Source organism: Microbacterium sp. Au-Mic1, from assembly GCF_021341785.1.
Classification (GTDB): domain Bacteria; phylum Actinomycetota; class Actinomycetes; order Actinomycetales; family Microbacteriaceae; genus Microbacterium.
The window spans coordinates 452,222-509,892 of sequence record NZ_JAJTTF010000001.1 but is presented as its reverse complement, the minus strand read 5'-3'; the positions used below and the strand labels follow the sequence as shown (position 1 = coordinate 509,892).

General features: G+C 70.4%; 53 protein-coding genes and 1 tRNA gene (2 of these 54 running past the window's edge). 45 read left to right on the top strand and 9 right to left on the bottom strand.

The features are described from left to right. From mltG to LXM50_RS02395, 24 genes are all read left to right on the top strand, one after another. Positions 1–210: the end of an endolytic transglycosylase MltG gene (gene mltG / locus LXM50_RS02510; RefSeq protein ID WP_233309518.1), read on the top strand. The gene continues 1,167 nt to the left of window position 1, outside the view; only the last 210 of its 1,377 coding nucleotides appear in the window; the start codon falls outside the window, past its left edge; the stop codon is at positions 208–210. 1 nt (position 211) lies between these two features. After that, positions 212–1,036 carry a shikimate dehydrogenase gene (locus LXM50_RS02505; RefSeq protein WP_233309517.1) on the top strand — a complete coding sequence of 275 codons (825 nt, stop codon included), beginning with the start codon at positions 212–214 and terminating at the stop codon, positions 1,034–1,036. 57 nt (positions 1,037–1,093) lie between these two features. Beyond that, entirely contained in the window at positions 1,094–2,323 is a 1,230-nt protein-coding gene (gene aroC / locus LXM50_RS02500) for a chorismate synthase (protein ID WP_233309516.1), read from the top strand. Continuing rightward, positions 2,310–2,837, top strand: a complete 528-nt coding sequence (locus LXM50_RS02495) for a shikimate kinase (RefSeq protein ID WP_233309515.1) — start codon at positions 2,310–2,312, stop codon at positions 2,835–2,837. The genes aroC and LXM50_RS02495 overlap by 14 nt, the downstream gene beginning before the upstream one ends. Then, complete coding sequence (gene aroB, locus LXM50_RS02490; RefSeq protein ID WP_233309514.1) at positions 2,834–3,940, top strand: 3-dehydroquinate synthase; 1,107 nt, start codon at positions 2,834–2,836, stop codon at positions 3,938–3,940. Before LXM50_RS02495 ends, aroB begins: the two co-directional genes overlap by 4 nt. After that, positions 3,937–4,458, top strand: coding sequence for an N-acetyltransferase (locus tag LXM50_RS02485; protein WP_233309513.1), 522 nt, complete (start codon positions 3,937–3,939; stop codon positions 4,456–4,458). Before aroB ends, LXM50_RS02485 begins: the two co-directional genes overlap by 4 nt. Before the next feature lie 12 nt (positions 4,459–4,470). Further along, positions 4,471–4,929, top strand: coding sequence for a type II 3-dehydroquinate dehydratase (aroQ, locus tag LXM50_RS02480; protein WP_233309512.1), 459 nt, complete (start codon positions 4,471–4,473; stop codon positions 4,927–4,929). 104 nt (positions 4,930–5,033) lie between these two features. Continuing rightward, entirely contained in the window at positions 5,034–5,597 is a 564-nt protein-coding gene (gene efp, locus LXM50_RS02475) for an elongation factor P (RefSeq protein WP_045273064.1), read from the top strand. Positions 5,598–5,600: 3 nt separating this feature from the next. Further along, the gene (gene nusB, locus LXM50_RS02470) at positions 5,601–6,011 is read left to right on the top strand and encodes a transcription antitermination factor NusB (RefSeq protein WP_233309511.1); all 411 of its coding nucleotides are present in this window, start codon (positions 5,601–5,603) and stop codon (positions 6,009–6,011) included. 156 nt (positions 6,012–6,167) lie between these two features. Next, complete coding sequence (locus LXM50_RS02465) at positions 6,168–9,113, top strand: DEAD/DEAH box helicase (RefSeq protein ID WP_233309510.1); 2,946 nt, start codon at positions 6,168–6,170, stop codon at positions 9,111–9,113. Between the two features lie 108 nt (positions 9,114–9,221). Further along, positions 9,222–10,802: a Rieske 2Fe-2S domain-containing protein gene (locus LXM50_RS02460; RefSeq protein ID WP_233309509.1), complete on the top strand. Its 1,581-nt coding sequence runs from the start codon at positions 9,222–9,224 to the stop codon at positions 10,800–10,802. Positions 10,803–10,914: 112 nt separating this feature from the next. Beyond that, a complete protein-coding gene (gene pyrR, locus LXM50_RS02455; RefSeq protein WP_233309508.1) occupies positions 10,915–11,454 on the top strand; it encodes a bifunctional pyr operon transcriptional regulator/uracil phosphoribosyltransferase PyrR in 540 nt (179 codons plus the stop codon). Further along, positions 11,451–12,458 (top strand): aspartate carbamoyltransferase catalytic subunit, encoded by a 1,008-nt coding sequence (locus LXM50_RS02450; RefSeq protein ID WP_233309507.1) that lies wholly within the window; start codon positions 11,451–11,453, stop codon positions 12,456–12,458. The genes pyrR and LXM50_RS02450 overlap by 4 nt, the downstream gene beginning before the upstream one ends. Beyond that, a complete protein-coding gene (locus LXM50_RS02445) occupies positions 12,455–13,762 on the top strand; it encodes a dihydroorotase (RefSeq protein WP_233309506.1) in 1,308 nt (435 codons plus the stop codon). The genes LXM50_RS02450 and LXM50_RS02445 overlap by 4 nt, the downstream gene beginning before the upstream one ends. Further along, the gene (locus tag LXM50_RS02440; RefSeq protein WP_233309505.1) at positions 13,759–14,298 is read left to right on the top strand and encodes a hypothetical protein; all 540 of its coding nucleotides are present in this window, start codon (positions 13,759–13,761) and stop codon (positions 14,296–14,298) included. The genes LXM50_RS02445 and LXM50_RS02440 overlap by 4 nt, the downstream gene beginning before the upstream one ends. Continuing rightward, the gene (gene carA, locus LXM50_RS02435) at positions 14,295–15,446 is read left to right on the top strand and encodes a glutamine-hydrolyzing carbamoyl-phosphate synthase small subunit (RefSeq protein WP_233309504.1); all 1,152 of its coding nucleotides are present in this window, start codon (positions 14,295–14,297) and stop codon (positions 15,444–15,446) included. The genes LXM50_RS02440 and carA overlap by 4 nt, the downstream gene beginning before the upstream one ends. Further along, on the top strand, positions 15,446–18,733 hold the full coding sequence (gene carB, locus LXM50_RS02430) for a carbamoyl-phosphate synthase large subunit (RefSeq protein WP_233309503.1): 3,288 nt from the start codon (positions 15,446–15,448) through the stop codon (positions 18,731–18,733). Before carA ends, carB begins: the two co-directional genes overlap by 1 nt. Then, positions 18,730–19,575 carry an orotidine-5'-phosphate decarboxylase gene (pyrF, locus tag LXM50_RS02425; protein WP_233309502.1) on the top strand — a complete coding sequence of 282 codons (846 nt, stop codon included), beginning with the start codon at positions 18,730–18,732 and terminating at the stop codon, positions 19,573–19,575. Before carB ends, pyrF begins: the two co-directional genes overlap by 4 nt. Continuing rightward, complete coding sequence (gmk, locus tag LXM50_RS02420) at positions 19,568–20,482, top strand: guanylate kinase (protein WP_233309501.1); 915 nt, start codon at positions 19,568–19,570, stop codon at positions 20,480–20,482. The genes pyrF and gmk overlap by 8 nt, the downstream gene beginning before the upstream one ends. Before the next feature lie 83 nt (positions 20,483–20,565). Beyond that, on the top strand, positions 20,566–20,820 hold the full coding sequence (gene rpoZ / locus LXM50_RS02415; protein ID WP_045273081.1) for a DNA-directed RNA polymerase subunit omega: 255 nt from the start codon (positions 20,566–20,568) through the stop codon (positions 20,818–20,820). Between the two features lie 137 nt (positions 20,821–20,957). Then, the gene (metK, locus tag LXM50_RS02410; RefSeq protein WP_233309500.1) at positions 20,958–22,151 is read left to right on the top strand and encodes a methionine adenosyltransferase; all 1,194 of its coding nucleotides are present in this window, start codon (positions 20,958–20,960) and stop codon (positions 22,149–22,151) included. Between the two features lie 27 nt (positions 22,152–22,178). After that, positions 22,179–24,161 (top strand): primosomal protein N', encoded by a 1,983-nt coding sequence (locus tag LXM50_RS02405; RefSeq protein ID WP_233309499.1) that lies wholly within the window; start codon positions 22,179–22,181, stop codon positions 24,159–24,161. Between the two features lie 54 nt (positions 24,162–24,215). Continuing rightward, positions 24,216–25,172, top strand: a complete 957-nt coding sequence (fmt, locus tag LXM50_RS02400) for a methionyl-tRNA formyltransferase (RefSeq protein WP_233309498.1) — start codon at positions 24,216–24,218, stop codon at positions 25,170–25,172. Between the two features lie 134 nt (positions 25,173–25,306). Continuing rightward, entirely contained in the window at positions 25,307–26,662 is a 1,356-nt protein-coding gene (locus LXM50_RS02395; protein WP_233309559.1) for an RsmB/NOP family class I SAM-dependent RNA methyltransferase, read from the top strand. A gap of 10 nt (positions 26,663–26,672) precedes the next feature. Here the strand turns inward: LXM50_RS02395 and LXM50_RS02390 are convergent, their stop codons facing one another. Continuing rightward, positions 26,673–27,455: a hypothetical protein gene (locus LXM50_RS02390; RefSeq protein WP_233309497.1), complete on the bottom strand. Its 783-nt coding sequence runs from the start codon at positions 27,453–27,455 to the stop codon at positions 26,673–26,675. A gap of 150 nt (positions 27,456–27,605) precedes the next feature. Between LXM50_RS02390 and rpe the strand changes: the two genes are divergently transcribed. The 17 genes from rpe (at position 27,606) to LXM50_RS02305 (ending at position 44,530) form a co-directional block, all read left to right on the top strand. After that, on the top strand, positions 27,606–28,301 hold the full coding sequence (rpe, locus tag LXM50_RS02385) for a ribulose-phosphate 3-epimerase (RefSeq protein ID WP_233309496.1): 696 nt from the start codon (positions 27,606–27,608) through the stop codon (positions 28,299–28,301). After that, positions 28,298–28,561, top strand: coding sequence for a phosphoribosyl-ATP diphosphatase (locus tag LXM50_RS02380; protein WP_045252002.1), 264 nt, complete (start codon positions 28,298–28,300; stop codon positions 28,559–28,561). The genes rpe and LXM50_RS02380 overlap by 4 nt, the downstream gene beginning before the upstream one ends. 56 nt (positions 28,562–28,617) lie before the next feature. Further along, the gene (gene hisG, locus LXM50_RS02375; protein WP_233309495.1) at positions 28,618–29,460 is read left to right on the top strand and encodes an ATP phosphoribosyltransferase; all 843 of its coding nucleotides are present in this window, start codon (positions 28,618–28,620) and stop codon (positions 29,458–29,460) included. After that, complete coding sequence (gene hisF / locus LXM50_RS02370; protein WP_233309494.1) at positions 29,460–30,221, top strand: imidazole glycerol phosphate synthase subunit HisF; 762 nt, start codon at positions 29,460–29,462, stop codon at positions 30,219–30,221. The genes hisG and hisF overlap by 1 nt, the downstream gene beginning before the upstream one ends. Beyond that, positions 30,218–30,619: a phosphoribosyl-AMP cyclohydrolase gene (gene hisI / locus LXM50_RS02365; protein WP_233309493.1), complete on the top strand. Its 402-nt coding sequence runs from the start codon at positions 30,218–30,220 to the stop codon at positions 30,617–30,619. The genes hisF and hisI overlap by 4 nt, the downstream gene beginning before the upstream one ends. Next, on the top strand, positions 30,619–31,197 hold the full coding sequence (locus LXM50_RS02360; protein ID WP_233309492.1) for a Trp biosynthesis-associated membrane protein: 579 nt from the start codon (positions 30,619–30,621) through the stop codon (positions 31,195–31,197). Before hisI ends, LXM50_RS02360 begins: the two co-directional genes overlap by 1 nt. Before the next feature lie 94 nt (positions 31,198–31,291). Next, positions 31,292–31,522, top strand: coding sequence for a DUF6704 family protein (locus tag LXM50_RS02355; protein ID WP_233309491.1), 231 nt, complete (start codon positions 31,292–31,294; stop codon positions 31,520–31,522). Between the two features lie 2 nt (positions 31,523–31,524). Further along, entirely contained in the window at positions 31,525–32,301 is a 777-nt protein-coding gene (gene trpC / locus LXM50_RS02350) for an indole-3-glycerol phosphate synthase TrpC (protein ID WP_233309557.1), read from the top strand. Further along, on the top strand, positions 32,298–33,521 hold the full coding sequence (trpB, locus tag LXM50_RS02345) for a tryptophan synthase subunit beta (RefSeq protein ID WP_233309490.1): 1,224 nt from the start codon (positions 32,298–32,300) through the stop codon (positions 33,519–33,521). The genes trpC and trpB overlap by 4 nt, the downstream gene beginning before the upstream one ends. Continuing rightward, complete coding sequence (gene trpA, locus LXM50_RS02340; protein ID WP_233309489.1) at positions 33,518–34,306, top strand: tryptophan synthase subunit alpha; 789 nt, start codon at positions 33,518–33,520, stop codon at positions 34,304–34,306. Before trpB ends, trpA begins: the two co-directional genes overlap by 4 nt. A 29-nt stretch (positions 34,307–34,335) precedes the next feature. Next, positions 34,336–35,349: a prolipoprotein diacylglyceryl transferase gene (gene lgt / locus LXM50_RS02335; RefSeq protein WP_233309488.1), complete on the top strand. Its 1,014-nt coding sequence runs from the start codon at positions 34,336–34,338 to the stop codon at positions 35,347–35,349. A 169-nt stretch (positions 35,350–35,518) separates the two neighbouring features. Further along, positions 35,519–40,036, top strand: coding sequence for a glutamate synthase large subunit (gltB, locus tag LXM50_RS02330; RefSeq protein WP_233309555.1), 4,518 nt, complete (start codon positions 35,519–35,521; stop codon positions 40,034–40,036). Further along, positions 40,029–41,492, top strand: coding sequence for a glutamate synthase subunit beta (locus LXM50_RS02325; protein ID WP_233309487.1), 1,464 nt, complete (start codon positions 40,029–40,031; stop codon positions 41,490–41,492). Before gltB ends, LXM50_RS02325 begins: the two co-directional genes overlap by 8 nt. 57 nt (positions 41,493–41,549) lie before the next feature. Further along, positions 41,550–42,995 carry a pyruvate kinase gene (gene pyk / locus LXM50_RS02320; protein ID WP_233309486.1) on the top strand — a complete coding sequence of 482 codons (1,446 nt, stop codon included), beginning with the start codon at positions 41,550–41,552 and terminating at the stop codon, positions 42,993–42,995. Between the two features lie 74 nt (positions 42,996–43,069). Further along, a tRNA-Leu gene (locus LXM50_RS02315) sits at positions 43,070–43,155 on the top strand. Between the two features lie 202 nt (positions 43,156–43,357). Next, the gene (locus LXM50_RS02310) at positions 43,358–43,975 is read left to right on the top strand and encodes an ANTAR domain-containing response regulator (RefSeq protein ID WP_045252013.1); all 618 of its coding nucleotides are present in this window, start codon (positions 43,358–43,360) and stop codon (positions 43,973–43,975) included. A 3-nt stretch (positions 43,976–43,978) separates the two neighbouring features. Then, positions 43,979–44,530: a GNAT family N-acetyltransferase gene (locus LXM50_RS02305; protein WP_233309485.1), complete on the top strand. Its 552-nt coding sequence runs from the start codon at positions 43,979–43,981 to the stop codon at positions 44,528–44,530. A gap of 4 nt (positions 44,531–44,534) precedes the next feature. Here the strand turns inward: LXM50_RS02305 and LXM50_RS02300 are convergent, their stop codons facing one another. After that, positions 44,535–44,945, bottom strand: a complete 411-nt coding sequence (locus LXM50_RS02300) for a hotdog fold thioesterase (RefSeq protein WP_233309553.1) — start codon at positions 44,943–44,945, stop codon at positions 44,535–44,537. Between the two features lie 82 nt (positions 44,946–45,027). Between LXM50_RS02300 and polA the strand changes: the two genes are divergently transcribed. The 4 genes from polA (at position 45,028) to LXM50_RS02280 (ending at position 51,410) form a co-directional block, all read left to right on the top strand. Next, positions 45,028–47,679, top strand: coding sequence for a DNA polymerase I (polA, locus tag LXM50_RS02295; RefSeq protein ID WP_233309484.1), 2,652 nt, complete (start codon positions 45,028–45,030; stop codon positions 47,677–47,679). A gap of 94 nt (positions 47,680–47,773) precedes the next feature. Next, positions 47,774–49,459 (top strand): DUF885 domain-containing protein, encoded by a 1,686-nt coding sequence (locus LXM50_RS02290; protein ID WP_233309483.1) that lies wholly within the window; start codon positions 47,774–47,776, stop codon positions 49,457–49,459. 83 nt (positions 49,460–49,542) lie between these two features. Then, complete coding sequence (locus LXM50_RS02285; RefSeq protein ID WP_233309482.1) at positions 49,543–50,577, top strand: LLM class flavin-dependent oxidoreductase; 1,035 nt, start codon at positions 49,543–49,545, stop codon at positions 50,575–50,577. A 65-nt stretch (positions 50,578–50,642) separates the two neighbouring features. Next, complete coding sequence (locus LXM50_RS02280) at positions 50,643–51,410, top strand: SGNH/GDSL hydrolase family protein (RefSeq protein WP_233309481.1); 768 nt, start codon at positions 50,643–50,645, stop codon at positions 51,408–51,410. A gap of 44 nt (positions 51,411–51,454) precedes the next feature. On the opposite strand, the gene LXM50_RS02275 is transcribed toward LXM50_RS02280, so the two are convergent. From LXM50_RS02275 to LXM50_RS02245, 7 genes are all read right to left on the bottom strand, one after another. Then, the gene (locus LXM50_RS02275) at positions 51,455–52,192 is read right to left on the bottom strand and encodes an amino acid ABC transporter ATP-binding protein (RefSeq protein ID WP_233309480.1); all 738 of its coding nucleotides are present in this window, start codon (positions 52,190–52,192) and stop codon (positions 51,455–51,457) included. Beyond that, positions 52,189–53,055, bottom strand: a complete 867-nt coding sequence (locus LXM50_RS02270; protein WP_233309479.1) for an amino acid ABC transporter permease — start codon at positions 53,053–53,055, stop codon at positions 52,189–52,191. Before LXM50_RS02270 ends, LXM50_RS02275 begins: the two co-directional genes overlap by 4 nt. Further along, positions 53,052–53,912, bottom strand: a complete 861-nt coding sequence (locus tag LXM50_RS02265; protein ID WP_233309478.1) for an ABC transporter substrate-binding protein — start codon at positions 53,910–53,912, stop codon at positions 53,052–53,054. The genes LXM50_RS02270 and LXM50_RS02265 overlap by 4 nt, the downstream gene beginning before the upstream one ends. 62 nt (positions 53,913–53,974) lie before the next feature. Beyond that, on the bottom strand, positions 53,975–54,406 hold the full coding sequence (locus LXM50_RS02260; RefSeq protein ID WP_233309477.1) for a cupin domain-containing protein: 432 nt from the start codon (positions 54,404–54,406) through the stop codon (positions 53,975–53,977). Further along, positions 54,399–55,712 (bottom strand): amidohydrolase family protein, encoded by a 1,314-nt coding sequence (locus tag LXM50_RS02255; protein ID WP_233309476.1) that lies wholly within the window; start codon positions 55,710–55,712, stop codon positions 54,399–54,401. The genes LXM50_RS02260 and LXM50_RS02255 overlap by 8 nt, the downstream gene beginning before the upstream one ends. Further along, a complete protein-coding gene (locus LXM50_RS02250) occupies positions 55,709–57,148 on the bottom strand; it encodes an adenosylhomocysteinase (protein WP_233309475.1) in 1,440 nt (479 codons plus the stop codon). The genes LXM50_RS02255 and LXM50_RS02250 overlap by 4 nt, the downstream gene beginning before the upstream one ends. A 54-nt stretch (positions 57,149–57,202) precedes the next feature. After that, positions 57,203–57,671, bottom strand: partial view of a dihydrofolate reductase family protein gene (locus LXM50_RS02245; protein WP_233309474.1) — the 3' portion only. The gene runs 104 nt beyond the window's last position; only the last 469 of its 573 coding nucleotides appear in the window; the start codon falls outside the window, past its right edge; it ends in the stop codon at positions 57,203–57,205.

Sequence of the window (57,671 nt, the reverse complement as noted above, 5' to 3'; positions counted from 1 at the left end):
ATCGACGGACTGCCGAAGACCCCGATCTCGAATCCCGGGGACAAGGCGATCGATGCCGCCATGCACCCCGCGGCCGGGCCCTGGCTGTACTTCGTCACGGTCAACCTCGACTCGGGGGAGACGGTGTTCTCGACGACGTACGCCGAGCACGAGGCCGCAGTGAAGCAGTGGCAGGACTGGTGCAAGGCCAACCCCGACTCCGGGTGCTGACATGACCTCTCCGTCGCGGCTGGCCGTCTGGGGAGACCCGATCGACCACAGCCGCTCTCCCGAGCTGCACAGCGCCGCCTACCGGCTGCTCGGGCTGGACTGGGAGTACGACCGCCGCCGCGTCGACGCGGCGGGTTTCGACGCTGCTCTGGACGGACTCGATGCGACCTGGCGCGGGCTCTCCCTGACGATGCCGCTCAAGGAACGGGCCCACGCGCGCGCCGACGCCCTCGACGACGACGCGCGTCTCACCGGAGCCGTGAACACGCTGCTGCTGGGCGAGGAGATCCGCGGGTTCAACACCGACGTCCGCGGGCTCACCGCGGCGCTCCTGGCGGGGGGACTGGCATCGGCACGTACCGCGCGGGTGCTCGGCGGGGGAGCGACGGCCCGTTCCGCCCTGGTATCGCTGCTGCGCCTGGGCGTCGACCTGGTCGAACTGCGGACGCGCCGACCGGAGCAGGCTGAGGAGCTCGCCCGGTTCGCCCAGCACATCGGCCTGCAGGCGACCACGACGCCGCTCGACTCCGCCGCTGCGCCGCTGCCGGCGGATCTCACCGTCTCGACCCTGCCCGGGGGCGCGGCGCTGCCGGAGACCGTCATGGCCGCACTCGCGCAGCAGGGCGGCGCGCTGTTCTCCGCCGCATACGCCCCCTGGCCGACCCCGCTCGCGCAGGCATGGACGGACGCACCGGTGCTGACCGGACTGGAGATGCTGCTGCACCAGGCGGTCGCCCAGATCCGGATCTTCCTGCACGGCACTCCGGAGGAGGCGCTGACGGACGAGCCCGCGGTCCTGGAGGTCATGCGGGCGGCTCTGGGCTGACACGCACCCCGGGGTCATGCGGGCGGCCCGACCCCGAACACATGGGAGACTGGGGGAATGCTCCGCGTGCTGACGGCCGGCGAATCGCACGGCCCCGAACTCATTGCCGTCATGGAGGGCCTGCCTGCCGGCGTCCCGCTGTCCCGTGAGGCGATCCAGTCCGACCTGCAGCGCCGCAAGCTCGGCTACGGGCGCGGTTCGAGGATGAAGTTCGAGCAGGACGAGCTCTCGATCTCCGGCGGCGTGCGCCACGGGTTCTCCCTCGGCAGCCCGATCGCGATGCGCATCGGCAATACCGAGTGGCCGAAGTGGGTCGAGGTGATGAGCGCCGACCCCGTCGAGCTCACCGACAAGTCCCGCGGACGCAGCGCGGCCCTGACCCGCCCGCGCCCCGGTCACGCCGATCTCGTCGGCATGCAGAAGTACGGCTTCGACGAGGCCCGCCCGATCCTGGAGCGCGCGAGCGCTCGGGAGACCGCCGCCCGTGTCGCGCTCGGCGCGGTCGCCAGGGCGTTCCTCGGCGAACTGGGGATCCGTCTGGTCAGCCACACCCTGTCGATCGGGCCGGTCCAGGTGCCGGAGGGATCCGATCTCCCGACCCCCGACGACGTGGACGCGCTGGACGCGGATCCGCTGCGCTGCTTCGATCCCGCCACGTCCGCGCGCATGGTCGAAGAGGTCGACGCAGCCCGCAAGGACGGCGACACGCTCGGCGGCATCGTCGAGGTGCTCGCCTACGGGCTGCCGCCGGGGCTGGGGTCGCACGTGCACTGGGATCGCCGTCTGGACGCGCGGCTCGCGTACGCGCTCATGGGCATCCAGGCGATCAAGGGCGTGGAGGTCGGCGACGGCTTCGAGACCACGCGCCGGCGCGGTTCCGCCGCGCACGACGAGCTCTTCGCGACCGAGGACGGGATCAGCCGCGGCTCCGATCGCGCAGGCGGCACCGAGGGCGGGATGTCCACCGGCACCGTTCTGCGAGTGCGCGCCGGCATGAAGCCGATCGCCACCATCCCGCACGCGCTGCGCACGGTCGACGTCGCGTCGGGAGAGCAGGCCACCGCGCACCATCAGCGCTCGGACGTGTGCGCCGTGCCCGCCGCCGGCGTCGTCGCAGAGGCGATGGTCGCGATCGAGCTCGCGAACTCCGTGCTGGAGAAGTTCGGCGGCGACAACGTCGCCGAGACCCGGCGCAACCTCGAGGCGTACCTCGCCGCGATCCCGGAGGAGCTGCGCACCACGCCGGCCTCCGAGGCGGCGTTGATCCTGCACGATGAGCTCGGCTGAGGCCCTCGCCCCGGAGCTGCTGGTCCTCGTCGGTCCCATGGGCGCCGGCAAGACCAGCGTCGGGCGCAGGGTCGCGAAGGCCACCGGGCTCCGCTTCGTCGACACGGACAAGGTCATCGCGCGCGAGCACGGTCCCATCCCGGAGATCTTCGCGGAGCACGGTGAGACGCAGTTCCGCGTCTGGGAACGGGCGGTCGTCGCCGAGGCCGTCGCAGGCGGGGGCGTGATCTCCCTGGGCGGAGGCGCAGTGCTCGACGCGGACACCAGGTCGCTGCTGCAGACCGCGCCCGTGGTCCTGCTGACCGTGTCGGCGGAGGCGGTGGCGGCACGGATCGCCGGAGACGCACGTCCGCTGCTGCACGGCGAGGAGGGTCCGGTGCAGCGCTGGTCGAGGATCTTCGCCGAACGGCGTGCGCTGTACGAAGAGGTCGCCGACGCGCACTTCGACACCTCGCGGGTGCCGATGTCGCGGGTGGCGGAGCAGGTCGTGGAATGGATGAGAGGACGAGCATGAGCGCGGAGCAGAACGACGGGGTCACCACGATCGGCGTGACGGGCGGCACCCCGTACGACATCACCGTGGGACGGAACATCCTCGATCGCGTCTCCGCGGCGCTGGCACCGAGCGTCCGCAAGGTGCTCGTCGTGCACCCGCCGACGCTCGCCGATCGTGCCGCGCAGCTTCGCGACCGGATCGTCGCCGACACCGCGAACGGTCCCCGTGAGGTGCTGTTGGCCGAGATCCCGGACGCCGAACAGGGCAAGCGCATCGAGGTCGCCCAGTTCCTGTGGCAGATCATGGGCCAGGCCGATTTCACCCGCAGCGATGCGGTCGTCGGCTACGGGGGCGGGGCGGTCACCGACCTCGCCGGCTTCGTCGCGGCGACGTGGCTGCGCGGGGTGCAGATCGTGCAGGTGCCGACCACGGTCCTGGGCCTGGTCGACGCCGCCGTGGGCGGCAAGACGGGCATCAACACGAACGAGGGCAAGAACCTCGTCGGCGCGTTCTGGGCGCCGCGCGCCGTGATCGGCGACCTCGACGAGCTCTCGAGCCTGACTCCGAACGAGGCGACCGCCGGCTTCGCCGAGGTCGTCAAGGCCGGCTTCATCTGGGCACCCGAGATCCTCGACATCATCGAGGCCGATCCCGCCCGCGCCGTCGATCCGCTCACCCCCGAGTTCCGGCGCGCCGTCGAACTGGCGATCGGGATGAAGGCGACGGTCGTCTCCGAGGACTTCCGCGAGGCCGGGCAGCGCGAGATCCTCAACTACGGGCACACCCTCGGCCACGCGATCGAGCACGCCGAGCGCTACCGCTGGCGGCATGGCGCCGCGATCTCCGTCGGCATGCTGTTCGCCGCCGAGCTCTCGCGGCTGGCCGGACGCCTCTCCGACGACGACGCCAACCGGCACCGGGCGATCCTGGAGTCGCTGGGCCTTCCGACCTCGTACCGCGCCGGAGCATGGCCGACCCTGCTGTCCACCATGCAGCGCGACAAGAAGAGCCGGGGCGGCATGCTGCGTTTCATCGTGCTGGACGGCATCGGCAAGCCGACGGTGCTGCAGGCGCCCGACGAGTCGCTGCTCTTCGCCGCTTACCAGGAGGTCGGCGAGTGAGCACCCGCGTGCACCGGGTCCTGGCGACGGAATGGGCCGAGGTGCGCACGCTGCGCCTGCGGTCGCTGCAGGATCCGGTCGCGGCCCTCGCGTTCCTCGACACGTTCGAGAACGCCTCCACGCTGCCCGACGAGTTCTGGCAGCGTCGCACCTCTGATGCCGCGGCGGGCGGTCCCAACGCCCAGTTCGTGGCGATCGCCGAGGACGGCGAGTGGTTCGGATCCGCGACAGTCATCGGGTCGCAGGTTCCGGACGTCGAGACCACGGCGCTCGTCGTCGGCGTCTACGTCGCCGAGGGACACCGAGGCAGCGGCACGATCGAGGCGCTCTTCGACGAGTGCGCGACCTGGGCCGCGGAGCTCGGCGCCACCGAGCTCACCCTCGAGGTGCATGTGGACAACCATCGCGCGCAGGCCGCGTACGAGCGCTGCGGCTTCACGCGCACGGGCCAGATCACCGAGCTCGCCAACGGGCACGAGTATGTGATGACCCGCCCGGTTGTTCCCGCCGCACGCTGATACCGTGAAGCCGTGACCACGCCGCGCCGCCTGCTCCTCGTCAACGGACCGAACCTGAACCTGCTCGGACAGCGCGAACCGGGGATCTACGGATCTGCGACGCTCGCCGATGTCGAGCGGATCACGGCGGAGGCTGCCGGGGCGTACGGCTACGAGGTCCGCGCCGTGCAGAGCAATCACGAGGGCGTGCTCCTCGATGCGATCCACGACGCGCGCGAGGACTGCGCCGGCATCGTGATCAACGCCGGGGCCTACACGCACACCTCGGTCGCCCTGCGCGACGCGCTCACCGGCGTCGCGCTGCCGTTCGCCGAGGTGCACATCTCCGATGTGTACGCGCGTGAGGAGTTCCGGCACCATTCCTACCTCACCGATGTCGCGGCCGTGCACGTCGTGGGGGAGGGCGTGCAGGGATACGCGACGGCGACGCGGCGCCTGATCCTGGTGCTCGCCGGACAGGCGGACGGCTGACCCGCTGCCCGTTCCGATCGCTCTCACGGGCGTCCAGCGGGGATCCCGTAAGATTGAACGTCGGCCGATCGGCCGCGAACCTCAGGAACGGACTTCTCAGACCCATGGCATCCACCGCAGACATCAAGAACGGCGTCGTCCTCTCGATCGACGGACAGCTCTGGAACGTCATCGAGTTCCAGCACGTCAAGCCCGGCAAGGGCGGGGCGTTCGTCCGCACGAAGCTGAAGAACGTCGTCAGCGGCAAGGTCGTGGACCGCACGTACAACGCGGGCGCCAAGATCGACATCGAGAACGTCGACCGCCGCGACTTCACCTACCTGTACACGGACGGCGACAACTACGTCTTCATGGACCAGGAGGACTACGACCAGATCAACGTGGCCGCCGCCACGGTCGGTGACGCAAAGAATTTCATGCTGGAGAACCAGCAGGTGCAGATCGCGCTGAACAACGGCAACCCGCTCTACATCGAGCTGCCGGCCTCGGTCGTCCTCGAGGTCACCTACACCGAGCCCGGCCTGCAAGGAGACCGCTCCTCGGCCGGCACCAAGCCCGCCACGCTGGAGACCGGGTACGAGATCCAGGTCCCGCTGTTCCTGGAGACCGGCACCAAGGTCAAGGTCGACACGCGTACCGGCGGCTACCTCGGCCGCATCAACGACTGACGCGTGGGCGCCCGGACCAAGGCGCGCAAGCGCGCCCTCGACATCCTGTTCTCCGCCGATGTGCGCGGTGACGATCTCGCGGTGACCCTCGCCGCCGAGGCCAAGCGCGCCGCCGCCGAACCCGCACGCGAGGGCTCGTGGCTCTACGGACGCGAGATCGTCGACGGGATCATCGATCACCGTGATGAGATCGACGAGCAGATCACCACGCACAGCCGGGACTGGAAGCTCGAGCGGATGCCGGCTGTGGACCGGGCGCTGCTGCGCATCGGCGTGTGGGAGATCCTCCACAACGACGAGGTCCCGACGGCCGTCGCGATCGACGAGGCCGTGGAGCTCGCGAAGGAGTTCTCCACCGACGAGTCGGGCGCGTTCGTGCACGGCGTGCTGGCGCGCGTCGCCCGCTCGGCCTGACCGACCACACCACGATCTCCAGGAGCTCCGTTTGGGGCGTATCCGTCCGTTTGGGGCGCAGGATCCCGGTCTTTCCCGGGATCCTGCGCCCCAAAACGTTGAAGTGCGCCCCGAAGCCGGGCCGGTTGTCCGTGGCCTGCCTGAGGATGGATCATCATGACCTCCGCTGAAGCCGACGACTGGCGCGTGCTGTTGCCTTCCACCCGAGCGAGCGGTGCTCCGCTGGCGCTCGGGGTCGAGCTTCGCCGGCGAGACCGCGCCGACGCCCGGCACTGGGGGTCTCGCCCCCTTCGCACGGCCACCGCGCGGGACCTGGTCAAGGATCCGGGCGAGCTGTTCCTCGCCGTCCGTCCGCTGCGGCGCAACGACGCCGGAACCGCCTGGGTGCAGGCCGATGCCGACTGGGATGCGGTCCGCCGTCCCGGCACGCGCTACGACGCGGGGCACTCGCGTTGGTTCGCCGACCTGCTGAGCATCTCGCGCGATTCGCTGCTGTCCGGGACCGCGGGGGACTGGCTGCTGCTGGATCCGGTGGCGTCACCGCTTCTCTGGCCCCACCTGCAGGCTGCGGCGGCCGCGGGAATCGGGATGGTCGCGACCGAGCGCAATACCCAGCTCAGGTGGTCGGACGAGCTGCGGATCGTGGTGGACATCGCCGCGGACGGCGGCGGGCTCCTCCTGTCCGCCTCGGCGGACGCGGCAGGCGAGTCGTTCCCCGCCGCGGCGACGCGGGCGGTGGGGTCCGGCGGCGTGTACGCGCACCGCGTCGTCGGCAAGAGGATCGATCTCGTGGTCGGACCGGTGCCGGTGACCGACGGCGCCAGGGCGCTCCTGGAGTCGCCGGCGGGGTTGACGGTCGCTCCCGTCGACAGGAAGGCCTTCTTCCGGGACGGTTATCCGATGATCCTGCGCGGCGCCGCCGTGCGCCCGGGACGCGGGGTCACACTGCCCCCGCCGCCGAAGCCCGTTCCCCTCCTCGTCGTCGACTTCCGCCCCGACGACGTCGTGGCGTACCGACTGCACTGGGACTACCCGGGCTACGCGCGTTTCCCCCTCGACGAGCGCGCCGCCGGGGCCGGGATCCGGGACGACGCCGTGGAAGGGAGGCTGCGTCCTTCCGTGCTCGCGGCGTGGAGCGAGGTCACCGGACTGCCGTTCCTCCTCGCGGGCACACTGCGCGACGCCGACGCGGCCGAGTTCGTCTCGCACCTCGTGCCGGCCCTCGAAGCGCGCGGCTTCGTCAGCGAGACGACCGGTACGCCGCGCAGCTACGCGGAGCTCACCGGCGATCCGGCGATCACCGTGAGCACCGTCGAGAGCACGGATCCGGACTGGTTCGAGCTCGGCATCCTGGTGCGGATCGACGGGAGGACGATCCCCTTCGAGCCGCTGTTCCGGGCGCTCGCCCTCCGCCAGGGCAAGCTCAAGCTCGTCGACAACACCTGGTTCTCGCTGCGCCACCCCGCCTTCGACCGGCTCAAGGAGCTGCTGGACGAGGCCGCCGAACTCGCGGAGTGGGAGACGGGGCCGAGGATCGCGCGCACCCACCTCGCCCTGTGGGAGGACTTCGAGGATCTCGCGGACGAGACCCAGGCCGCACGAACGTGGCGCGCCGCCGTCGACGACCTGAAGGCCGCCCCCGGCGAGGCCCCGGTTCCCGTCCCCGCCGCCATCACGGCCGCACTGCGCCCCTACCAGCAGGAGGGGTTCACGCGGCTGGCACGGCTGTGGCAGCACCGCCTCGGCGGAATCCTCGCCGACGACATGGGGCTCGGCAAGACCCTGCAGCTGCTCGCGCTCATCGCGCACGCCCGTGCGAGCGCTGCCGACGGAGCCGCCCCGTGGCTGGTCGTCGCGCCCACCTCGGTGCTTCCGGTCTGGGAGCGTGAGGCCGAGCGGTTCGCGCCGGGGCTCCGCGTCGTCGTCGCCGGGCGGACCCGCGACGCGCACGGCGTCGACCTCGCCTCCCACATCGGCGGCGCGGACCTCGTCATCACCTCGTACACCGTGCTGCGCCTGGACGCGGAGGAGTTCGCGCGCCGCCCGTGGTCGGGCGTGGTCGTCGACGAGGCGCAGAACGTGAAGAACCCCGCGACCCGCCAGCATCAGGCGGTCGCTGCGCTCGATGCGACGGCGGTGTACGCCGCGACGGGCACCCCGCTGGAGAACGGTCTGGGAGAGCTGTGGGCGCTGCTGAGCCTGACGTCACCGGGGCTGTTCGCCTCGTCCCGGAGGTTCCGCGAGGACTTCATCCAGCCCATCGAGCAGGGCAAGGTGCCCGAGAACGCCGAGGGCGCTCCCTATCGCCGATCGCGCATCGAGCTGCTGCGGCGGCGGATCCGACCGTTCCTCATCCGCCGCACGAAGGAGCTCGTCGCCCGGGATCTCCCCGAGCGGCAGGAGCAGGTGCTGCGCGTCGAGCTCGCCCCCGCGCACCGGCATCGCTACGACACGGTGCTGCAGCGCGAGCGGCAGAAGATCCTCGGGCTGCTGCCCGACCTCGACCGGCAGCGGTTCATCGTGTTCCGCTCGCTCACCATGCTGCGCATGTTGAGCCTGGCTCCGGGGCTGATCGAGCCCGACGACGCCGGCATCGCCTCCCGCAAGCTCGAGGAGCTCGTCGAACGGCTCCTCGAGCTGCGCGCCGAGGGGCACAGAGCCCTCGTGTTCAGCCAGTTCACGTCGTTCCTGGGCCTGGCCGCCGAGCGGCTGCGTCGCGCCGGCCTGCGGATCTCGTACCTCGACGGTTCCACCAGGGACAGGGACCGCGTCGTGCAGGAGTTCCGGGCGGGGGATCAGGACGCCTTCCTGCTCAGCCTCAAGGCGGGCGGCACCGGGCTCACGCTCACCGAGGCCGACTACGTCTTCCTGCTCGACCCGTGGTGGAATCCTGCCGCCGAGGCGCAGGCCGCCGACCGCGCGCACCGGATCGGGCAGCAGAACCGCGTCTTCGTCTACCGCATGATCGCCGAGGGCACGATCGAGGAGAAGGTGCTCGCCCTGCAGCAGCGCAAAGCGCGCCTGTTCTCCGCCGTGCTGGACGATGAGGACCTGTTCGCGCAGTCGCTCACCGCGGACGACATCCGCGAGCTCCTCAGTTGACCTTCGGGACCCTGGAGAGCGCCACCTGATCGGGTTTTGCACGGGCCGCCTCCAGGACCGCGCCGAGCCGCCCGGGTAGGATCGACAGGTCCACACAGGAGGAGAGACATGCGGATCACGGGACTCGGGCATGCCGGGATGTTCATCGAGACGGTCGGCGGGAACATCATCTGCGACCCGGTCCTCGGACCCTCCTTCTATGGATCCTGGTTCCCCTTCCCCGACAACCGCGGGCTCGACTGGGAGCGCTTCGGTCGCGAGGCGGACTTCCTCTACGTGTCGCACCGGCACCGCGACCACTTCGACCCCCGGCTGCTCGAGCAGTACATCCGCAAAGACATCGAGGTGCTCCTGCCCGAGTATCCGACCGATGACCTCGAACGCGACCTGCGCGCGCTCGGCTACGACAACATCACCTACGCTCCGGCCGGTGAGGTCATCGAGCGCGGCGCGCTGAAGATCATGGTCACCCCACTGCGCGCCCCGAGCGACGGTCCGATCGGCGACTCCTCGCTGAGCGTCGACGACGGCTCCGGCTCCGTGCTGAACCAGAACGACTCGCACCCGCTCGATCTCGAGAAGCTGCTGAAGTTCGGCCGGCCGGACGCGTACTTCACGCAGGTCTCGGGCGCGATCTGGTGGCCGATGGTCTACGACCTTCCACTGGACGCCAAGCAGAACTTCGCCCGCCTCAAGCGCGAGGCGCAGAACAAGCGTGCGATGTACTACATCGAGAAGGTCGATGCGCCGCACGTGTTCCCGATGGCGGGCCCGCCGATGTTCCTGCGCGACGAGCTGTTCGACTTCAACGGCATCGGCCGCAACGGCGAGTCGATCTTCACGGACCAGAAGCAGTTCCTCGCCCACATGAACGAGCTCGCGCCGCAGTTCGACGGGCACCTGTTCGTGCCCGGCACCGTCGTGACACTCGAGGAGCGTCAGGTCGCCTCGGTCGAGCAGACCCTGTACTCCGAGGACGAACTGCGCCACATCTTCGACGAGAAGTGGGACTACCTCGACGAGCAGCGCGCGAGCCGGCAGCAGGAGATCCGCGATGAGGAAGCGCGTCGCTCGCCGATCCTGAATCCCGACGAGATGCTCGCTGCGATCAAGGAGTGGTGGGAGCCGCTCCTGAAGAAGTCGCGCACCATCCGCCTGGGCGTCGGCGGCAACGTCCGGTTCCGCATCGGGGAACTGGACATGGTCGTGGACTTCCCCCGGGCCAAGGTGCGCGAGTACGCGGGGGAGGAGTGCATCTACTGGTACACGATCCCCGCGGATCTCGTCTCCACGAACATCGCAGACCATGAGATCGACTGGTCCAACTCGATCTTCCTGTCCATGCAGTTCTCCGTGGGTCGCAGCGGCAAGTTCAACGAGTTCCTCACGACGTTCCTGAAGTGCCTGTCGGTCGACCGGATCGAGTACGTCGAGAACTGGTATCAGGAGCAGACCGATCAGACCGAGGACGCCGAGATCGGCGACTGGGTCGTGCAGCGCCGGTGCCCGCACCTGCGTGCCGACCTGACCCGCACGGGATCCATCGACGAGGACGGCGTGCTCACGTGCAGCATGCACGACTGGAAGTGGGATCTGAAGACCGGCCGGTGCCTCTCCACCGCGGGCCACCCGATCCGCGCGAAGCAGATCGATCCGGTGACCGAGGCCGCTCTCAGCGAAGCCTCCTGAGTTCCGCGCGACGTCGTGGTGTCGTCGCCCCCGAGACGCCTCGGCTAGACTGGGGGCATCCTCAGAAGCAACCTTTAACACCGTCCTGTGAGGCGGAGAAGGGAGCCGGCAGATGAGCGCACGTATCGTGCTGCAGGAAGCCGACATCAGGCGCGCCTTGACGCGCATCGCCCACGAGATCCTCGAATCCAACCGAGGAGCGGAGGATCTGGTCCTCCTGGGCATCCCGACCCGCGGGGTCCCGCTCGCCGAGCGGCTCGCGCTGCTGATCACCGAGATCGCGCAGATCGCCGTCCCGGTCGGATCGCTCGACGTGACGCTGTTCCGCGATGATCTCGCGAAGCATCCGACTCGGTCGCCGCACCGCACGGACATCCCCGCCGGCGGGATCGACGGCAAGACCGTCGTGCTCGTCGATGACGTGCTCTTCTCCGGCCGCAGCATCCGCGCGGCTCTCGACGCGCTGCAGTCGATCGGACGCCCGGCCGTGGTCCGCCTCGCGATCCTCGTCGACCGCGGGCACCGCGAACTGCCGATCCGCCCCGACTTCGTCGGCAAGAACATCCCCTCGTCCCGCACGGAGCGGGTCAACGTGCGCCTGCGCGAGGACGACGGCGAGGAGTTCGTCTCGATCGAGGGAGGGGACGAATGAGGCACCTGCTCGACACGCGCACGCTCGCGCGCGAGGACGCACTGCGGATCCTGGACATCGCCGAGGACATGGCCGACACGCAGTCCCGCGAGGTCAAGAAGCTGCCGACGCTGCGCGGCAAGACCGTGGTGAACCTCTTCTTCGAGGATTCCACGCGCACGCGGATCTCGTTCGAGGCCGCCGCGAAGCGCCTCTCCGCCGACGTGATCAACTTCGCCGCCAAGGGCTCCAGCGTCTCCAAGGGCGAGAGCCTCAAGGACACCGCTCAGACGCTGCAGGCGATCGGCGCGGACGCCGTCGTCGTGCGTCACCCCGCCTCCGGCGCGCCGCGCACCCTCGCGACGAGCGGCTGGATCTCTGCGGGCGTCGTGAACGCCGGAGACGGCACGCACGAGCATCCGACGCAGGCTCTGCTCGACGCGTACACGATCCGCAAGCGCCGCTTCGGGGCGGACAGCCGCGGTCGCGACCTCAGCGGCGTGCGCGTGGTCATCGTCGGCGACGTGCTGCACTCCCGGGTCGCACGCTCGAATGTCTGGCTGCTCGCCACGCTCGGAGCGGAGGTCACCCTGGTCACCCCGCCGACGCTGATCCCGCAGGACGTCACCGCCTGGCCGGCACGGGTGCTGTACGACCTCGACACGGCGCTGGCCGAGGAGCCGGACGCCGTGATGATGCTGCGCATCCAGCTCGAGCGCATGCACGCGGCCTTCTTCCCGAGCGAGCGCGAGTACACCCGTCGCTGGGGACTCGACGCGGCCCGGCTGCGACGGCTGCCCGACGATACGATCGTGATGCACCCTGGCCCGATGAACCGCGGATTGGAGATCTCCTCCGACGCCGCGGATTCCGCTCGCTCCACCGTGCTGGAGCAGGTCGCCAACGGCGTGTCGGTGCGGATGGCGGCGCTGTATCTGCTGCTGACCGGGGAACGCCCGGAACCGGCCAGGGCGGGGACGACGCCCGGAACCGATGAGTTCGAGATGAATCGAGGAGACCGATGACCGAGAGCCTGCTCTTCCGAGGCGCGAGGATCCTCGGCGCTGATTCCGCGGACATCCTGGTCCAGGACGGCCGGATCGCCGAGGTCGGCTCCGGCCTCTCCGCCGCCGGCGCTCGCGTCGTCGACGCGGACGGCCTGGTCGCGCTTCCCGGCCTGGTCGACCTGCACACGCATCTGCGCGAGCCCGGCTTCGAAGCCAGCGAGACCGTGCTGTCCGGCTCCCGCGCGGCCGCCGCCGGCGGCTTCACCGCCGTGTTCGCGATGCCGAACACCTCGCCGGTCGCCGACTCCGCCGGTGTGGTCGAGCAGGAGCTCGCCCTCGGCGAGGCCGCCGGCTACGCCACGGTGCAGCCCATCGGCGCCGTCACCGTCGGGCAGAAGGGGGAGCGGCTCGCCGAACTCGGCGCCATGGCCTCGTCCCGCGCGAACGTCCGTGTCTTCAGCGATGACGGCTTCTGCGTGTGGGATCCGCTCATCATGCGCCGCGCACTCGAGTACGTGAAGGCCTTCGACGGCGTGATCGCGCAGCATGCGCAGGACCCGCGGCTCACCGAAGGGGCTCAGCTCAACGAGGGCGCCGTGTCCGCCGAGCTCGGCCTCGTCGGCTGGCCCGCGGTCGCCGAGGAGTCGATCATCGCGCGCGACATCCTGCTCGCGGAGCACGTCGGATCCCGGCTGCACGTCTGCCACCTGTCCACCGCCGGCTCGGTGGAGCTCATCCGCTGGGCCAAGAAGCGCGGTGTGGCGGTGACGGCAGAGGTCACCCCGCATCATCTGCTGCTGACCGATGAGCTCGCCCGCGGCTACGACGCGCGGTTCAAGGTCAACCCGCCGCTGCGCACCCAGGAGGACGTGCTCGCGGTCCGCGAGGGTCTCGCCGACGGCACGATCGACATCGTCGCCACCGACCACGCCCCGCACCCGAGTGAGGCGAAGGCGTGCGAGTGGCAGGCCGCCGCGAACGGCATGGTCGGTCTCGAGTCCGCGTTGCGGGTCGTGCACCAGGCCATGGTGCAGACCGGGTTGCTGGATTGGACCGACGTCGCCCGCGTCATGAGCTCCGCCCCGGCGCGGATCGGCTCCCTCGCCGGCCACGGCACGCCGATCGCCGCGGGTCAGCCCGCCGAGTTCACGCTCTACGACGCCGCCGCGCAGGGAGTGTTCGCCGAGGCCGACCTGCACGGCCAGAGCACGAACTCGCCGTACCTGGGCCACGACCTGCCGGGCAAGGTGCTCTGGACGGTGCACCGCGGCTACGTGACGCTCGAGGACGGCGTGCTCGCGAACCTCGAGGGGCGCTCGTGAACCAGCAGATCGCCGGCGCGGTCGTCCTCGGCGTCGCCGTGCTGCTCATCCTCGCCGGGGTGTGGGCATGGCGCGCGCGGCTGCGACGCGACTCCGGCCTCACCGCGCCGCTCGGCGTCCCCGAGCACGCCGAGGTCCGGGCCCGCTACGAGACCCTGTACGTCGCGACCACCCGGCACGACCACTCGCTCGAACGCCTCGCCGTACGCCCGCTCGTGTACCGGGCCCGTGGCGAGCTCACCATCACCGACCGCGGCGCGGCGCTGAGCCTGGACGGCTCGCCCACTGTGTTCCTCGCCTCGACCCGGCTGATCGGCGCGGACCTCGCGACGGTCACGATCGACCGGGCCGTCGAACCGGGCGGGCTGATCCGCCTCGTCTGGCGCACGGACGACGGCACCGTCGTCGACAGCTACCTCCGCATCACCGGGGACATCGGCAACACGGACGCCTCCGGCGCCGCTCTCGCCGACCTCCAGCGACTCATCAGCTCGCAGCGCCCGGACGCTGCCTCCGAGACAGGAGAATCCGCATGACCCTTTCGCACGACTCCGCCGTACTCGTCCTCGAGGACGGCACACGCCACATCGGACGCGCCTACGGCGCCCGCGGCACGACTCTCGGCGAGGTCGTCTTCGCCACCGGCATGTCCGGCTACCAGGAGACGCTCACCGACCCGTCCTACGCCGGACAGATCGTGCTGCAGACCGCGCCGCACATCGGCAACACCGGGATGAACGACGAGGATCCCGAGTCCCGCCGTATCTGGGTCGCCGGGTACATCGTGCGCGACCCCTCGCGGGTCGTGTCGAACTGGCGCGCGAACGCCTCACTCGATGACACCCTCATGCGCGACGGGATCGTCGGCATCAGCGGAATCGACACCCGTGCGATCACGCGGCACATCCGCTCCGCCGGATCCATGCGCGGCGGCATCTTCTCCGGTGCGGACGCCGCGCTGGATGCGGATGAGCAGCTGCGCCGTGTGTCCGAGGCGCCCGAGATGGCCGGTCAGAACCTCTCCGCCGCGGTCTCCGTCACCTCCGCACAGGTCACGCCCGCGACGTCGGAGCGGATCGGCAACCTCGCCGTGCTCGACCTCGGCGTCAAGCAGTCCACGCTCGACAACCTCGCCGCCCGCGGGTTCGACGTGCACGTGCTGCCGCAGGCCTCCACGTTCGCCGACATCACCGCGATCGAGCCGGTCGCCGTGTTCTACTCGAACGGCCCCGGCGACCCGTCCGCGTCCGACGCGCAGGTCGCGGTGCTCCGCGAGGTGCTGGACGCGGGTCTGCCGTACTTCGGCATCTGCTTCGGCAACCAGCTGTTCGGCCGGGCCTTGGGGCTCGGCACCTACAAGCTCACGTTCGGCCACCGCGGCATCAACCAGCCGGTGCTTGACAAGGCCACGGGCCGCGTCGAGATCACGGCGCACAACCACGGCTTCGCCGTCGAGGCGCCCATCGAGGGCTCCTTCGACAGCCCCCACGGCTACGGCAAGGTCGAGGTCAGCCACGTCGGCCTCAACGACCAGGTCGTCGAGGGGCTCCGCGCCCTGGACATCCCGGCCTTCTCGGTGCAGTACCACCCCGAGGCCGCGGCCGGTCCCCACGACGCCAATTACCTCTTCGACCGATTCCGCGACGTCGTCGTCGCCCACCTCTCCACGAAGGACAGCAAGTAATGCCCAAGCGCGACGACATCCACTCCGTCCTCGTCATCGGATCCGGTCCGATCGTCATCGGTCAGGCCTGCGAGTTCGACTACTCCGGCACCCAGGCGTGCCGCGTGCTGCGCGAGGACGGCGTCCGCGTCATCCTGGTCAACTCCAACCCGGCCACGATCATGACCGATCCCGACTTCGCGGACGCGACCTACATCGAGCCGATCACCCCCGAGGTCATCGAGACCATCATCGCCAAGGAGAAGCCGGACGCGATCCTGCCCACCCTGGGCGGTCAGACGGCGCTCAACGCCGCGATGGCCCTGCACGAGCGCGGGATCCTGGAGAAGTACGGCGTCGAGCTCATCGGCGCGAAGGTCGACGCGATCCAGAAGGGCGAGGATCGCCAGATCTTCAAGCAGCTCGTCCTCGACGCGGGCGCCGACGTCGCCGCGTCCGTGATCTGCCACACGATGGACGAACTGCTCGAAGGCGCCGAGAAGCTCGGCTACCCGCTGGTCGTGCGCCCCTCGTTCACGATGGGCGGACTCGGATCCGGCTTCGCATACGACGAGCAGGATCTGCGCCGCATCGGCGGCGCCGGCCTGCACGACTCGCCGACCACCGAGGTGCTCCTGGAGGAGTCGATCCTCGGCTGGAAGGAGTACGAGCTGGAGCTCATGCGCGACACGGCCGACAACACCGTCGTGGTCTGCTCGATCGAGAACGTCGACCCGGTCGGCGTGCACACCGGCGACTCGATCACGGTCGCCCCGGCCCTCACCCTCACGGACCGCGAGTACCAGAACCTGCGCGACATCGGCATCGACATCATCCGGGCCGTCGGCGTCGACACGGGCGGCTGCAACATCCAGTTCGCGGTGAACCCGGAGAACGGCCGCGTGATCGTCATCGAGATGAACCCGCGCGTGTCCCGCTCCTCGGCGCTCGCGTCGAAGGCGACCGGCTTCCCGATCGCCAAGCTCGCGGCCAAGCTCGCGCTCGGCTACCGGCTCGACGAGATCCCCAACGACATCACGGGTGTCACTCCGGCGAGCTTCGAGCCCACGCTCGACTACGTCGTGGTCAAGGCGCCGCGGTTCGCGTTCGAGAAGTTCCCGGCGGCGGACGCCACGCTCACCACGACCATGAAGTCGGTCGGCGAGGCCATGGCGATCGGCCGCAACTACACGACGGCACTGCAGAAGGCGCTCCGGTCGCTGGAGAAGCGCGGGTCCTCGTTCCACTGGGGTCACGAGCCCCGCTCGGTCGAGGAACTGCTCGAGGTCTCGAAGACCCCGACCGACGGCCGGATCGTGGTGCTGCAGCAGGCGCTGCGCAAGGGCGCCACGATCGAGCAGGCCTTCGATGCCACCGCGATCGACCCCTGGTTCATCGACCAGATGGTGCTCATCAACGAGGTCGCGGAGCAGATCCGCACGGCGCCCGAGCTCGACGCCGACACGATCCGGCTCGGCAAGGACCACGGCTTCTCCGACGCGCAGTTCGCCGAGCTCCGCGGTCTCACCGAGGCCGAGGTGCGCGGAGTCCGGCACGCACTGGGGATCCGCCCGGTCTACAAGACGGTCGACACCTGTGCGGGCGAGTTCCCCGCGCTCACGCCGTACCACTACTCCAGCTACGACAGCGAGACCGAGGTCACGCCGTCCGAGCGCACCAAGGTCGTCATCATCGGATCCGGCCCGAACCGCATCGGCCAGGGCGTCGAGTTCGACTACTCCTGCGTGCACGCCTCGTTCGCGCTCTCCGACGCCGGTTTCGAGACCGTCATGGTCAACTGCAACCCGGAGACGGTGTCCACCGACTACGACACCTCGGACCGGCTCTACTTCGAGCCCCTCACGCTCGAGGACGTGCTCGAGGTCCTGCACGCCGAGGCGCAGTCCGGCGAGATCCTAGGGGTCGTCTGCCAGCTCGGCGGGCAGACTCCGCTGGGCCTCGCCAAGGGCATCGAGGCCGCGGGCTACACGGTGCTCGGCACGAGCCCCGAGGCGATCGACCTCGCCGAGGAGCGTGAGCTGTTCTCGCGCCTGCTCGACGACGCCGGCCTCGTCGCCCCGCGCAACGGCACGGCGATCGACGTGGACGGCGCGGTCGCGGTGGCCGAGGAGATCGGTTACCCGGTGCTGGTGCGCCCGAGCTTCGTGCTGGGCGGGCGCGGCATGGAGATCGTCTACGACACTCCGGCGCTGCGCGACTACTTCGTCCGCACCGCGGGCGAGGTCATCATCGAGGAGGGCAAGCCGCTGCTCGTGGACCGCTTCCTCGACGACGCGATCGAGATCGATGTGGACGCGCTGTACGACGGCACCGAGCTCTACATCGGCGGCGTCATGGAGCACCTGGAGGAGGCCGGGATCCACTCCGGCGACTCGAGCTGCACGCTGCCTCCGGTCTCGCTCGGACGCACCGACATCGACCGGGTGCGCGAGGCCACGCTCGCGATCGCCGAGGGCGTGGGTGTGCGGGGCCTGCTGAACGTGCAGTTCGCGATCAGCGCCGGCGTGCTCTACGTCATCGAGGCGAACCCGCGCGCGAGCCGGACCGTGCCCTTCGTGTCGAAGGCGCTGGGCATCCCGCTGGCCAAGGCGGCGAGCCGCATCCTGTCCGGCACCACCATCGCCGCGCTCAAGGACGAGGGCCTGCTGCCCGAGAACGACGGATCCCGCGTTCCGCTCGGCTCGCCCGTCTCCGTCAAGGAGGCCGTGCTGCCCTTCAAGCGGTTCCGCACCGCGGACGGACGCATCGTCGACTCCGTGCTCGGCCCGGAGATGCGCTCGACCGGAGAGGTCATGGGCATCGACCGCGACTTCCCGACCGCGTTCGCGAAGAGCCAGGCCGCGGCCTACGGCGGGACCCCGACGTCCGGCACGGTCTTCATCTCGGTCGCCGACGCCGACAAGCGCGCCGTGATCCTGCCCGCGCACCGGTTGCACCAGCTCGGATTCACGATCGTGGCCACGGCCGGCACGGCCGAGATCCTCTCCCGCAACGGCATCCCGGTGACCGTGGTGGAGAAGTACAGCGAGACGCAGGAGAGCGGCGAGACGAACATCGTCGACCTGATCGACCAGGGCGCCATCGACATCATCGTGAACACGCCCTCCGGCGGCGCCGCGCGCGCCGACGGCTATGAGATCCGCGCGGCCGCCGTCGCCGCGGACAAGGCGCTGTTCACCACGATCGCGACGCTCGGCGCCGCCGTCAGCGGCATGGATGCGGCGGACAAGGGCTTCGAGGTGCGCAGCCTGCAGGAGTACGCGATCGATCGGGCGACGTCCCGATGAGCATCGGGTTCGGCGAGCGGACGAGGGCGGCGCTGGCGGCATACGGGCCGCTCTGCGTCGGCATCGATCCGCACGCGGCCCTGCTGGACGACTGGGGCCTGGCGCAGGACGCCGCAGGGGTGCGCGAGTTCGGCCTGCGCACCGTCGACGCCGCAGCCGGCCGGGTGGCCGCCGTCAAGCCCCAGGTCTCGTTCTTCGAACGCTTCGGTTCGGCCGGGATCGCCGCGCTCGAGAACGTGATGGCGGCCGCCGCAGCGGCGGGCCTGCTCGTCATCGCCGACGCCAAGCGCGGCGACATCGGCACCACGATGGACGCCTACGCGGCCGCCTGGTTCACGCCGGGATCGCCGCTCGAGTGCGATGCCCTCACGGTCAACCCGTACCTCGGCGTGGGTGTCCTGGACGGCACGTTCGACCTGGCGGCCCGCCACGGCAAGGGCACGCTGGTGCTGGCCGCGACCAGCAATCCGGATGCGGCGCGGCTGCAGCGCGCCATCGACGCGGACGGTCGCACGGTCTCCGCCGCGGTCATCGACGCCGTGTCGCGCCGCAACGCCGCCGACACGCCAGCGGGCGAATGGGGGAGCAACGGCTTCGTCGTCGGCGCCACGGTGAACTGGTCCGAGGCGGGGATCGCCGCCTTCCAGCCGCCGGCGCCGATCCTCGCGCCCGGTTTCGGCGCGCAGGGCGCGACACCCGCGGATCTGCGAACGAGATTCGGTACGCTGGCAGATAACGTCCTGGCTTCCGAAAGCCGGAGCATCCTGTCCGCCGGTCCGGACCGGATCGCAGCGACGATCGAAGAGCGCGCCGCGCGCTACCAGGAGGTCATGGGTGGTTGAACCGGCAGGGCGCGCAGTGCCCGAGGTCGATCGCGTCGCCGCCGCTCGCCGAGCGGTGGAGCGCCGCCGTGCACGAGCATCGCTGAAGCGCGATCTGACCATGCGGGTGGTCGCACCGCAGGACGTGCTGGCCGCCGCCGCGGCCGACCCGCAGTCCACCGCGGGGACGCTGCGCGTGCCGGACTTCCTGACCGCCCTGCCCGCGATCGGCGCGGGCAAGCGCGATCGCATCCTCGCCGACCTGCAGATCTCCCCGGTCAAGCGGCTCGGAGGACTCGGCTCCCGACAGCAGCAGGCGCTGCATCGCTGGGTCGACGCCCGTTTCCCGCAGGCGGCGCCTCGCGCAGGCCGCAGCCGCCTCCTGGTCCTCGCCGGCCCCACCGCGGTGGGCAAGGGCACGGTCGCCGCGCACATCCGCGAGAACCACCCCGAGATCCACCTGTCCGTCTCCGCGACCACGCGCGCGCCGCGCCCGGGCGAGCAGGACGGCGTGCACTACTTCTTCGTCGACGACGCCGAGTTCGATCGCATGATCGCCGCGGACGAGCTTCTCGAGCATGCCACCGTGCACAACCGGTTCCGCTACGGCACTCCGCGGGGGCCCATCGACGCGGCCCTCGCCGAGGGCAAGACCGTGCTGCTGGAGATCGATCTGCAGGGCGCCCGGCAGGTGCGGGCCGCGGATCCGTCTGCGAATCTCGTGTTCCTGCTGCCGCCGTCGTGGGACGAGCTCGTGCAGCGCCTGGTCGGGCGCGGCACCGAGGACGCCGAGGAGCGGGCCCGGCGCCTGCGCACGGCGAAGGTCGAATTGGCGTCGCAGTCCGAGTTCGATCACCGCGTCGTGAACGAGGACGTCGCCACCGCCGCCCGCGAGGTCGTAGAATTGTCCTCGGCGTCTGCGCGCTGACCGGTCCCTGAGGCTCTCGAGGGCGCGCGCCCGTATTCTTCGCGACACGCGTCGCAGAACATCCCACCAACAGGAGGTCCACCATGGCCGGACACAACAACGGCATCATCGACCCGCCCATCGACAACCTGCTCGACCGCGTCGAGTCCAAGTACGAGCTGGTCATCTACGCGTCCAAGCGGGCCCGTCAGATCAACGACTACTACTCCGACCTGCACGAGGGCAACCTGTTCGACAACGTGGGCCCGCTGGTCGACTCCTCGGTCGAGGACAAGCCGCTGACCATCGCGCTGCACGAGATCAACGAGGACAAGCTCCGCATCCGTCACGCGGAGTGAGCTGATCCACCGCCGGCATTAGGCAAGGGAGCCGCCGTCATCCCCTCCGAGGATGTCGGCGGCTCCGTCCATACTGGGCTCGGGCTCGTCCGCCCGACGCCACGGGCGCACTCCGCCCGGCACACAAGGGAGCACCGATGAGCGCGCTGCGTCTGTTCACCTCCGAGTCCGTCACCGAGGGACACCCGGACAAGATCTGCGACCAGATCTCCGATTCGATCCTGGACGGCCTGCTCGCGGTGGACACCGGATCCCGCGTCGCCGTGGAGACGCTCGTGACGACCGGCCTCGTGCACGTCGCCGGCGAGATCCGCACCTCCGGCTACGTCGACATCCCGACGATCGTGCGCGACGTCGTCAACGGCATCGGGTACACCTCCAGCGACACCGGGTTCGACGGCTCGTCGTGCGGTGTCAGCGTCTCGGTGGGGGAGCAGTCGGCCGACATCGCGAGCGGTGTCGACCAGGCCCGTGAGCATCGCGAGGGCGGATCCTCCGACCCCCGCGACCTTCTGGGTGCCGGCGACCAGGGCATCATGTTCGGCTTCGCCGCCACGGAGACCCCCCAGCTCATGCCGATGGCAGCATGGACCGCGCACCGCCTCGCGGAGCGGCTCACCGAGGTGCGCCGCGACGGCACGCTGCCGTTCCTCCGCCCCGACGGCAAGACGCAGGTCACCCTCGGCTACGACGGCTTCACCCCCAAGACGGTCGATGCGGTGGTGCTCTCCACGCAGCACAACCCGGAGATCTCGCAGGACGAGCTCAAGGCGCTGGTCCGCACTCACGTGATCGACCCGGTGCTCGCCACGACCGGCCTCGACCTCGACGACGTCACGCACTACATCAACCCGGCGGGACCCTTCGTGACCGGCGGCCCGAAGGGCGATGCGGGACTGACGGGGCGCAAGATCATCATCGACACCTATGGCGGCGCGGCCCGGCACGGCGGCGGCGCCTTCAGCGGCAAGGACCCGTCCAAGGTCGACCGCTCGGGCGCCTACGCCATGCGCTGGGTCGCCAAGAACGCCGTCGCCGCGGGCCTCGCCGACCGGCTGGAGGTGCAGGTCGCGTACGCGATCGGCGTGGCACAGCCCGTCGGGCTCTACGTCGAGACCTTCGGCACCGGCAAGGTCGACGACGAGACCATCACCCGCGCGATCCGCGAGGTGTTCGACCTGCGCCCGCAGGCGATCATCGAGGAGCTGGACCTGCTGCGCCCGATCTACGCCGCCACCGCCGCATACGGCCACTTCGGTCGCGAGCTGCCGACGTTCACCTGGGAGCAGACCACGCGCGCCGAGGACCTGCGTCGCGCCGCCGGTCTCTGACCCGGCGCCGAACCGCAAGGCCCGTTCGTGCCACGGCCGATCGCCCGCGTGCTGCTGGACTCGCCGGTCCCGCAGCTGGACCGGCTGTTCGACTACGCCATCCCGGCAGAACTGATCGACGACGCGCTGCCCGGAGTCCGAGTGCGGGTACCGCTGCGCTCCGCGGGACGGGTCATCGACGCCTACGTGGTCGACGTGGACACGGAGGACGATGACGCGCGGACACTGGCGGAGCTCGACTCCGTGGTCTCCCGCGCACAGGTGCTGCCGGAGCGGCTCTGCACGCTCGCCCGCCGTGTGGCCGATCGCGCCGCGGGCAGCGCCTCGGACGTGCTCCGGCTGATCGTGCCCAAGCGTCAGGTCAGGGTGGAGAAGGCCTGGCTGGCCGTAGGTTCGGGGACGGATCCTGTCGCGGGCGCGGACAGCGACGTCGCCGCCTCCGGCGCTGCGGCGGCGGAAGCCGTATCCGAGACCATCGCGCAGTACGCGGGCCTCGCCGACGTGCTCGCGGAGTCCGCACGGGCGGCCGTGGAGGCGATTCCGCGCCTGGCCTCCGACGGCCTGCCGGAGTGGACCCGGCTGATGGCCGCCGCGGCCGCCGACACGCTCGCCGGGGGCGCCTCGGCGATTCTGGTCGTACCCGACTATCGCGACCTCGACCTGCTCCTCGCCGCTCTCGATGTGCTCGCGCCCGATGCCCCGGTCGCCCGGTTGGACTCCCGGCAGACGAACCCCGACCGCTACCGCGCGTACCTGCGCACTCTCGAGGATGCGCCCTGCATCGTGGTCGGCAACCGATCCGCGGTGTATGCGCCGGCGCGCGCGGGCCTGGTGGCGCTCTGGGATGACGGCGACGGCCTGCTCGCCGAGCCCCTCGCCCCCGGTGCGCATCCCCGCGATGTGGCGCTGCTGCGCCAGGAACAGGAGGGGTCGGCCCTGCTGTTCGCGGGGCACACCCGCACGACCGATGTGGAGCGCCTGGTCGAGACCGGATGGATCCGGCCGATCACGGCCGCGAAGCGGCAACTGCCGCGCGTGGTGCTGGACTCGACGGAGGATCTGGACCGCCGCGGGCAGCGCCTGCCGTCCCGCGCCTTCCTGACCGCAAGGGATGCGGCGGCGACCGGGCCCGTGCTGCTGCAGGTCGCCCGGCCGGGGTTCTCTCCGACGCTGGTGTGCGCGTCGTGCCGCGCTCCCGCCCGCTGTCGCGCCTGCGGGGGACCGCTCGGCGCCGCCCATCGCGGGGCGACCCCGGTGTGCGCCTGGTGCGGACGCGGCGCGCGACTCTGGGCCTGCAGCTCCTGCGGCGGGGAGAAGGTGCGCCTCGCGGCCTCTGGCAGTGAACGGACGGCAGAGGAGCTGGGACGGGCGTTCCCCGGCATCCGGGTCATCGTCGCGGACGGCAACCATCCGGTGGAGCGCGTCGACGCCAGGCCGGCCCTGGTCGTCGCGACCCGCGGTGCGGAGCCGCTGGCCGAGGGCGGCTACCGCGCGGTCGTGCTGCTCGACGGCTCCCGCATGCTGCAGGCACCGGAACTGCGGATCGGGGAGTCCTGCCTGCGGTGGTGGTCGAATGCGGCGGCCCTCGCCGCCCCCGGCGCGCCCGTCCATCTCGTCGGCGTCGACGGCGCAGTGGCGCGTGCCCTCGCCACCTGGTCACAGGCCTCGTACGCGCGTTCCGAGCTCGCCGAGCGCGCGCCGCTGCGCATGCCGCCGTCGGTGCGCGTCGCTCAGCTCGAGGGCACCGGGGCGGGCATCCGACGCGCTCTCGACGACATCGCCGCGCTCCAGCTGCCGCCCGACGCCGTGCTCGGCCCGGTTCCGATCGAGGGCGACGAGGACGGCCGCGAACGGGCGCTCGTGCGCTTCCCCTACGCCGAGGGCGCGCGCGTGGCCGGCACGCTCCGCGCCGCCGTCGTCGCGGAGGCGATGGGGCGTCGACGAGCCCGCGGCCGCACCCCACGGACTACGCTCTCGGTGAGGCTGGACGTCACCGAACCCGATCTCTAGCCCCGGAACCGCCCGTTCGTCTCGAACATCCCGCAGCACCTTCGAAGGACCCCCATGCGCCTCGTCTTCGCCGGAACACCGGCAGCCGCCGTGCCCACCCTCCGCCGCCTCGCGGCCGAGCATGAGATCGTCGCGGTCGTGACCCGCCCGGACGCGCCGCTCGGGCGCAAGCGGATCCTCACGGCCTCGCCGGTCGCCCAGGTCGCCGACGAACTCGGGATCCCCGTCATCAAGGCCGCGCGTCTGGACGAGGAGGCGACCGGGCGGATCTCCGCACTGCGACCCGAGCTCGGTGTGATCGTCGCCTATGGCGGACTCGTGCGCGAACCACTGCTGAGCACGCCCGATCATGGCTGGATCAACCTGCACTTCTCGCTGCTGCCCGCCTGGCGCGGAGCCGCTCCTGTGCAGCGCGCGCTCATCGCGGGCGATGCGGAGCTGGGCGCCACCGTGTTCCAGCTCGTGGCCGCGCTCGACGCGGGGGACGTGCACGCGATGCGGGCGTACCCCGTGGCGGACGACGCCACCGCGGATGACGCGCTCGCCTCCCTCGCCGTCGACGGCGCCGGGCTCACGGCGGAGGCCGTCGCGGCGATCTCCGAAGGCACCGCTCGCCCCGTGCCGCAGCACGGGGACCCCACGCATGCCGCGAAGCTCGGTCTCGATGACGGCCGGTTGGACTGGGCCGAATCCGCGGATGCGGTGTTCGCCCGCTACCGCGGCGTCACCAGCGAGCCGGGCGCGCACACGACGATCGACGGCGCGCCGTTCAAAGTGCGTGAGCTCGCACGGGCTCAGGACGCGGATCCGCTTCCCCCCGGCGCGCTGCACGGGGTCAAAGGCGGTGTGCTCGTCGGCACCGGCACCGCACCGTTGCTGCTCGTACGCGTGCAGCCGGCCGGGAAGGCCGCCATGGCCGCCGCCGACTGGTTCCGCGGCCTGCGGGTCGATGATGGCGCGACCGTGCGGTTCGACGCGACGTCGCAGACCGAGGGGAGCGCGGCACGGTGAGTGCGCAGGGACGACAGAACCATGACGACCGTCGCGGCCCTCAGCGGCGCGCCGACGGCCAGGGCGGACCACGTCGGCAGAGCACCGGCGGAACCTCGCCGCGCGCATCCGCACGAGATGCGCGCTCCCGCGACGTGCAGCCCGCGCGCCGCGTCGCCTACGACGTGATCCGGGCCGTCAGCACATCGGACGCCTACGCCAACCTGCTGCTGCCGGGGGCCATCAGGGAGGCGGGGCTCTCCGGTGCGGATGCGGCCCTCGCCACCGAACTCGCCTACGGAACCCTGCGCCGTCTCGGCACTTACGACGCCGTCATCGCCGCCGCGGCGGGCCGGGACACCGCCGAGATCGATCCGCCCGTGCTGGACGCACTCCGGCTCGGGACGCACCAGATCCTCGCGACCCGCGTGGCGACGCACGCGGCCGTCAACGAATCCGTGAACCTCGTTGCACGGGAGGCGGGCCGTGGCGCCTCCGGTTTCGCGAACGCGGTGCTGCGCAAGGTCGCCGCACGTACGCAGGAGGAGTGGCTCGACGCGGTCACCGCCGCGGCGAGATCGGACGACGAGCGGCTGGGGCTCCGTTTCGCGCATCCGGTGTGGATCATCCGAGCCCTGCGTCGCGCACTCGCGGCCGAGGGGCGGGAGGAGGAGCTGGATGCGCTCCTCGCCGCCGACAACGTCGCACCCGAGGTCACGCTCGTCGCCCTGCCGGGTCTCGCGGAGCCGCAGGAACCTCGGCGACCGTATGCGCCGACGGCGTTCGGATCCGAAGGCGGAGACCCCGGCGCGGTCGTCTCCGCCCACAGGGGCCGGGTGCGTGTTCAGGACGAGGGGTCGCAGCTCGTCGCGCTCGCCCTCGTCGGCGCGCAGCCGCTCACGGCGGGGGAGCGCTGGCTCGACCTCTGCGCGGGTCCCGGAGGCAAGACGGCCCTGCTCGCCGCGGAGGCCCTCCGCGGCGGTGCGGCACTCGACGCGAACGAGGTCGTGCCGGCGAGGGCGGGACTGGTCCGCAAGGCCGTCGCCTCGGTGCCCCTGCACGTCGACGTCGCCGAGGAGGACGGCCGCGTGCTCGCCCTCGACCGGCCCGGCGTCTACGACCGGATACTGCTCGATGCACCGTGCACCGGACTCGGGGCGCTCCGGCGCCGTCCGGAGGCGCGATGGCGCAAGACCGCGGCCGACGTCCCCGAGCTCGCCGCGCTGCAGGAGGAGCTGCTCTCGGCCGCGCTCGTCGCCCTCAAGCCGGGCGGCATCCTCGCCTACGTGACGTGCTCTCCGCACCTCGCCGAGACCGCGGCGGTGGTGCAGACCGTCCTGCGCGACAGGGACGACGTGCAGGAGCTCGACGCGCGTGAGGTGATCCGCGACGTCTCACAGCATCCGATCGATCTGCCGGAGCCGTCGAGCGGATCCGGGCACGCCCAACTGTGGCCGCATCGGCACGGCACCGACGCGATGTTCCTGTCGCTCCTGCGGAAGACGGCGTAAGAGGCCGGCTCTACTCCACGATCGCCGCCACGCCTCGCCGGGAGCGCACCAGACGCGCCGTGACGAACACGACTACCACCATCGCCAGGGCGAACGCGAGCGCGATCCACCCGGATCCGACGCCGACCCCGCCCTCGGCGACGGGCTTGCCGAGCCAATCCGCGACGGAAGCGCCGAGCGGCCGGGTCAGCACGTACGCGATCCAGAACGCGAGGACCCCGTTCCAGTGCAGGAAGCGGTAGCCGATCGCGGGCACGAGGATCAGCACGGCGAAGAGCAGGATCGACGGCACATATCCGAGGTGCAGTCCGACAGCGGCGAGGTCCCCGGCGGCGGTGCCGAGCGCGAACGTCGCGACGACAGCGGCCCAGTAGAACAGCTCGCGCCGCGTGGTGCGCACCTCGTGGACCGAGAGCGTGCGCTCGGTGCGCCGCCACAGCAGGAACACGCCGGCCAGGACGGCCGCGTAGACCACGGTCGTGACGGCGTACGGGAGTCCCAGCACGACGTGCACCACATCTGCGGCCATCGTCCCGAACACGCCGACCATGGCGACCGTGAACCAGTAGACGCCGGGCACGTACCGGTGCCGGGTGAGCTGCCAGCCCAACGCGAGGAGGAACAGGGCGAAGCCGAGCAGGACCGCGACAACCGGCGGCATGACCCGGATCGAGAAGTCGGAGGCGGCTTCCCCGAACGCCGTCGAGGCCGCCTTCGCGATCCAGAACCCCAACGTCGGATCCGGCACGCGCACCGGCGCTGCGCGGTGGTCGGCATTCGTCATGCTGCTCATCGGTCTCCTCGGCCTCGCTTCGGGGCGGTGTCCGCACGTCGCAGGCGCAGATCCGCGACGACGCTATCCGCGCCTTCTAGGCGCCCGCTGACATCCGGCGCCGGTGCGCGTCCGCGCTGCCGCCCAACCGGCACCGGGATAATGGGGCACATGCCCGCATCCCGCACCGAACTGCCCGCAGCCCCTCGGATCAACCCCTCGATCCTCGCCGCCGACTTCGTGAACATGCAGACGGACCTCGCCCGCATCGCGACGGCGGACTTCGCGCATGTCGACGTGATGGACAACCACTTCGTCCCCAACCTCACGTTCGGACCGCAGATGGTCGAGCGCATCCAGGCGACGAGCCCGATCCCGCTCGACGTGCATCTGATGATCACGGATCCGGAGCGCTGGGCGCCCGGCTACGCAGAGCTGGGCGCGGCGAGCGTCACCTTCCACCTGGAAGCCGCGACGGATCCGGTGGGTCTCGCGCGCACGCTGCGCGGGATCGGCGCGCGCGCCGGCGTCGCGATCAAGCCGGGCACCGCGGGCGAGGCGCTCTACGACATCCTCGACGAGTTCGACCAGATCCTCGTCATGACCGTCGAGCCCGGCTTCGGCGGCCAGGGCTTCATGCCCGAGACCATGCCGAAGCTGCGCGCCCTGGCCGACGAGGCCAAGCGGCGCGGCTCGAACGTGTGGCTGCAGGTGGATGGAGGCATCTCGGACGCGACGATCGCCCAGGCGGCCGCGGCCGGCGCCGACACGTTCGTCGCCGGATCCGCCGTGTACGGCTCGCATGACATCGAAGCAGCCGTCACGCGGCTCCGGGGTCTCGCACGAGCCGGTAGCCTGGGAGGGTGAAGACCTTCGACGAACTGTTCGCCGAGCTGAGCCGCAAGGCGGCCGAGCGCCCGGAGGGATCCGGGACGGTGCGCGAGCTCGACGCGGGAGTGCACACGATCGGCAAGAAGATCGTGGAGGAGGCGGCCGAGGTGTGGATGGCCGCCGAGTACGAGAGCGACGAGGCCGCGGCCGAGGAGATCTCCCAGCTGCTGTACCACCTGCAGGTGCTCATGCTGGCCAAGGGACTGACCCTGGAGAACGTCTACCGACATCTGTGAGGCGCCCCCGACGGGGCTCCTTTCGCACACAGATCGCTTCGAACGAAAGACCTCCCATGCTGCGCATCGCCGTCCCGAACAAGGGATCGCTGTCCGAGACCGCCGCCGAGATGCTCGCCGAAGCCGGATACGCCGGCCGTCGCGACACCAAGACCCTGCACGTGATCGACGCCGACAACGACGTCGAGTTCTTCTTCCTGCGTCCCCGTGACATCGCCACCTACGTCGCCTCGGGCGCGCTGGACGTCGGCATCACGGGCCGGGACCTGCTGCGAGACGTCCGCCGACCGGACGCCCGCGAGATCGAGCAGCTCGGCTTCGCCCGCTCGACGTTCCGCTTCGCCGCGCCTCCCGGTCGGTTCAAGACCCTGGAGGACCTGAACGGCGTGCGCGTCGCCTCCGCCTACCCCGGCCTGGTCGATGACTACCTGCGCGAGCACGGGGTGACCGCAGAGCTCGTTCCGCTCGATGGCGCCGTGGAGTCGGCCGTGCGCCTGGGCGTCGCGGACGCGATCGCCGACGTGGTCGAGACCGGCACCACGCTCCGACAGGCCGGGCTGGAGATCTTCGGCCCGGTGATCATCGAGTCCGAGGCCGTGCTGATCAGCCGCCCTGGCGACGCCGAGGGTACCGAGAAGCTGCTGCGTCGTCTGCGTGGCGTCATGGTCGCCCACCGCTTCGTGCTGCTGGACTACGACCTGCCCGCCGATCTCGTCGAGCAGGCGGCCGCGATCGCGCCCGGGCGCGAGTCGCCGACCGTGTCCCCGCTGCGGGATCCGGCCTGGGTCGCCGTACGGGTCATGATCCCGCGCCGCGGCATGAATCTGGTGATGGACCAGCTCTACGCGCTCGGCGCGCGGGCCATCCTCGTCACCGCGATCCACGCGGCGAGGCTCTGATGTCGCTCACCGCGCGGGTCATCCCGTGCCTCGACGTGGCCGCCGGTCGCGTCGTCAAGGGCGTGAACTTCGAGAACCTGCGCGACATGGGCGATCCCGTCGAGCTCGCCAGGCACTACGCCGCGCAGGGCGCCGACGAGATCACCTTCCTCGACGTCACCGCGACCGTGGACGAGCGCTCCACCACGTACGACGTGGTGCGCCGCACGGCCGAGGAGGTCTTCGTTCCGCTCACCGTCGGCGGAGGGGTGCGTTCGGTCGAGGACGTCGCCCGTCTGCAGGGCGTCGGCGCCGACAAGGTCGGCGTGAACTCCGCCGCGATCGCCCGGCCCGCCCTGATCGGCGAGATCGCCGATCGCTTCGGCGCTCAGGTGCTCGTGCTCTCGCTCGACATCAAGCGCAATCCGCGCACGGCATCCGGCTTCGCCGTGACCACCCACGGAGGCCGGACGGAGACCGCCCTGGACGCCCTGGACTGGGCCCGCGAGGCCATCGAACGCGGGGCCGGGGAGCTGCTGGTCAACTCCATCGACGCCGACGGCACCAAGGACGGCTTCGACCTCGAGCTGACCGCCCTGATGCGGGAGATCTCCAGCGTGCCCGTGATCGCCTCGGGCGGTGCCGGGAAGGCCGAGGACTTCGCTCCGGCGATCGCCGCGGGTGCGGATGCAGTCCTCGCCGCCAGCGTGTTCCACTCCGGCCAGCTCACGGTCGGCGATGTCAAGGCCGCGCTGCGCGAAGCGGGGGTGACGGTGCGATGAGCGAAGACCGCCTGGAGGCCGACCTGAGCCTCGTCACGTACAACGACCAGGGCCTTGTCCCCGTGATCGTGCAGCAGTGGGACACCCTCGAGGTGCTCATGATGGCCTGGGCCGATGAGGAGGCGCTGCGCCGCTCACTGACCACCGGACGCGCCACCTACTGGTCGCGCTCCCGCCAGGAGTACTGGCGCAAGGGCGACACCTCCGGCCACGTGCAGCACGTGCGCGGCGCCCGCCTGGACTGCGACGGCGACACCGTGCTGCTGTTCGTCGATCAGATCGGCGTGGCCTGCCACACCGGCACCCGCACCTGCTTCGACGGCAGGGATCTGGATCCGGTCGTGGCGGTGTCGGATGACGTCGCCGTACCCGACGACGCCGAGACGGCCACGCAGTGATGCTCACCCGTCGCGCGAAGTCATCGAGCCTGCTGCTGATCCTGCTCGCGGGCGGTATCGGCATCCTCTCCTCGACGCAGACGTGGCTGACCATCACCCGCGCAGACGGGGGAGAGGCGCTCGATGTCGCGGGCAACGCGGCACTGCCCGTCGTCGCCCCGCTGAGCCTCACCGCCCTCGCGCTGTGCGCGGCCATCGCACTCGTCGGCCCTGTTCTGCGGCGGGTGTTCGCCGCGATCGCGGTCGCCGTCGGCGCCCTCCTGCTCGTGCTGACGACGCGCATCCTGTTCCAGCATCCGCTGGACGCCGTCAGCCCCGCTCTCACCAAGGCCACGGGACTCGCCGGGAACACGGCGCTGGCGGCCATCGTCGACGGCATCGCCGTGACGGCCTGGCCCTGGGCGGCGCTCGTCGGCTGGATCCTGCTGCTGCTCGGCGGCGGGCTCGCCCTGGTCACCGCCGGCCGGTGGCGCAGCGGCGGGCGTCGCTACCGCACCGCCCCGACGCCGCACGACGGCCCGGTGGATGCGGTGGAGAGCTGGGACGATCTCAGCCGGGGCACCGACCCCACCCGCTAGACCCTCGTGACGACGCCCCACGCTGCCCGGGGTCCTCGTCGCACGGCACGATCCCGATAGACTTGACCACACCACCCGACGCTCGGAGGAGAACATGAGCAACCCCATCGCAGATCCCGGCCACGGACACTCGCCTGCGGCTTGGACCGCCGTGGTGATCATGCTGCTCGGCTTCACGGTCGGCACCACCGCGTTCTTTCTCGAGATCCCGGTCGTGGTGTGGGTGGGCGTCGCGTTGATCGTCGTCGGCGCGATCGCGGGCTGGGCGCTCTCGAAGGCCGGATACGGCGCGAAGGGCCCGAAGTACCAGCCGAAGGCGCACTAATGGTGCTCGCCGACCTCACGGCCGGCGCAGTCGAGGACGCCGCCCGTCGCGAGCGGGAGCGTCCGCTGGCGATCGTGGAGCGTGCCGCACTCGATCGTGCCCCCGCCCTCGATGCGCGCGCCGCACTGGCGCCCGCCGAGCGGGTGAAGATCATCGCCGAGGTGAAGCGGGCGAGCCCGTCGCGCGGAGCCCTCGCCGAGATCCCGGATCCGGCCCTGCAGGCGTCCCTGTACCAGCAGGGAGGCGCATCCGCGATCAGCGTCCTCACGGAGGAGCGCCGCTTCGGCGGCAGCCTCGCCGACCTCGAGGCCGTGACCGCGGCCGTGCAGGTGCCCGTGCTGCGCAAGGACTTCATCGCCACGCCGTACCAGGTGTTCGAGGCGCGTGCCGCGGGCGCGTCCCTCGCGCTGCTCATCGTGGCCGGCCTGGACAGGGCGAACCTGGAGCGGCTGTACGCGCTCATCCTCGAGCTGGGCATGACCCCCCTCGTCGAGACGCACTCGGCCGAGGAGCTCGAGGTCGCGATCGATCTGGGCGCGCACCTCATCGGAGTGAACGCCCGCGACCTGAAGACCCTCGAGCTGGATCGCGACCTGTTCGGCCGGCTGGCCGAGCGGATCCCGTCGACGTCCGTGAAGATCGCCGAGTCCGCCGTGCTCACGCCCGCCGACGTCGCGCACTACCGCGGCGCGGGCGCCGACGCCGTGCTCATCGGCGAAGCACTCGTCACCGGCGACCCCGTCGCCACCCTGCATTCCTTCCTGGAGGCCGGATCATGAGTCTGCGCGACCAGCCCGGGCCGTTCTTCGGCGACTTCGGCGGACGTTTCATGCCCGAATCGCTCATCGCCGCGATCGATGAGCTCACCGTCGCGTACCACGAGGCGATCGCTGATCCGGCGTTCCAGTCCGAGCTCGCGACGCTGCTGCACTCCTACGCCGGGCGTCCGTCGCCGATCACCGAGGTGCCACGGTTCGCCGAGCACGCCGGCGGCGCGCGGATCTTCCTCAAGCGCGAGGACCTGAACCACACCGGATCCCACAAGATCAACAACGTGCTGGGTCAGGCACTGCTGACCAAGCGACTGGGCAAGACCCGGGTGATCGCCGAGACGGGCGCCGGCCAGCACGGCGTCGCCACGGCGACCGCGGCCGCGCTGTTCGGCCTGGACTGCACGATCTACATGGGCGAGGTCGACACCGAACGTCAGGCGCTCAACGTCGCCCGGATGCGTCTGCTCGGTGCGGAGGTCGTGCCGGTCACCACCGGATCGCGCACGCTCAAGGACGCGATCAACGATGCCTATCGGGACTGGGTCGCCACCGTTGAGACCACCAACTACATCTTCGGCACGGCGGCGGGCCCGCACCCGTTCCCTGCGATGGTGCGCGACTTCCAGAAGATCATCAGCGAGGAAGCGCGTCAGCAGCTGCTCGACGAGGCCGGGCGCCTGCCGGACGCGGTGCTGGCATGCGTGGGCGGCGGATCCAACGCGATCGGCATGTTCGACGCGTTCCTGGACGACGAGACGGTTCGGCTCTACGGCGTGGAGGCGGCCGGCGACGGCGTCGACACCCCCAAGCACGCGGCGTCTATCGAACGCGGGCGTCCCGGCGTGCTGCACGGCGCCCGCACTTACGTCCTGCAGGACGAGGACGGGCAGACCATCGAGTCGCACTCGATCTCGGCCGGGCTCGACTATCCCGGGGTCGGCCCGGAGCACTCCTGGCTCGCCGCCATCGGCCGCGCCGAGTACATCCCCGCGACCGACGACGAGGCCATGCAGGCCCTGCGCCTGCTGAGCCGCACCGAGGGCATCATCCCCGCGATCGAGTCGGCCCATGCCCTCGCCGGAGCCATCCGGATCGGCACCGAGCTCGGCCCCGACGCGATCCTGGCGGTCTGTCTCTCCGGCCGCGGCGACAAGGACATGGACACCGCCGCCCGCTACTTCGGACTGTACGACGAGGGCGCCGCCGAGAACGGAGCCGGCGCATGAGCCGCGTCGAAGAAGCCATCCAGCGCGCGCAGGACGACGGCCGAGGGGCCTTCATCGGCTACCTGCCGGTCGGCTACCCGGATCTGCAGACCAGCATCGACGCCGCGATCGCGCTCGCGCAGAACGGTGTGGACATCATCGAGCTGGGCCCGCCCTACAGCGATCCCGTCATGGACGGCGCGATCATCCAGGAGGCGACGCAGGCGGCGCTTGCGAACGGCTTCCGGATGCGCGACCTGTTCACCGCGGTCAAGGCCATCACCGACGCCGTGGACGCTCCGGTCGTCGTGATGACCTACTGGAACCCCGTGCTGCAGTACGGCGTCGACCGCTACGCCGACGACCTGCTCGCCGCGGGCGGCGCCGGGCTGATCACGCCCGACATCACGCCGGAGGCCGCACCCGAGTGGATCGCGGCGAGCGAGCGCACTGGTCTGGACCGTGTCTTCCTCGCCGCGCCGACGTCCACGGACGCGCGGCTGGACCTGGTCTCCTCCAGTTCCACGGGATTCGTGTACACGGTCTCGACCATGGGCATCACCGGGGAGCGCGCCGAGCTCGACAAGGCCGCACGCACGCTCGTCGGCCGACTCCGCGAGCACGGCGCCGGCCGCGCCTGCGTCGGCATCGGGATCTCGACCGCCGCGCAGATCGCGGGCGTGCTGGAGTACGCCGACGGCGCGATCGTCGGCACGGCGCTCGTGCGGGCTCTGCGGGACGGGGGAGTGGCGCGCCTCGCCGAGGTGACCCGCGAACTCGCCACGGGCACCGCGCTCGCACGGTGACGGCGCCCTGACGACGTAGACTCGTGATCATGCCCTTCGCGCTCCAGAACGCCCTCATCGGCGTGCACGCCAGCATCCCGAGCCCGCCGGTCAGCTACTTCACGCTGAACATCTTCGGGTGGACGCTGCAGATCCACTTCTACGCGCTGTGCATCATCGCCGGCATCATCGCGGCCACGCTGCTCACCAACCACCGGCTCACCCAGCGCGGTGCGGAGCGCTGGGTCGTCGTGGACATCTGCATCATCGCCGTGCCCCTGGCGATCATCGGCGCGCGGATCTTCCACGTGCTGACGCACCCGGGCTTCTACTTCGGACCGGGCAAGAACACCTGGAACCCCTTCGAGCCCGGCTCGGTCTGGGCGATCTGGGAGGGCGGCATCGCCATCTTCGGCGCCCTCATCGGCGGCGCGATCGGCGCCTGGCTCGGCTGCAAGTGGACCGGCGTGCGCTTCTCCGCGTTCGCGGACGCCCTCGCCCCCGGCCTCATCCTCGCGCAGGCGTTCGGACGCTTCGGCAACTGGTTCAACCACGAGCTGTTCGGCCTGCCCACCGACCTCCCGTGGGGTCTGGAGATCGAGTCCACCAACGCGGCCTTCCCTGCGGGACTCGCTCCGGGAACCCTGTTCCATCCCACGTTCCTGTACGAGGTCATCTGGAACACCCTGGGCTGCCTGTTCCTGCTCTGGCTCGGCCACAAGCTGCGCCTGCAGTGGGGCAAGCTGTTCGCGGTGTACCTGATCTGGTACGGCGCAGGACGCATGGTCTGGGAGTCGATCCGCATCGATCCGAGCGAGATCTACTTCGGCCTGCGCACGAACGTCTGGGCCGCCCTCTTCGGCGTGGTGCTGGGCATCGTGATCCTCTTCGTGCAGACCCGCCGCCACCCCGGCTTCGAGCCCTCGCCGTACCAGCCGGGTCGGGAGCCGAGCGCCGCTGGGGTAGAATCGCAAAACCCCGATGATTTCGTCGACCTGAGCGAGCCTCAGTCCGACGAGAATCGCGCGGAGGCGGACGCCACGAGCGCCGTCTCCCGCCCCTGAGAACGGCACCGACAGGAGCCTCGCTGCGGTGGACGCACGTCCACCGGGAATCACGCACTGAACGAGCGGGCCGATGATGTCCCCGGGTTCATCAGAAATCTGAGGACGGTGACTGGTGTACTTCCAGCCTCCCTACGGCGCTTCCGGCGCCTACCCCCCGAAGCAGGGGATGTACAACCCCGCGTTCGAGAAGGACGCCTGCGGCCTGGCCATGGTCGCGACGCTCCGCGGGGAGCCGGGCCACGACATCATCGCGCTCGCCCTCGAGGCGCTGCGCAACCTGGAGCACCGCGGGGCCATCGGATCCGACGCGGGAACCGGCGACGGAGCCGGGATCCTGACGCAGATGCCGGACGCGTTCCTGCGCGCGGTCACCTCCTTCGAGCTTCCCCCGGTGGGCGAGTACGCCGCCGGGCTCGCCTTCCTCCCGCTCGATTCGCGGTCCCGCCGGGAGCAGAAGGCCGGGATCGAGAAGATCGCCCGTGCCGAGGGGCTCACCGTGCTCGGCTGGCGCGAGGTGCCCACCGCGAACCAGCACCTCGGCAAGCTGGCCGATGAGGCCCGCCCCGCGTTCGAGCAGCTCTTCGTCTCGCGCCCCGCGTCCAGCGGCGCCGAGGCCCTCTCGGGCATCGCGCTGGATCGGGTCGCCTACCGGCTGCGCAAGCGAGCCGGCCACGAGCTCGGCGCCTACTTCGTCTCGCTGTCGGCGCGCACCCTCGGCTACAAGGGCATGGTCACGACCCTGCAGCTGGAGCCGTTCTACCCCGACCTGCAGGACGAGCGCTTCGCCTCCGAGCTGGCGGTGGTGCACTCCCGCTACTCGACCAACACGTTCCCGTCGTGGCCGCTGGCGCAGCCGCTGCGCATGCTCGCGCACAACGGTGAGATCAACACCGTCGGCGGCAACCGCAACTGGATGCGGGCACGTCAGTCGCAGCTCGAGTCCGAGCTGCTCGGCGACATCCGTCCGCTGCTGCCGATCTGCACCGAAGGTGCGAGCGACTCCGCCTCCTTCGACGAGGTGCTCGAGCTGCTCACGCTCACCGGCCGCAGCCTGCCGCATTCCGTGATGATGATGGTGCCGGCCGCCTGGGAGCGCCAGACGGACCTGGACCCGGATCTGCGCGCGTTCTACGAGTACCACGCGAACCAGATGGAGCCGTGGGACGGCCCCGCCGCCCTCATCTTCACCGACGGCACCGTCGTGGGCGCCACGCTCGACCGCAACGGACTGCGCCCCGGGCGCTGGACCGAGACGACCGACGGGCTCGTCGTGATCGGCAGCGAGACCGGCGTCCTCGAGTTCGAGCCCGAACGCATCAAGCGCCGCGGCCGACTGCAGCCCGGCACGATGTTCGTCGTCGACACCGCGCAGCGCCGCATCGTGGAGGACGAGGAGGTCAAGCGCGACCTCGCTGCCCTGCACCCGTGGCAGGAGTGGCTCGACGAGGGGCGCGTGCGCCTCGCCGACCTCCCCGAGCGCGAGCACATCGTGCACCCGGTGGCGTCGATCACCCGGCGTCAGCGCACCTTCGGCTACACCGAGGAGGAGGTGCGGATCCTGCTCACCCCGATGGGGCAGACCGGCGCCGAGCCGCTCGGCGCCATGGGGAGCGACGCGCCGATCGCGGTGCTCTCGGAGCGGCCGCGGCTGCTCTTCGACTACTTCGTGCAGCAGTTCGCGCAGGTCACCAACCCGCCGCTCGACGCGATCCGCGAGGAGGTCGTCACCAACCTCTCGCTCGGTCTCGGTCCGGAGCGCAACCTGCTGGAGTGGGGACCCGACCACGCGCGCACGATCGTGCTGGACTTCCCCGTCATCGACAACGACGAGCTCGCCAAGCTCCGCCACATCGACCGCGCCCGTCCCGAGCGCTCCAGCGCGACGATCAAGGGGCTCTATCACTTCGATCTGGGCCCGCATGCGCTCGCGCAGCGTCTCGAGGAGATGTGCGCCGAGGTCGACACCGCGATCGAGGACGGCGCCGAGCTGATCATCCTCAGTGATCGCGACTCGAACAAGGACCTCGTCCCGATCCCGTCCCTGCTGATGCTGTCGGCCGTGCACCACCACCTCATCCGCCGCGAGGACCGGATGAAGGTCGGCCTGATCGTCGAGGCCGGAGACGTGCGTGAGGTGCACCACGTCGCGACGCTGATCGGCTACGGCGCGTCCGCGGTGAACCCGTACCTCGCGATGGAGACGGTGGAGCACCTCGTGCGCACCGGATACATCACCGGCATCACGCCGGAGAAGGCCGTCCGCAACCTCATCTACGCGCTCGGCAAGGGCGTGCTGAAGATCATGTCCAAGATGGGCATCTCCACGGTCGGCTCCTATGCCGGCGCGCAGGTGTTCGAGGCGGTCGGCCTCAGCCAGGAGCTCGTGGACGCCTACTTCACCGGCACCGAGACCAAGCTCGGCGGTATCGGCATCGAGGACGTCTTCGCCGAGAACCAGGCGCGCCACGACTTCGCCTACCCCGAGGACGCCGCCGCGCGTGCGCACGAGCGGCTCTGGACCGGTGGCGAGTACCAGTGGCGCCGGGACGGGTCCCCGCACCTGTTCAACCCGCAGACCGTGTTCCGTCTGCAGCACTCGACCCGCACCCGCCGGTACGACGTCTTCCGCGAGTACACGCAGCTGGTGGACGATCAGGCCAAGGAGCTCAAGACGCTGCGCGGGCTGTTCGAGCTGCGCACGGGCGAGCGTCCGCCGGTGCCGATCGACGAGGTCGAGTCGGTGTCCTCGATCGTCAAGCGGTTCTCCACGGGCGCGATGAGCTACGGGTCCATCTCCCAGGAGGCGCACGAGACGCTCGCGATCGCTATGAACCGGCTCGGCGCGAAGTCGAACACCGGCGAGGGCGGCGAGGATCCGGATCGCCTGGTCGACCCGGAGCGGCGCAGCGCGATCAAGCAGGTCGCGTCCGGCCGGTTCGGCGTGACCAGCCAGTACCTCACCGAGGCCGATGACATCCAGATCAAGCTCGCCCAGGGCGCCAAGCCCGGTGAGGGCGGTCAGCTGCCGCCGCAGAAGGTCTACCCCTGGATCGCGCGCACCCGGCACGCGACCCCCGGTGTGGGACTCATCTCTCCGCCGCCGCATCACGACATCTACTCGATCGAGGATCTCAAGCAGCTCATCTTCGATCTGAAGCGCGCCAACCCCGACGCCCGCATCCACACCAAGCTGGTCAGCCAGTCGGGCATCGGCGCGGTCGCGGCCGGCGTCGCCAAGGCGCTGAGCGATGTCATCCTGGTCTCCGGACACGACGGCGGCACGGGCGCGAGCCCGCTGAACTCGCTCAAGCACGCGGGTACCCCGTGGGAGCTCGGGCTCGCCGAGACGCAGCAGACGCTCATGCTCAACGGCATGCGCGACCGCGTCGTGGTGCAGGTCGACGGCCAGCTGAAGACCGGTCGCGACGTGATCATCGGCGCGCTGCTGGGTGCGGAGGAGTTCGGCTTCGCCACGGCGCCTCTCGTGGTGAGCGGCTGCATCATGATGCGCGTCTGCCACCTGGACACCTGCCCGGTCGGCGTCGCCACGCAGAACCCGGTGCTGCGCGAGCGGTTCACCGGCAAGCCCGAGTTCGTCGTGAACTTCATGGAGTTCATCGCGGAGGAGGTGCGCGAGCACCTCGCCGCGCTCGGCTTCCGCAGCCTCGAGGAGATCGTGGGACGGGCGGACCTGCTGCGCATGGACGCGGCGATCAAGCACTGGAAGGCCGACGGTCTCGACCTCGCGCCGGTGCTCGAGGGCCCGGCGTTCCCCGCAGGGGAGCCCCGTCGCAGCGCCCGCACGCAGGACCACGAGTTGGAGAAGCACTTCGACGCGCCGCTGCTCGAGGCGGCACGCGAGGCGATCGCCGAGGGCACGCCGGTCTCGTTCGACTTGCCGATCCGCAACACCGAGCGCGCCGTGGGCACCATGCTCGGCCACGAGGTCACCGTGCGGCACGGGGGAGAGGGCCTGCCCGCCGGCACCATCGGCATCTCGCTGCACGGCACCGCGGGGCAGTCGCTCGGAGCGTTCCTGCCGCGCGGCATCTCGATCGCGCTGGAGGGCGACGCCAACGACTACGTCGGCAAGGGTCTCTCCGGCGGCGAGATCGCCATCCGGCCGCATCGGGACGCGACGTTCGCGCCGCATCGCAACGTGATCGCCGGCAATGTGATCGGCTACGGCGCGACGAGCGGCACGATCCACATCTCCGGCGTGGTCGGCGAACGCTTCCTGGTCCGCAACTCCGGGGCGACCGCCGTCGCCGAGGGCGTGGGCGACCACGCGCTCGAGTACATGACGGGCGGCGTCGCCGTGATCCTCGGCAGCACCGGGCGCAATCTCGGGGCCGGCATGTCCGGCGGCATCGCGTACGTGCGCGAGCTGCACACCGAGCGCGTGAACCCGCTGTCGCTGGGTTCGGGCGAGCTGGAGCTCCTCCCGCTCGACGAGGTGGACGCGCAGGAGCTCCGCGAGCTGCTGGCGCAGCATGTGGAGCGCACCGGATCCCCGCTGGCCGCGGAGATCCTTGCGGACGACGACTTCGCCGCATCCTTCACGAAGATCCTGCCCCGGGATTACGCAGCCGTGCTGCGCACCAGGGCAGAGGCCGAGGCCGAGGGGATCGACCCCGACGGCTCCATCGTCTGGACCCGCATCCTGGAGGTGACCGGTGGCTGATCCCAAGGGCTTCCTGACCGTCACGGAGCGCGAGCTCCCCGCACGCCGGCCCGTCCCCGTCCGCATCATGGACTGGAAGGAGGTGTACGAGCCGGGTGATTCGGCCGTGCTCCGCCGCCAGGCCGGGCGCTGCATGGACTGCGGAGTGCCGTTCTGCCACCAGGGATGCCCGCTGGGCAACCTCATCCCGGAGTGGAACGACCTCACCTGGCGCGGCGAGGGCCGTGCGGCGATCGATCGCCTGCACGCGACGAACAACTTCCCGGAGTTCACCGGGCGGCTGTGCCCCGCGCCGTGCGAGAGCGCATGCGTGCTCGGCATCAACCAGCCGGCGGTCACGATCAAGCAGATCGAGGTCTCGATCATCGACGAGGCGTTCGCGTCGGGCTGGGTCGAGGCGCAGCCACCGGCACGCCTCACCGGCAAGACCGTCGCGGTCGTCGGATCCGGCCCCGCCGGGCTCGCCGCCGCCCAGCAGCTCACGCGCGCAGGGCACACCGTGGCCGTGTTCGAGCGCGACGACCGCATCGGCGGGCTGCTGCGCTATGGCATCCCGGACTTCAAGATGGAGAAGTCGCACCTCGACGCGCGCCTGCGGCAGATGTCGGAGGAGGGCACCCGCTTCCGCGCCGGCGTCAACATCGGCACCGACATCAGCTGGGCCGATCTGCGTGCCCGGTACGACGCCGTGGTGATCGCGACCGGAGCCACGCTCCCGCGCGAGCTCGCGATCCCCGGCCGGGATCTGGACGGCGTGCACTTCGCGATGGAGTACCTCGTCGAGTCGAACAAGGCCGTCGCCGGAGATCCGGTGGCGAACCAGATCAGCGCCGAGGGCAAGCACGTCATCGTCATCGGCGGCGGCGACACCGGCGCCGACTGCATCGGCACCGCGCACCGGCAGGGTGCGCTCAGCGTGACCAACCTCGCGATCGGCCGGCAGCCGTCGTCCGGACGCCCGGAGCACCAGCCCTGGCCGATGATGCCCACCGTGTTCGAGGTCTCCTCGGCGCACGAGGAGGGCGGAGAGCGGCAGTACCTGGCCTCCACGGTCGAGTTCCTCGGCAACGAGGCGGGTGAGGTGCGGGCGCTGCGCGTCGCCGAGACCGAGTTCGTGGACGGGCGGCGGGTGCCGAAGAGCGGCAGCGAGCGGGAGATCCCCGCTGACCTGGTGCTCATCGCGATGGGCTTCACCGGCCCGGAGTACGAGGCGTACGGCGACGACGGGCCGCAGCGCACCGATCGTGGCGCGTTCCGCCGCGACGAGGACTACGCATCGACCATCCCGGGCGTGTTCGTGGCCGGCGATGCCGGGCGCGGTCAGTCGCTGATCGTGTGGGCCATCGCGGAAGGCCGCGCCGCGGCCGCCGCCGTGGACCGGCACCTGATGGGTCAGACGGTGCTGCCCGCTCCCGTCCGCCCGTCGGATGTCGCGATCGGGGTCCAGCCCGCGTAGGCTGGGCCCGGCAGCGTGGCCCCTATTCCATCCCCCTGACACTTATCGGAGAACGCATTGAGACGTGCCAAGATCGTGGCCACACTCGGCCCCGCAACCTCGACGTATGAGACGGTGCGGGCCCTCATCGATGCGGGCGTCGACGTCGCCCGACTGAACCTCAGCCACGGGGACTACTCCGTGCACGAGAACAACTACGCCAACGTGCGCCGCGCTGCGGAGGACTCCGGGCGGGCGGTCGCCGTCCTCGTCGACCTGCAGGGTCCGAAGATCCGTCTCGGCAAGTTCGAGGCCGGCCCCTACGAGCTCGCGGTCGGCGACATCTTCAAGATCACGACCGAGGACATCCTCGGCAACAAGGAGATCTGCGGCACCACCTTCAAGGGCCTCCCGCAGGACGTCAAGCCCGGCGACTTCCTCCTCATCGACGATGGCAAGGTCCGCGTCGAGGTCGTGGAGACCGACGGGACCGTCGTCACCACGCGCGTCGTGGTCGCCGGCGCCGTGTCCAACAACAAGGGCATCAACCTGCCGGGCGTGGCCGTCAGCGTCCCCGCGCTGAGCGAGAAGGACGAGGACGACCTGCGCTGGGGTCTGCGCATCGGCGCCGACCTCATCGCGCTGTCGTTCGTCCGCGATGCGACCGACGTCACTCGCGTGCACGAGATCATGGCCGAAGAGGGCGTGAAGATCCCCGTCATCGCGAAGATCGAGAAGCCGCAGGCCGTCGACAACCTCGAGAGCATCGTCGACGCGTTCGACGGCATCATGGTCGCCCGCGGCGACCTCGGGGTCGAGCTGCCCCTGGAGGCCGTGCCGATCGTGCAGAAGCAGGCCGTCGAGCTCGCTCGTCGCATGGCGAAGCCGGTCATCGTCGCGACGCAGATGCTCGAGTCGATGATCTCCAGCCCGGTTCCGACGCGCGCCGAGACCTCCGACGTCGCCAACGCCGTCCTCGACGGCGCCGACGCGGTCATGCTCTCCGGTGAGACGAGCGTGGGGGAGTTCCCCATCATCGTCGTGGAGACCATGGCGCGCATCATCGAGTCCACCGAGGACCACGGCCTCGAGCGGATCCATCCGCTGACGACGAAGCCGCGCACGCAGGGCGGGGCCATCACGCTCGCCGCCCTCGAGGTCGCCGAGTTCGTCGAGGCCAAGTTCCTGTGCGTCTTCACGCAGTCGGGCGACTCGGCCCGCCGCCTGTCCCGGCTCCGCTCGCGCATCCCGATGCTCGCGTACACGCCGGACCCGGCGATCCGACGTCGCCTGGCCGTCACGTGGGGCGTGCGCACGAGCCTCGTGAACTTCGTGCCGCACACCGACATGATGTTCCACCAGGTGGACGAGCACCTGCTCGGATCCGGCCTGGCCGAAGTGGGCGACAAGGTCGTGGTCATCTCCGGATCCCCTCCCGGGATCGTCGGTTCGACGAACGACCTGCGCATCCATCGCGTCGGAGACACCGTTCACGGCGCGGCGCCGGCCTACCAGGTCAAGTAGCCGCATCGCACGAGGGCCGGTTCCCACGGGGACCGGCCCTCGGCGCATCCGCGGGTGCGCTACAGTCGATCCGGGCCGGCGTGGCGGAATGGCAGACGCGGAGCACTCAAAATGCTCTATCCGAAAGGGTGTGTGGGTTCGAGTCCCACCGCCGGCACCATGGGCGTCGCGGGGCGGCCGCGAGGCCGTTCCGCGACGCCCATCTGGTTCGGTGTGGGGCACCTCGAGCCCCAGGGCCCCACCGGCCGGAGGCTCCGTGCGTCGCGTATGCGACGTACGGAGAAGGCCCGGTGGGACTCGAGTCCCACCGCCGGCACCAGGGGTTCACAAGAACCGAAACTCCCGTCCAGTAGGATGGATCCGTGACTGAAGAGCAGCAGCCTGAGCAGCCCGCCTCGTCCGCTCCGCGACGCGTGGTCGTCGCCGAGGACGAGTCGCTGATCCGCCTCGACATCGTCGAGATCCTCCGCGACAACGGCTTCGACGTCGTCGGCGAGGCCGGAGACGGAGAGACCGCGGTCCAGCTGGCCACGGAGCTGCGCCCCGACCTGGTCATCATGGATGTGAAGATGCCGCAGCTTGACGGCATCAGCGCCGCGGAGAAGCTGCACAAGGGCAACATCGCCCCAGTCGTGCTGCTCACCGCGTTCAGCCAGAAGGAGCTCGTCGAGCGAGCGAGCGAGGCCGGCGCCCTGGCCTACGTCGTCAAGCCGTTCACGCCGAACGACCTCCTCCCGGCGATCGAGATCGCCCTGGCCCGCCACGAGCAGATCATCACGCTCGAGGCCGAGGTCGCCGACATGGTCGAGCGCTTCGAGACCCGCAAGCTCGTCGACCGGGCAAAGGGCCTGCTGAACGAGAAGATGGGCCTCAGCGAGCCCGAGGCGTTCCGCTGGATCCAGAAGGCGTCGATGGACCGTCGCCTGACCATGCAGGACGTGGCGAAGGCCATCATCGAGCAGCTCGCCCCCAAGAAATAGAGCGTGGATCTCGGGCACGGGATCCTGCTCCGCCCGCTTCTCGACGGCGACGGCGCGCAACTCGCCGCGGCGTACACCCGCAACCGCGAGCATCTCGCCCGGTGGGAGCCGCTCCGTTCGGAAGAGTTCTTCAGCGCGGCGCGCCAGGACGAGTTCGTCCGAGAATCCCTGCGCGGCGTGGCCGACGGGCGCAGCGCCGCCTATGTGCTCGAAGACGGTCGCCGTCGCATCGTGGGACGGGTGAACCTCAGCGACATCGTGCGCGGCGCGTTCTGGAGCGCGCACTTGGGCTATTGGGTCGACAAGGATCTGACGGGCCGCGGCGTCATGCGCGGCGCGGTCTCCGCGGTCTGCGCGCTCGCCCGCGACGACCTCGGACTGCACCGGGTGCAGGCGGCCACGCTCGTGCACAACGAGGCCTCGCAGCGAGTGCTGCGGGCGACCGGGTTCACCGAGATCGGCCGTGCACCCCGCTACCTGCGCATCGCAGGCGAGTGGCAGGACCACCTGCTGTTCCAGCGGATCCTGGAAGACGCTCCGGATCGCAGACCCTGAGCGATCAGGCGCCGGGAAGGTCCTTGATCATGTTCGTGATCCGGATCGTGGAGCAGCGCCGGCCCTGATCGTCGCTCACGACGATCTCGTGCACGGTGATGCTGCGGCCCAGGTGCACCGGCGTGCAGACGCCCGTGACCATGCCGGTGGTGGCCGAACGGGTGTGCGTGGCGTTGATGTCGACGCCCACGGCGAGTCGCCCGGGGCCGGCGTGCAGGTTCGCGGCCATCGATCCCAGGGATTCGCCGAGCACCACGTAGGCGCCGCCGTGCATGAGCCCGACGGGCTGCGTGTTGCCCTCGACGGGCATCGTGGCGACGCACCGGTCCACCGAGAACTCGACCCAGCTCAGGCCCATCTTCTCGGCCAGCGCGCCCATGCCCCGCTCCGTGGCCCAGTCCAGTCCGGTGCTCATCCGAGTGGTGCTCGCCTCGGCCTGATCGCTCACGCGGATCCTCCTCGATTTCGATGTCCGCAGGGGTCGTTAGGCTGAAGTCGTGACGGACTCCGCAAAGCCTACCCTCATGGTCGTCGACGGCCATTCGCTCGCATACCGGGCGTTCTTCGCCCTTCCGGTGGAGAACTTCACCACCAAGGACAACCAGCACACGAACGCCATCTACGGCTTCCTGTCGATGCTGGTGAACCTCATCAAGGCGGAGCGTCCCACGCACATGGCGATCGCCTTCGACACGTCGAGGCACTCGTTCCGCACCGACGAGTACCCGGAGTACAAGGCGACCCGCTCGGAGACACCGTCGGAGTTCCGCGGGCAGATCCCGCTGCTCCAGGACTGCCTCGCGGCGATGTCGATCCCGGTGCTCACGAAGGAGGGCATCGAGGCCGACGACATCCTCGCGACGCTCGCCGCGCAGGGATCGGCCCAGGGCTTCGACGTCCTCGTCGTCTCGGGCGATCGCGACACCATTCAGCTCGTGAACGACGAGGTCACGCTGCTCTATCCCAACGTGCAGGGCGTGTCGCAGCTCAAGCGCTACGACCCGATCGCCGTGCAGGAGCGCTACGGCGTGCGCCCGGAGCAGTACCCGGACATCGCCGCGCTCGTGGGTGAGACGAGCGACAACCTGCCCGGCGTGCCCAAGGTCGGCGAGAAGACCGCCGTCAAGTGGCTCACGCAGTTCGGGTCGCTCGATGAGCTGCTCGAGCGCGCGGGCGAGATCAAGGGCGTGGTGGGCGGCAACCTGCGCGAGCACATCGAGGACGTGCGCCGCAACCGCCGGTTGAACCGTCTGCTTCAGGACGTCGAGCTCCCCGTCGGGCCCGCCGATCTCGAGACGCGTCCGATCGACGCGCAAGCGGTGCGCGACATCTTCGCGCGTCTGGAGTTCCGCACCCTGCTGCCCCGCGTCTTCGAGGCGGTCGGCGAGGATGCGCCCGCGGAGGAGGCCGCTGCCGGCGTCGCCGTGCCGGGTGCCGCCGAGCTCTCCGCCGAAGGCGTCGCCGCGTGGCTCGCCACGGCCACCGGCGAGGTCGCGGTCACGGTGACCACGTCCGCCGGCCTGCCGCAGCGGGTCGGGCTCGCGCACGGCGATGATCTCGTGGAGCTCTCCTGGTCGTCGCCGGTGCAGGACGCCCTTGCCGATTGGCTCTCCTCCGATGCGGCGAAGATCTTCCACGACGCGAAGCCGCAGGTGAAGGCGCTGCACACCGCAGGCGTGCGCGTAGGCGGACTGTCCTACGACACGAACCTCGCTGGCTGGCTGCTGCGCCCCAGCTACCCCGACAAGACGCTCGCCGACCTCGTCGACCGCTACCTGGGCGAGAAGCTGCCCGAGGCGGATCCGAGCCAGCTGGTGCCGGAGACCGAGGGGGCCTCACCCGCACAGCTCGCCTGGTTCACCGCGCGCGTCGCCACCGCCCTCCGCGCGGACGTGCCGGAAAGCGTCGACCGAGTGCTCCGCGAGATCGAGCTGCCGACCCTCATCACGCTCGCCGACATGGAGCTCGCGGGCGTCGCGGTCTCGCACGAGATCCTCTCCGGCTTCTCGCAGGAGCTGGGGGATCGCGCGGCCCGCATCGCCGAGGAGTCCTTCGCGATCATCGACCGCGAGGTGAATCTCGGTTCGCCCAAGCAGCTGCAGGAGGTGCTGTTCGAGCAGCTGGAGCTGCCGAAGACGCGCAAGACCAAGACCGGATACTCGACCGACGCCGCCGTGCTCGCCGATCTGCAGGAGAGCAACCCGCATCCGTTCCTCGACCTGCTGCTGCAGCACCGCGAGGCCACGAAGCTCCGGCAGATCATCGAGTCGCTCGACAGCGCGATCGGCAAGGGCGGGGCGGTCCGCGATGATCACCGCATCCACACGACCTACGTGCAGACCGGCAGCCAGACCGGGCGCCTCAGCAGCACCGACCCCAACCTGCAGAACATCCCGGTGCGCACCGAGGAGTCACGGCGGATCCGCAGCGCGTTCCAGGTCGGCGAGGGCTACGAGACGCTCCTGACCGCGGACTACTCCCAGATCGAGATGCGCATCATGGCGCACCTGTCCGGCGACGAGGGCCTCATCGAGGCCTTCAACTCGGGCGAGGACCTGCACCGTTTCGTGGGTGCGCGCGTGTTCGGCGTGGATCCCGCAGAGGTCACGCCGGCCATGCGCACGAAGGTCAAGGCCATGTCCTACGGTCTGGTGTACGGCCTCAGCGCCTTCGGCCTGTCCAAGCAGCTGCGCATCGAGCAGTCCGAGGCGAAGCAGCTCATGATGGAGTACTTCGCCCGCTTCGGCGCCGTCCGCGACTACCTGCGCGCCTCGGTGCTGGCCGCGAAGGAGGTCGGTTACACCGAGACGATCTTCGGGCGACGGCGACCGTTCCCCGATCTCGTCAGCCCGAACCGTGTGCTCCGTGAGAACGCCGAACGCGCCGCGCTCAACGCTCCGATCCAGGGCAGTGCGGCAGACATCATGAAGGTCGCGCTGTTCCGCATCCACGCCGACCTGCTCGAGGCCGGCCTCGCCTCGCGGGTGCTGCTGCAGATCCACGACGAACTCGTCGTCGAGGTGGCGCCCGGCGAATGGGACGCCACCGAGCGCATCGTGCGCGAGCGCATGGGCGGCGCGGCGGACCTCTCCGTGCCTCTGGACGTGCAGGTCGGTCGCGGCGGCGACTGGAACGAAGCCGCGCACTGACGCAACGCCGCGGAACGGGAGCCTCTCCACGACGCGGGCCCTCAGGCCGCGTCGTTCCGTGGAGCGGAGCCCGTTCCGTGGATAGGCTCAAGGGATGACCGCAGAGCAGCCCACGACGCGCAGGCCGTCCACCATCGATCAGATCGCGGAGGGCTGGGTCGACACCCTGACCGAGCTCTCGCCCATCCTCGGCACCTACATCGGCCGCAACGAGGTCAACGGACGCCTCGACGACTTCAGCCCGGCAGGGCACGAGCATGCGATCGCCGAGACGCGCCGGGTTCTGGCCGAGCTCGACGCGCAGGAGCCCGTCGACGAGATCGACCGGGTCACCAAGACGGATCTCTCCGCCGAGCTTCGTCTCTCGATCGAGCAGCACGACGCCCAGTGGCACTTGCGCGACCTGAACGTCATCGCCTCCGCCGCTCAGGACGTCCGCCAGGCCTTCGACCTCATGCCCACCGCGACCGCCGATGACTGGAGCGTCATCGCCGAGCGCCTCGGCGCGATCCCGGCCGCGCTGGACGGGTATGTCGAGACGCTTCGTGAAGGCATCGCGAACGGCGTCGTGCCCGCCCGGCGTCAGGTCGTCGAAGTCGCCACGCAGATCGCGCGGTACACCGCGGACGACGGCTTCTTCGCCGCGTTCGTCGCCGACGCCTCGACCGACGAAGGGCAGCTGCCCGCAAGCCTCGCCCGCGACCTCGCCGATCGGTCCGCGGCCGCCCGCGTCGCCTATGACGGCCTGCGCACGTTCCTCAGCGCCGAGCTCGCACCCGTCGCCGGGGAGCAGGACGCAGTGGGGCGCGAGCTGTACGCCCTGGCCTCTCGCCGCTTCCTCGGCGCGACGATCGACATCGACGAGACCTACGAGTGGGGTCGCGAAGAGCTCGCCCGCATGGTGGCCGAGCAGACCGCGATCGCGAATGAGATCCTCCCCGGATCCACCGTCGAGGAGGCCGTCGCCCACCTGGAGGCCGACTCCGCGCGCAAGCTCGTCGGCACCGACGCCTTGCAGCGCTGGATGCAGGAGACCAGCGACCGGGCGATCGCCGAGCTCGGCGCCTCGCACTTCGACATCCCGGAGCAGATCCGCGAACTCGAGTGCATGATCGCACCGACGCAGGAGGGCGGGATCTACTACACCGGCCCGACCGATGACTTCTCCCGCCCCGGGCGCATGTGGTGGTCGGTGCCGGAGGGCGTGACGGAGTTCGACACCTGGCGCGAGCTGACGACCGTGTACCACGAGGGCGTTCCCGGGCACCACCTGCAGATCGCCCAGGCCACGTACAACCGGGCAGAGCTGAACACCTGGCGTCGCGTGCTCGCCGGCACCTCCGGTCACGCGGAGGGCTGGGCGCTCTACGCCGAGCGCCTCATGGAGCAGCTCGGCTATCTCGACGACCCCGCCGACCGGCTCGGCATGCTGGACGGGCAGCGCATGCGCGCGCTGCGCGTGGTGCTCGACATCGGCGTGCACCTCGGCAAGCCGCGCCTGGATGGCGAGGGCGTCTGGGACCACGACTACGCGCTCGACATGATGCGCCGCAACGTGAACATGTCCGACGAGTTCCGCCAGTTCGAGGTGAACCGCTACCTCGGCTGGCCGGGGCAGGCGCCGTCCTACAAGGTCGGCCAGCGCATCTGGGAGCAGGTGCGCGACGCGGTCAAGGAGCGCGAGGGCGACGCCTTCGACATCAAGGCGTTCCACAAGCGGGCCCTCGACATGGGCGGGGTCGGGCTCGACACGCTGCGCAGCGTGTTCCAGGTCGGCTGAACGGTCTGCAGCGTGAGGAAGGGGTCGCGGGAATGCCCGCGGCCCCTTCCTCCTTTATTCAAGTGAATAGAAAGGAGCTCGGCATGGAGATCGAATTCGGACTGGACACGTTCGGCGACATCACGGTCGACGAGGAGGGGAACACCCTCAGCGGCGCGCAGACCATCCGCAACATCGTGGAGCAGGCGGCTCTGGCCGATCAGGTCGGCGTCGACTTCTTCGGCGTGGGGGAGCATCACCGTCGGGACTTCGCGGTGTCGAGCCCGGAGATGGTGCTGGCGGCGATCGGCTCGCGCACGGAGCGGCTCCGTCTGGGCACCGCCGTCACGGTGCTGAGCTCGGACGACCCCGTGCGCGTCTACGAGCGCTTCGCGACGCTCGACGCGCTCTCCGACGGCCGCGCCGAAGTGGTGCTGGGCCGAGGATCCTTCACCGAGTCGTTCCCGCTGTTCGGCTTCGATCTGCGCGACTACGACAGGCTCTTCGAGGAGAAGCTCGAGCTGTTCGTCGAGCTGCTCAAGGAGCAGCCTGTGAACTGGCAGGGCACGGTCCGCCCGCCGCTCGAGAACGCGGACGTCTTCCCGAAGACGGCCAAGGGCATGCGCACCTGGGTGGGCGTCGGGGGATCTCCCGAGTCGGTTGTGCGGGTCGCACGCCACGGCCTCGGGCTCATGCTCGCGATCATCGGAGGACCGGCGGCTCGTTTCCGTCCCTTCGTCGACCTGTACCACCGCTCGGTCGATGCGTTCGGCAACCCGGCGCTGCCTGTGGCCGTGCACTCGCCGGGACACATCGCCGACACCGACGACGAGGCCTGGTCCACCGCCTACCCGGGGTTCGAGACCATGCGCAACACGATCGGCGCCGAACGGGGCTGGGGTACGGGCTACAGCCGTGCCCAGTTCCAGAACGAGGTGGGCCCGGAGGGCGCCGTCTACGCCGGCTCCCCGGAGCGGGTCGCCGCCAAGATCGCCGACACCGTGCGCACCCTCGGTCTCGGCCGATTCGACCTCAAGTACGCCACCGGCACCACCCCGCACCAGGCCCTCATGCGCAGCATCGAGCTCTACGGCACCGAGGTGATCCCACGCGTGCGGAAACTGCTCGCGGACGACTGACGTCGCACGGTGACGGGGTCGGTCGGACGCGCGTCCGACCGACCCCGTCGTCGTAGGCTGGATGGATGAGCGCTGTTCGATTCGTCGCCATCGGAGACTCCTTCAGCGAGGGCGTCGGTGATGAGCTTCCCGACGGCACCGTCCGGGGATGGGCCGATCTCGCGGCGCTCGGGTGGGCCGACGCGATCGGAGAGCCGATCGCGTACGCCAACCTCGCGATCCGTGGGCGCCTCGCCTGGCCGGTCGTCGAGGAGCAGCTCGAACCGGCCCTCGCCTTGAAGCCGACGCACCTCTCGTTCAACGCGGGCGGCAATGACATGCTGCGCCCGAGAGCCGACATCGAGCACATCGCCGACGCGTTCACACGCGTGCTCCGGCGTTGCGACGAGGCCGGAGCCACCCTCATCGTGCTGTCCGGCGCCAACCCGTCGGCGCAGCTGCCGCTGACCTCGCTCATCCAGCGGCGCGGCGACGAGCTGTCCGCCGCGGTGCTGCGCAGGATCCAGGATCGACCGGATGTGCTCCAGGCGCTGAACTGGCCAGACCGCGAGCTGAGCGGGCCGGAGTACTGGGCGGAGGACCGGCTCCACATGAACGCGAACGGACATCATCGCGTCGCCGCCCGGGTCCTGGATGCCGTCGGCGTCGACGCTCCGGGGGAGTGGTGGCATGCGCAGGACGTTCCGGAGGAGGAGCCGTTGAGCACCGCCGCGTACTACCGACGGCACGTGGGGCCATGGATCCGTCGCCGGGTGACGCGCCGGTCCTCCGGCGACGGACGTCTGCCCAAGTTCGCCGACTGGACCGAGATCCGCCCCTCTTCGGAGCGCTGAGCGCACCGCCCCCGGGTCGGCGCGCTCGAACCCGCGCGGCGTCGTCAGCGCGAGACGCGGGCGAGGAACTCCGCCGTCGCCGCGTGCTGCGGCGCGTCGAAGATCTGCTGGGGCGGTCCCTGCTCCACGAGCACGCCGTCCTTGAGGAAGACGACCCGATCGGCGACGTCGCGCGCGAAGGACATCTCGTGCGTGGCCATGAGGATCGTGGTGCCGCGCCCCTTGAGCTCCCGGACGAGATCGAGCACCTCGCCGACGAGCTGCGGGTCGAGGGCACTCGTGATCTCGTCGAGGAGCAGCAGCTCGGGATCCGTGAGGATCGCCCGCACGATCGCGACGCGCTGCTGCTGTCCACCGGAGAGCCGATCGGGGTAGGCGTCGGCCTTGTCTCCGAGGCCGAGCGCCGTCAGCAGTTCCCTGCCGCGCCGGCTCGCCTCCGCCTTCGGCATGCGGTGCACGCGCCGGGCTGCGAGAGTGACGTTGTCGAGCACGGTGAGGTGCGGGAACAGGTTGAAGTGCTGGAACACGACCCCGATCCGTGCCCGAATCGCGTCCGCATCGATCCGCGGATCCGTGATGTCGGTTCCCGAGAGCAGGATCTGCCCGTCATCGACGCGCTCGATGAGGTTCATCGTGCGGAGGAGCGTGGACTTTCCGGATCCGGACGCGCCGATGAGGACGACGACCTCGTGCGGGTCGACCGCGAGGTCGATGCCGCGCAGCACGTCGTGGTCGCCGAAGCGCTTGCGCACTCCGAGCGCTTCGATCACAGGAGCGGTCATACGATGCCTCCGGCCTGCTCGCGCTTGTTGAGACGCGCCGTGACGACGTCCGTGAGCCGGATCATCGGCCAGCTCAGGATCACGAAGAAGAGCCCGGCGACGATGTACGGCGTGAAGTTGAAGGTCTCGGCGACCTGCAACTGCGCGGCACGGACCGCGTCGATGGCGCCGAGGACCGAGATGAGGCCGACATCCTTCTGCATCGACACGAAGTCGTTCATGAGTGCGGGCACGACCTTGCGCACGCCCTGCGGAATCACGACGATGCGCAGGGTCTGCCCGTGCGTGAGACCCAGCGACCGGGCCGCCACCCGCTGAGACGGGTGCACGGCCTCCATCCCCGCGCGGAGCACTTCGGCCACGTATGCCGAGTAGCTGATCACGAGGGCGATCGTTCCCCAGAACATCGCTGGCATCCGCGGGAAGATCATGAGCGCGGGGATCCCGAAGCCCACCAGGTAGAGCACGATCAGCAGGGGCACGCCGCGGAAGAAGTCGGTGTAGGCCGCCGCAAGCAGCCGCAGCGGGAAGAACACCGGGCCCCGCAGCGACCGCAGCACGGCGAGAAGCGTGCCGAGCAGCGCCACGCAGACGGCGGCGATCACGAGCACGAGGATGTTGAGCAGCAGCCCCTGGAAGATCGGCCCGACGCTCGCGAGCGCCACCTTCGGATCGAAGAAGGTCTCGCGGACGACCTTCCAGCCCGGAGTGTTCGCGATGAGCACGATGAGCACAGCCGCCAGCACGAGGCTGCTCAGCAGCGCGATCAGGACGGAGCGCGTGGTCGCCCGGCGGCGCTGTGCGCGGCGGGACAGCTCGAGGGGGCTCGGCTGCCACGCCGCGTCGACGAGGGGAGCGGTCACTTCAGAACGGGGACGTTCACGGCCTCGCTGAGCCACTTCTTCTGCAGCTCGGCGATCGTGCCCTTCTTCTGCAGCGCGTCGACGGCCTTCGTGACGGCCGGGGTGAGCGCGGAGTTCTTCGGAAGCACGAAGGCGAACTGGTCGCCGCCCTTGTCGTCGGCGAACTGACCGATCACGCTGGCGTTCTCGAGCTGCGCGCCGGTCACGTAGAACGCGCCGGGCAGATCGGTGATCATCGCGTCGATCTGGCCCCCCTTGAGCGCCTGGACGACGTCGTCGACCGAGTTGAAGACGCTGAGATCGCCGGTGCCGAGCTGCGACTTTGCGACGGTGTAGCTCGTCGTGCCCGTGGCGACGCCGACCTTGGCCTTCTTGAGGTCGGCGATGCTGGTGGCCGTGGCGGCGGGCGTGCCCTTCGCAGCGACCACGGCCTGCGTGGTCGTGTAGTAGGACGAGGAGAAGTCGACAGCCTTCTTGCGGTCGTCGGAGATCGAGAACTGCTGGATGTTGAGATCCCAGTCCTTGGGGCCGGGGGCGATCGCGGCGTCGAAGCCGGTGCGCGTCCAGACGATCTGCTTGTCGGAGAAGCCCAGCTCGGCGGCCACGGCGTGGGCGACGGCGCCCTCGAAGCCCTTGCCGTTCGCAGGGTCGTTGTCGACGAACCACGGCTCGTAGTCGGGGTCACCGGTGGCGATCGTCAGCTTGCCTGCGGTGACGGTCTGCAGGGCAGCCCCGGTGGCGTCGGCGTCGGCCGACGGCGCGGACGCGGCAGAGCCGCTGCAGGCGGCAAGGGAGAGCGCGGCGGCTGCGAGCGTCGAGACGAGCGCGACGCGGCGAAGAGCGGGTGCGAGGGACACGGGGACTCCTGAGATGCGGGTGCGGGGGCGGACGGGTAGGACTGCGGGCGCAGGTGCCCCGTTCATACCGTAGAGGAATCGGCGAGACGCCAGTCGGCGAAGTCGAAACCCGGCGAAACGAAACAGGAGACCAGCACCTCGCTGTCATCGAGCGGACGGGCCGCCTGCCACACTCCGGCGGGCACGAGCGCCTGTGCAGCATCGTCGGGACCGAGCACGATGATCTCGGCGTCGCCCGGTGCCGCATCGGAGCCCCCGAGACGGAGCTCGAGGCGACCCGGACCGTGCCAGAGCCAGAGCTCGTCGCTGGAGACGACGTGCCAGGCGCTGGACTCGTCGGGCATGAGCAGGTAGTGGATGCACGTCGCCGCGGGACGTGCGCCGCCGGCGGTCTCGATGGGGATCGGACTGGTCCAGGTCCGGCGGAACCAGCCGCCCTCGGGGTGCGGCTCGAGTGCGAGGCGGATCGCGGTCGAGGGGATGGACTCAGACATGGGGCGTCTCCGTGGCGTGCCGGTCAGGGGTTTCGAAAGCAGCGGTCGCATGACGCACCTCGCCAGCGATGACCGTGGCGGCCGACCGCCCCGCGCCCGACTCCACGAGCTCGACCACGGCATCGGCACCCGGCGCGACGTCGAAGAAGGCGAGATCCGCGAGCGCGCCCACGGCGAGATAGCCGGTGCGGTCCGGGCCGACATCGATCCCCATCGCGTGCGCTCCGCCCAGGGTCGCGGCGTTCAGGAGGCGCGCGTGCAGATCGCGGTCGGTGTACCCCTGTGATCTGGCGATGCGGGCGAGCTCCGCGACGTCCGCGAGCAGGTCGAGGGAAGGGCTCGAGGACAACGAGTCGGTGCCCACGGCGATGGGATTGCCTTCCCGCAGATAGGCGGCGATCGGCGGCTCCTCCAGACCGATCACCGCGTTCGAGCGCGGGCACAGCGCGACGCTCGTGTGGCGCTCCCGCAGGATCGCCCGGTCACGGGCGCTCATGTAGACGCCGTGCGCGATGTGGCAGTCGGGGCCGAGCACACCGAGCTGGTCCACGAACTCGGTCGCGCTGGTGCCGAAGCCGGCGTCGCGCAGCTCCTGGAAGCTCGCGAGACCCGCCGTGTGCCAGGCGTGCGCCTGGTCGTGTGCGAACTCGCTCTCGAACGCCGCCTCGCCGAGGTGGATGTGGATGCGGCTCCCGCGCTCCCGGACGATGTCGGGGATCTCCAGCAGGGGTTCGATGTCGAGGGAGTACGGGGCGTGCGGCGACAGTCCGGTGCCCGGTGGCGTGGGCAGCGCGTCCAGCGAGTCCTCGACCTGACGACGCCCGGTGCGCGCCCACTCCGCGTTGGTCCAGCTCATCACCTCCCAGTAGGTGATGCCGTGCAGACGGGCATCGTGCAGCGCGGACGCCGCAGACCTGTCGGTGACGACGTCCGCGGCGGCGGTCGTGCCGGTACGGATCAGTTTCGCGGCGCCTTCCGCCGCATCCGCGGCCCAGTCCCTTCCGCTCTCGTACACCGGATCGAACGCCGTGACCCAGTCCTCGAAGCCGTGGTAGCGGCCTTGCCCGACCTCGGCCATGCCGGTGTACTGGAGATGGGTGTGCGCGTTGACGAGCCCGGGGATCAGCACACCGGGCCAGTGCACTTCGGTGGGCGCGATGCCCCGGTCGGTCAGCGAGCGCTGCACCCAGGCGCGCTCGCCCACGTGCAGGATCCTGCCGTTCTGGACGGCCACCGCACCGTCGGCGATCGGCGGGGCGGTGATCGGGAAGACCTGCCCAGCCGAGTACAGAGTCACGCCGCTCATGCCGTCGCCTCCCGGTACCGCGGCGAACGCCAGTCGTCTTGGGCGAGCCGCTGTGCATCGCTGCGGACATCGACGTCCTCGTGCCGTACCGCCAGGGCCGCGCGAGCGACCGCCTGATCCGCCTCCGCGGGGAACGGATGCACGCCGGCCGGGAGCGGTGAGGCGAGCAGCTGAGCCACGGCGGACAGCTGCACGGCGAAGGAGAGATCCATGATCTCGATCGGATTGCCCTCCGCCGCGGCGAGATTGACGCACCCGCCTCGCGCGACGAGGAGCCCGCCGTCGCCCGCGCTTGCGAGATGCGGGAGTACCGCACCGGCACGTTCGACCGGGCGCAGCGCCGCCACGTCGACATCGACCTCGCCCGGCACGCCGCCGGCGACGGCCACGATCTCCGCGACGCGCAGGGTCTCGGCGTCGATCGTGTGCGGCGCGCCGGTGGCGGAGATGACCAGCGCGCCCGGCGCGAGGTCGCGGAGATGCCCCGTGACGTAGCCATCGTGCGCCGCGCGGAGCGCGCGGACCGGATCCGTCTCGGTGACGCCCACCGTCGCTCCGAGCGCGCGCAGATGAGCGGCGACCCCTTCGCCGACGGGGCCGTAGCCGATGACCACCGCAGGCTGGTCGCGGACGGAGATCCCGGCGGTGTCGAGCACGTCAGCGACGGCGAACACACACGACTGTCCCGTGCCGTAACGGTTGTCGAAGGCCGTCTTCATGGGAGCGTCGTTGACGGCGATCACGGGAATCCGCAGCGCCCCCTCTGCGACCATCCGGCGCAGCGGGGTCAGGCCGCTCGTCGTCTCCTCCGCAGCGCCCCTCAGGTCGCCCAGCGCGTCCTGCTCGTGAGCCAGCCGGATCAGATGCGAGCCATCGTCCAGCAGCAGGTCGAGACCGCGCCGGAGGAATGCGACGGCAGCGTCGCGTTCTGCTGCTCCGGACAGCGCGGGGTTCCCGTCGACCGGGATCCCGCGCGCGCGCAGCGCGGCGGCCACTTCGGGATCGATCTCGTCCGGGTGCGCGTACACCGCGACGTCGGCACCGGCCGCGCGCAGCAGCAGCGCGAGCTGCGCCGTCTTCGGCTCGAGCACCATCGCGATGCCGATCCGGATGCCGCGCACCGTGCCGGCTTCGCGCAGCGCATCGGCGATGCCGCGGGACACGGGCATGTGCACGCCCGCGAAGTCGATGCGCTCGTCTGCGGTGGCCCGCCACGGCAGCGCGTCTCCGTTCAGCAGGATCTCCGTCGTCGACCCCGGCGCGAAGACCACCGATCCCTGGCCGAGTCGTGCACCCAGCCGGGACAGAAGCTCGCGCAGCTCGTCGGCGACCTCGTCCTCGCCGACCACGTCGAAAGTGCGGCCTGCCACCAGCAGGTTGGTCGAACGGGCGAACCGCCGCACGAGTCGTTCGGCGGTCAGAAGGGCGTCGGGCACGTGCTTCAGCGTAGACGTTCCGCCTGCTCCGCCCGCGCCGTGCGACGACGTGCGCTACGCGTCGCGCGCGGCTCGTGGCAGCCGATAGGTGAGCTCCGCGAAGGGACCCGCCCGGCGAACGCCGACCAGCTCGAGCCGCGTGTGATCGAGGTCGCGGGGGAGCAGTGGCTTCCCCGCGGCGAGCGTCACCGGCGCGAAGGTGATGACGATCTCATCGAGCAGGTCCGCGTCGACGAACTGGCCTACGAGATCTCCACCGCCGACGATCCAGACATCCTTGCCCGCGGCAGCTGAGACGATGTCCGGCCAGTGCTCGATCACGGACCCCTGCACGAACCGGATGTCGGCGCCGGGCACCCGCTCCCGCTCGCGTCGGGTGAAGACGAACGTCGGACGATCGCCGTAGAACTGCTGCCAGCGCTCGGGGTGCTCCATCAGATCCTCGTGACCCCGCACCCACTCGTACGTCGATGCCCCCTCCACCAGTACTCCGACACGTTCCGTGAACGCGGCGATGTCGGCC

What these genes read in the sequence shown, in the direction of transcription:
- LXM50_RS02505 (WP_233309517.1), top strand. Translation starts at nt 212, where the DNA reads ATGACCTCTCCGTCGCGGCTGGCCGTCTGGGGAGACCCGATCGACCAC.
- aroC (WP_233309516.1), top strand. Translation starts at nt 1,094, where the DNA reads ATGCTCCGCGTGCTGACGGCCGGCGAATCGCACGGCCCCGAACTCATT.
- LXM50_RS02495 (WP_233309515.1), top strand. Translation starts at nt 2,310, where the DNA reads ATGAGCTCGGCTGAGGCCCTCGCCCCGGAGCTGCTGGTCCTCGTCGGT.
- aroB (WP_233309514.1), top strand. Translation starts at nt 2,834, where the DNA reads ATGAGCGCGGAGCAGAACGACGGGGTCACCACGATCGGCGTGACGGGC.
- efp (WP_045273064.1), top strand. Translation starts at nt 5,034, where the DNA reads ATGGCATCCACCGCAGACATCAAGAACGGCGTCGTCCTCTCGATCGAC.
- LXM50_RS02465 (WP_233309510.1), top strand. Translation starts at nt 6,168, where the DNA reads ATGACCTCCGCTGAAGCCGACGACTGGCGCGTGCTGTTGCCTTCCACC.
- LXM50_RS02460 (WP_233309509.1), top strand. Translation starts at nt 9,222, where the DNA reads ATGCGGATCACGGGACTCGGGCATGCCGGGATGTTCATCGAGACGGTC.
- pyrR (WP_233309508.1), top strand. Translation starts at nt 10,915, where the DNA reads ATGAGCGCACGTATCGTGCTGCAGGAAGCCGACATCAGGCGCGCCTTG.
- LXM50_RS02450 (WP_233309507.1), top strand. Translation starts at nt 11,451, where the DNA reads ATGAGGCACCTGCTCGACACGCGCACGCTCGCGCGCGAGGACGCACTG.
- LXM50_RS02445 (WP_233309506.1), top strand. Translation starts at nt 12,455, where the DNA reads ATGACCGAGAGCCTGCTCTTCCGAGGCGCGAGGATCCTCGGCGCTGAT.
- carA (WP_233309504.1), top strand. Translation starts at nt 14,295, where the DNA reads ATGACCCTTTCGCACGACTCCGCCGTACTCGTCCTCGAGGACGGCACA.
- carB (WP_233309503.1), top strand. Translation starts at nt 15,446, where the DNA reads ATGCCCAAGCGCGACGACATCCACTCCGTCCTCGTCATCGGATCCGGT.
- pyrF (WP_233309502.1), top strand. Translation starts at nt 18,730, where the DNA reads ATGAGCATCGGGTTCGGCGAGCGGACGAGGGCGGCGCTGGCGGCATAC.
- rpoZ (WP_045273081.1), top strand. Translation starts at nt 20,566, where the DNA reads ATGGCCGGACACAACAACGGCATCATCGACCCGCCCATCGACAACCTG.
- metK (WP_233309500.1), top strand. Translation starts at nt 20,958, where the DNA reads ATGAGCGCGCTGCGTCTGTTCACCTCCGAGTCCGTCACCGAGGGACAC.
- fmt (WP_233309498.1), top strand. Translation starts at nt 24,216, where the DNA reads ATGCGCCTCGTCTTCGCCGGAACACCGGCAGCCGCCGTGCCCACCCTC.
- LXM50_RS02390 (WP_233309497.1), bottom strand. Translation starts at nt 27,455, where the DNA reads ATGAGCAGCATGACGAATGCCGACCACCGCGCAGCGCCGGTGCGCGTG.
- rpe (WP_233309496.1), top strand. Translation starts at nt 27,606, where the DNA reads ATGCCCGCATCCCGCACCGAACTGCCCGCAGCCCCTCGGATCAACCCC.
- hisG (WP_233309495.1), top strand. Translation starts at nt 28,618, where the DNA reads ATGCTGCGCATCGCCGTCCCGAACAAGGGATCGCTGTCCGAGACCGCC.
- hisF (WP_233309494.1), top strand. Translation starts at nt 29,460, where the DNA reads ATGTCGCTCACCGCGCGGGTCATCCCGTGCCTCGACGTGGCCGCCGGT.
- hisI (WP_233309493.1), top strand. Translation starts at nt 30,218, where the DNA reads ATGAGCGAAGACCGCCTGGAGGCCGACCTGAGCCTCGTCACGTACAAC.
- LXM50_RS02360 (WP_233309492.1), top strand. Translation starts at nt 30,619, where the DNA reads ATGCTCACCCGTCGCGCGAAGTCATCGAGCCTGCTGCTGATCCTGCTC.
- LXM50_RS02355 (WP_233309491.1), top strand. Translation starts at nt 31,292, where the DNA reads ATGAGCAACCCCATCGCAGATCCCGGCCACGGACACTCGCCTGCGGCT.
- trpB (WP_233309490.1), top strand. Translation starts at nt 32,298, where the DNA reads ATGAGTCTGCGCGACCAGCCCGGGCCGTTCTTCGGCGACTTCGGCGGA.
- trpA (WP_233309489.1), top strand. Translation starts at nt 33,518, where the DNA reads ATGAGCCGCGTCGAAGAAGCCATCCAGCGCGCGCAGGACGACGGCCGA.
- lgt (WP_233309488.1), top strand. Translation starts at nt 34,336, where the DNA reads ATGCCCTTCGCGCTCCAGAACGCCCTCATCGGCGTGCACGCCAGCATC.
- gltB (WP_233309555.1), top strand. Translation starts at nt 35,519, where the DNA reads ATGTACAACCCCGCGTTCGAGAAGGACGCCTGCGGCCTGGCCATGGTC.
- LXM50_RS02300 (WP_233309553.1), bottom strand. Translation starts at nt 44,945, where the DNA reads ATGAGCACCGGACTGGACTGGGCCACGGAGCGGGGCATGGGCGCGCTG.
- LXM50_RS02290 (WP_233309483.1), top strand. Translation starts at nt 47,774, where the DNA reads ATGACCGCAGAGCAGCCCACGACGCGCAGGCCGTCCACCATCGATCAG.
- LXM50_RS02285 (WP_233309482.1), top strand. Translation starts at nt 49,543, where the DNA reads ATGGAGATCGAATTCGGACTGGACACGTTCGGCGACATCACGGTCGAC.
- LXM50_RS02280 (WP_233309481.1), top strand. Translation starts at nt 50,643, where the DNA reads ATGAGCGCTGTTCGATTCGTCGCCATCGGAGACTCCTTCAGCGAGGGC.
- LXM50_RS02275 (WP_233309480.1), bottom strand. Translation starts at nt 52,192, where the DNA reads ATGACCGCTCCTGTGATCGAAGCGCTCGGAGTGCGCAAGCGCTTCGGC.
- LXM50_RS02260 (WP_233309477.1), bottom strand. Translation starts at nt 54,406, where the DNA reads ATGTCTGAGTCCATCCCCTCGACCGCGATCCGCCTCGCACTCGAGCCG.
- LXM50_RS02255 (WP_233309476.1), bottom strand. Translation starts at nt 55,712, where the DNA reads ATGAGCGGCGTGACTCTGTACTCGGCTGGGCAGGTCTTCCCGATCACC.